The following is a 55,769-nucleotide window of genomic DNA, read 5'->3' as shown; positions in this document are numbered from 1 at the left end:
GCGACCGCGGCGGCCGTGACCTCGTGGACGAGTTTGTGATCGGGATGCCCGTACGTGCCGGATGCGTCGTAGCTGACGACCACCTGCGGTGCGAACTCGGTGAGCACGTCGACCAGCGCACCGACCGGCTCGTCGAACGCCGCCCGCACGAGCGCGCGCGGGTGGTTCGCGGACGGCGCGCCGGCCATGCCGGAGTCCCGCCAGCGCCCGGCGCCGCCGAGGAACCGCGGCCGCAGCGGCGCGCGGCCGTCGGGAGTGAGCGCGGCCAGTGCCCGCGAGAGCTCGAGAATCCGGAAGCCCCCCAGCTGATCGGCACCGCCGTCGGCGACCAGCTGCGCCCACTCCTCCCCGATCACCTCACCCTCTTCGCCGAGGGTGAAGGTCAGCACCCGCACGTCGACGCCCTCCGCGAGATACCGGGCGATGGTGCCGCCGGTCATGATCGTCTCGTCGTCGGGATGCGCGTGCACGAGCAGCAACCGACGACCGGCGGGGGTACCGGTCACGACAGCTCCCAGTTCACCGCGGTCCCGAAGATCGAGACCTGGATGGGCCCGGTGAGCGGGACGTCGCGCACGGCCGGCGTGGTTCCCACGACCATCGAGTCCTGGTACAGCGGCAGATAGATCGCCTGGGCTGCCAGGAGCGGTTCGGCCTCGTTCAGGGTCGGGATCGGGTCGTCCTCGGAGAGCGCGGTGCGGGCGAGCTCGATCAGTCGCGGATCACACAGCCCGGAGATGTTGCTGGCGTAGCTGTCCCCGGGATCGCCTCCGCTCGGCGCGATGCTGGTGGGGGTCGGGGGCGTCGCGGGCGACGGTTCGGTACCGGGTTTGGGCTGGTTGCAGTCGACCTGCGAGGCGAGTGAGGCTGCCGGGGGCACCCCGAGGCCGGACCATCCGACGACCAGGTCGACACGTTTGTTCGTGAGTGCCGACCCGTACAACTCGCTGTTGGGGAGCGTGACCACCTGCGCCCGCACACCCGACCCACGGAGCTGGTCGACGATGCTCGACGCCGCCGACGTGGTCCGCGGATCGCCGGCCACCGCACCGACACGGACGATGAGGTCCTGTCCGTCGCGCTGGAAAGGCAGGATGCCCTCGGGCAGCTCCGGCACCTCGACCAGACCCTCGATCGGGGCGTCCGTCGCACCGGGCGTCGTGGACCCACCGGCGGACGGTGACCCGGATGCGGGGGGTGAGGACGGCGGGACCGAGGGTGCCGCCGAGGAGGATTCGGACGACGCCGACGGGACCGGGGATGCGGAACCGACGGGTTCCGGCGCGGCCCGACGGTAGCCCGCAGACCCCAGCAATGCGTCGATCTCGGCCGGCCCGACACGGGGTCGGTCCACCGGTGAATAACCGGGGTCCGACGGCGCGAAGACCGTGTTGGCGAACGGCTCGACGACCCAGTCCCCGGCGCCGGCGAAGGTCGTCAGCCGCGGATCGACCAGTCCGAGGATCGCGCGGCGGACCTCGACCGAGCTCATCGCGTCGGTGCGGGCGTTCACGCTCACCCCGAGTGACCGCGACGTGAGGCTGCGCGCGGTCTCCAGACCGGGCAGAGCGGTCAGTTCGGCGTCGGTGGCCGGCGAGGCGCCCAGGGCCACGACGGCCGAGTCGCCGGAGCGCACGGAGTCGAGCATCTGGGCCGAGGTGCCCGCGCGGCGCAAGACGACCTGATCCAGCCGTGGCGGGGTGACCCAGTACCGGTCGTTGCGGGCGAGCCGCACCTCGTCACGGGTCTTGTCGATGCCGACGATCGCGTACGGACCGGCCGACACCGGCTTGCCGGTGTCCATTCCGGTCTGGAAACCTGCCGGCGCTCCCTTCAGCACGTGACTCGGCAGCAGTCCGGTGAACAGTTCCCGCCAGGCCGGGAACGGCCGCTCGAACCGGACCTCGACGACCTTGCCGCCCTCCCGGGATTGCACCGAGTCGATGAGGCGGTAGCCGGCCGGCGCCACCACGTTGGGTTGCCGGGACATCTGCTGCCACAGGAAGTTGAAGTCGTCGCCGGTCACCGGCAGCCCGTCGGACCACTGGGCGTCGGTGTGGATGCGGTAGGTCACGGTGAACGGCGCCCGCGAGGTGACCTCCGCGGAGGTCACGAACGAACGCTGGAGTTCCCACACCGTCCCGCCCGGTGTCTGGACCGGGGCGAAGGCACTCGGCAGCGTCATCGCCGCGACCGCCGTGGTCACCGGGTTCTGATCCGCCGCGATGTGCGGATTGAACCCGGAGCCGACCGAGTCGGTGGCGATGTAGATCGTCTTCTCCACCGGGTACTCGGTCGGGGTGGGCGGCGGCCCGGTGTCGCGGACCGGTGGCGGCGGATCGGACATGCACGCTGTCAGCACGACGAGCAGGGCGATCCCGCACGAGACCACGCCGAACAGCCGGCCCCGGACGCGATTCGTGGTCTCGCGGCCTGGTCGTGGTCTCGCGCGATTCACCTCGGATACCCCCATGACAAAGAAGCTGCTCGGTCCGTCAGACGTGTCTACCACCGTGCACGGGCGCCGCCGTACCGCCGAACCGTCAGCTGACAGCTGCATCCCGGGACTTGGCACGCGAACGCTCGCGGGCACGGGTGTTCGAGTCCAGGTGGACCTTACGGACGCGGACCACCTCCGGGGTCACCTCGACACACTCGTCGGCGGCGCAGAACTCCATCGCACCCTCGAGATCGAGCTGCATCGGCTTGGCGAGGGTCTCCATCACGTCGGCCGACGACTGACGCATGTTGGTCAGCTTCTTCTCGCGGGTGACGTTGATGTCGAGGTCTTCTTGACGCGGGTTGATGCCCACGACGTGTCCCTCGTAGGAGTCCTCGCCCGGGTTGACGAAGAACGTGCCCCGGTCGGCGAGTTGGATCATGGCGAACGGGGTGACGGTGCCGGCGCGATCGCTGACGAGCGAGCCGGTGTGGCGGGCGCGGATCTCGCCGGCCCAGGCGTCGTAGCCGTCGAAGACGGCGTTGGCGATGCCGGTGCCGCGGGTCTCGGTGAGGAAGTCGGTGCGGAAACCGATCAGGCCGCGGGACGGCACGATGAACTCCATCCGGACCCAGCCGGTGCCGTGGTTGTTCATCTGCTCCATGCGGCCCTTGCGCGCGGCGAGCAGCTGGGTCACCGCGCCGAGGTACTCCTCCGGCACGTCGACCGTCAGGTGCTCGAAGGGCTCCTGGATCTTGCCGTCGACCTTGCGGGTGACCACCTGCGGCTTGCCGACCGTCAGCTCGAAGCCCTCACGACGCATCTGCTCGACGAGGATGGCGAGCGCGAGCTCACCACGGCCCTGCACCTCCCAGGCGTCGGGGCGGCCGATGTCGAGCACGCGCAGCGACACGTTGCCGATCAGCTCGGTGTCGAGGCGCTGCTTGACCATCCGGGCGGTCAGCTTGTGACCGGACACCCGGCCGGCCAGGGGCGACGAGTTGGTGCCGATGGTCACCGAGATCGCCGGCTCGTCGACCGTGATGCGCGGCAGCGGCTGCGGGTTCTCCAGATCGGCGAGGGTGTCGCCGATCATGATCTCCGGCATTCCGGCGACGGCGACGATGTCACCGGCCGACGCGGACTCGGCGGGGGCGCGATCGACGCCGACCGTGGCGAGGAGCTCGGTGATCTTGGCGCGCTCGACGACGGGTTCACCGTCGACCTCGCGGCACCAGGACACCTGCTGACCCTTGCGGAGGGTGCCGTTGTGGATACGGACGAGCGCGAGGCGACCCAGGAAGGCCGAGGCGTCCAGGTTCGTGACGTGTGCCTGCAGGGGCGCGTCCGGGTCTCCCTTGGGAGCCGGGACGTGCTCGAGCAGGACGTCGAAGAACGAGTCGAGGTTCTCCCCGGCCGGGATCTCGCCGTCGGCCGGCTGCTCGGTACTGCACACGCCGGCGCGGCCCGAGGCGTAGAGCACCGGCAGCTCCAGGACGAGCTCGGCGGCTTTCGCGGCCTCCTCGTCGAGGTCGGATGCGAGGTCGAGAAGGAGGTCCTGCGTCTCGTCGACGACCTCCTGGATGCGGGCGTCGGGTCGGTCGGTCTTGTTGACGACGACGATCACCGGCAGTTCGGCGGCCAGCGCCTTGCGGAGCACGAAGCGCGTCTGCGGCAGCGGGCCCTCGGAGGCGTCGACGAGGAGGACGACACCGTCGACCATCGACAGACCGCGCTCGACCTCGCCACCGAAGTCGGCGTGGCCGGGGGTGTCGATGACGTTGATGACGACCTCGGTGCCGTCCGGCTGGCGCCGGTGGACCGCGGTGTTCTTGGCGAGGATGGTGATGCCCTTTTCACGTTCGAGGTCACCGGAGTCCATCACCCGGTCGACGACCTCGGCGCGCTCGCCGAAGACGCCGGACTGGCGCAGCATGGCGTCGACGAGTGTGGTCTTTCCGTGGTCGACGTGCGCGACGATCGCGACGTTGCGGAAGGTGGGGGCAGCGCTCACTGGCTCTCTTTCGTGTGGGTGGGGACCTGCGGCGACGGACGGCGCTCGGCTCACTGCGGAACGTCGGCGACGCTCGCATCCGAACGGCTCTGACCGGCGCGGGGAGCAGATCACCTAGGGATTCAATGTGACAGAGTATCGGCTCGGACGGTGAGACCGCGATCACAGCACCCACAAAGGCGATAGTTAGGGTCTGCTAACCTCGCCGTATGGGCAAGGTCGACCCGACCAGAGTGGGCTCGTTGAAGCCCAAGAAGAAGTGTTGCAAGAGTTCCACGCGCTGCGTTCGCTGCCCGGTGGTCATCCATCGGATGCGCAAGCTCGACACCTCCGACATGTCGAAGAAGGAACTCCACAAGGCGTTGAAGAAGGCGCGCGCCGCCTGACCACGGGTCAGCCCGGCGGTGTCTCGCCCTCGCGGTCGACGAGCCGATCGTCCTCGTCGGCCGATCGGACCGCGACGGCCACCGCGACGAGGGCGATGCCGGCTGCTTCGAGTGGCCGCGGAACCTGTCCGAGTGCGAGCAACCCGATCACCGACGCCGTCACCGGCAGCAGTGCGAGCAGGATCGCGAACCTCGCCTGTCCGACTCTCCGCAGCACGATCTGGTCCAGGGCATACGGCACCGCGGTCGACGCGATGCCCAGCAGCAGGCCCTGTGCCAGCACGGCCGGCAGGGCGGCACCCGCGCGCACCGCGTCGGCCACCCACCACGCGAGCGGCGCGGTGAGCAGTGCGGCCACCGCGAAGCCGGTGGCCAGATCCTCCACGCCCGCACCCCGCGCCGCGACGCGTTTGCCCAGGACGATGTACCCCGCCCAGCAGGCGGCCGCGGTCAGCGCCAGGACGACGCCGATCGCCGTCCCCGACCACCGGACATCGGCGATCAGGACGACGCCGACCGCCGCCAGCACGAGCGCGGCGACGTCGCGACGCGTTGCAGAACCCAACGCGGCCACCGCGATCGGACCCAGGAACTCCAAGGCGACGGTCGTACCGAGCGGCAGATGTGCGAGGGCCTCGTAGAAGGCGATGTTCATCCCGGCGGTGATCAGCCCGAAGCACGCCGCGAGGCGTAGCCGTTCCCACCGCCAGGCGGTCCGCGGTGGCCGCACCCACAGCAGCAGCACCAACGCGGCCCCGGCGATCCGCAACCAGGCGACCGCGGCCGGGGAGATGACGTCGAACAGGCCGACGGCAACGGCCGCGCCGAGGTACATCGACGTCGCGCCGACGACCACCAGGCCCGGCGGGACGAGGAGGTCGCGTCGCGTCACCGGCACGGCGAGGCCCCCACCACCGCGCGCATCGTCACGGCCCGATCACCGCGACGCGTTCGGGCACCAGACGCATCCGGACCCGGTCGCCGACGGCGACCGATGCGTCTGTCACGGCGTCGATCTCGCCGACCGGGGTGTCGATGCGCACGCGCGGGCCGGCCGGGAGTTCGGCGACGAGCATGACGATCGCTGTCGCTGCCGTGTCCTCGTCCGCCCCCGGCGACGCCGGGCCGATCGAGACCGACTCGGGCCGCAGACCGAGCCTGCGACTGCCGTCGGGGAGGTCGAGTGGCATCTCGCCGAGCACGGTGTCGGCAACACCCGACCGGACCTGCGCGTCGACGACGGTCGTGGCGCCGAGGAATCGTGCGGTCCACTCGTCGACCGGGCGTCGCCACAGCCCCGCCGGGGCGTCGGTCTGGATCATCACGCCGTCACGCATCACCGCGATCTCGTCGGCCATGGTCGCGGCTTCGGCGTGATCGTGGGTGACCACCATCGTCGGGACACCGGCCGCGCGGACGATCTCCGAGATCTCCACCGCCAGTTCGTCTCTCAGACGTCGGTCGAGGGCCGCGAGCGGTTCGTCGAGCAAGAGCAGCCGCGGGCGCGGGGCCAGCGCACGCGCGAGTGCGACGCGCTGCGCCTGGCCGCCCGACAGGGTGTCGACGAGACGTCTGTCGTAGCCGGTGAGGCCGACCACGTCGAGCATCTCGGCGACGCGTTCGGCGATGGCGCGGCGCGACCAGCGCCGCACCCGGAGTCCGTATCCGATGTTCGACGCGACGCTGCGCCCGCCGAAGAGCTGCCCGTCCTGGAAGACCACGCCGAAGTCCCGGCGATGGACCTCTACCCCGGCGAGGTCGACACCGCCGAACCGCACGGTTCCCCGGACCGGCGACTCGAGCCCGGCGATCGCCCGGATGAGGGTCGACTTGCCGCACCCCGACGGGCCGAGGATCGCGGTCACCAGGGAGCCCTCTCCCCCGAGCCGCCAGGACAGGCCGTCGATGACGGTCTCGTCGCCGTACGCAACGGTGAGATCACGGACTTCCAATGAATTCCCGGGGGTCACAGCAGCGGGACCTCCGAGCGGGGACGGAACGCCTCGACCGCGACGACGGCGAGAACCGTCGCGACGACCAGGACCACGGAGGCGGCCATGGCGGTCGCCAGATTGTCGGCACCCGGCCGGTTGAGGGCCGACCCGATCAGCACCGGGAGGGTGGTCGTGTCCGCGCGGGCGAGAAAGCTCGTCGCGCCGAACTCGCCCAGGGCCATGACGAAGGCGAAACCCCCGGCCGCTCCCATCGACCTGCCGATGATCGGCAGATCGACCGTCGCGAACACCCGAATCGGCCTGGCTCCCAGCGTCGCCGCGGCGTGCCGCAGCCGGGCCGGCACCGATTCGAGCGCGGGCATCATGATCCGGATGACCACCGGTATCGCGATGAGCGCCTGGACGAGCGGGATGACCGCGGGCGACGCGGCGATCTCGTAGGGCAGCGACGCCAACACGATGAGATATCCGAATCCCAGTGTGACGGCGCTGATCCCGAGTGGCACGAGCGACACCGCCGAACCGATCGCCCCGACCACCCCGTGTGCGCGGTGGAGCGCGACCGCGGCGAGTGTCCCCACCACCAACGCGATGGCGGTCGCCGCGGTCGCGGTCACCAGTGAATACCGCAGACTCTCCAGCGGCGTCACCCCGTTGACCGGTTCGGCCAGTGCGCGATAGCCGGCGAACGTCCAGTCGCCGTGCGCGACCGGCCGGACCGACCGCACCATCAGCACCACGACCGGCCCGACGAGGAGTACCGCCGTCCATGCCCCGACCGCCCAGACGGCCGGCCGCGTCCACCGGCCGCCGGCGACCCTGCGGTCGCGTTCGGCCCGCCGCGCACCGCCGCCCGATCCGCGGCCGGCCGGATCGGCGAACACCCGTGTCAGCAGCAACGCGGCGAGCACCACCACGATCTGCAGCATCGACAGGGCGACCGCCTCGGGGATGCGGAAGTATCCGATGGCCTGGGTGTAGATCTCGGTCTCCAGGGTGCGCAGCTCGCCCGCGCCGAGGATGATCACGACGCCGAAACTGGTGGAACAGAACAGGAAGATGAGCGCTGCGGCCGACGCGATCGCGGGCACGAGTCGCGGCACGACCACGGTCAGCGTCGCCCGTATGCGGCTGGCGCCCAGCGACCGTGCCGCCTCGAGCAGCCGTGGATCGAGGTTGCGCCAGGCCGCGCCGACGACGCGGACGACGACGGCGATGTTGATGAAGACGTGGGCCGCGAGCACGGCCGGCAGCCCGGACTCGATGTGCAGGAACGCGAGTGGGCCCGACAGCAACGAGCGGAACGCGACGCCCACGACGACGGTGGGCAGCACGAACGGCACGGTCACCACGACGGCGAGGACGACAGCGGTGGCCCCGCGCACCCGGGCGAACAACCACGCGATGGGGGCGGCGGCGGCGAGCGCCAGGACGGTCGACGCCGCCGCCTGACCGAGGGTGACGCCGAGAAGTCCCAGCGCGTCGGTACGTTCGAGCAGTTCACCCAGGCCCGCCCCCGAGTCGCGGGCGATCGACACGGCCCGCCGGACGAGGGCGACGACCGGCCACGCGAACAGCACCACGATGAACAGTGCCGGGAGGAGCCACAGCGCCACCGGTCCGGCAGCCCGGGACGCCCGGGTCACCGCCGTCCCGGCGCGGGTCACCGAGGCATCACCGGCCGACCGCGGCGCGCCACTGGTCGAGCCACATCTCGCGGTTCTCCGCGATCGTGGCGGGCGGCAGCGACGACATCCAGGCGGGCACCTCCGCGCGCGCCGGCCAGCCCGGGGGCAGCGGCGTGTCGCGCTGCACGGGATAGACGTACATCGACGACGGGAGTTCTTTCTGCACGGTGGGACTGAGCATGAAGTCGACGAGCTTGCGTGCCCCGGTGGAGTTCCGGGTGCCCTTCAGGACGCCGATGTACTCGACTTGCGGGAAGCAGCTGTCCAGCAGCGCGCTCGTCCCGGGCGTGGCCGCCGGCGACGAGGCGTAGGACAGCACGATGGGCTTGTCGCCGCGACCCTCGCCGGCCGTGAAGAGCTGGTTGTAGGCGACCTCCCAGCCCGAGACGACCGTTGCGCCGCCGCCGACGACCTGCTTCCAGTAGTCCTGCCAGCCGTCTCCGAGCGCGCCGACCGTGGTGAGCAGGAACGCCGTGCCCGGTGAGGAGGTGGCGGGGTCGGTCACCGCGGTGAGCGACGCGAACTCCGGGCGGGTCAGATCGCGGAAACTCACCGGCGGGGTCAGTCCTCTGGACTCGAACCAGCCGTCGTCGACGTTGAGGCACACATCGCCCCGGTCGACGGCCGTCAGCTGCCCCTCGGCGCCGGGTACCGCATAGTCCGCGGCACCGTCGACCGCGGCCGGTGACTCGTAGGATTCCAGGGCGCCGGCGTCGATCGGGCGCGACGCAAAGGTGTTGTCGATACCGAAGACCGCGTCGCCCTTGGGTGCGCCCGGTGTCAGCGACACCGTCGATGCCAATTGCCCGGCGTCGCCGGACTTCACGATCTTCAGGGTCAGGCCGGTCTCCTGACGGAATGCGTCGAGGACGGACTCGGGCAGTTCGAACGAGTCGTGGGTGAGCAGGGTGACCTCCGCACCCGACGACGAATCGTCTGCGCATGCGACTGCGGTCGACGCAACCAGTGCAAGGGCGGCCACGGCGACGACGACACGCGTCAGCCGCGATCTCCCGCGTCGACGACCCGGCAAGCCGTCGGTGCGCAGCTCGTTCACATCAGACTCCTGTTCGACATCGGCGAGAGTTCCCCGATTCTCCTCATCCAACCAGGTGGCCGACTGGCCGCACGCCCCGACCGCGTTGACCTCACTTGAGTAACAATTGCATCAATAACCACACAAACCTCACCCGTAACAGGACCTCGGCCTGGACATTGGAACCCGCGAGGGGCTTAGAATGACCCGCGACGACTCGGGTGAGAGGATGGGCTGTCCGCGAGCCGACACCCGGGCGGATGCCACGACCACGAGGCGCAGCACGACTCACCCGCCTGCGCCACGACCGTTAGGACACACCAGTGCGTTTCTCCCGGCCACCGAGGTTGCGATCCGGCAATGCCCCGCATCGAATCCGGACCCGTCGCCTCCTCGTCGCCGTGTCGGCGCTCGCGGCGGCCACGTCGCTCGCTCTTCCGGTCGCCGCCCAGGCCGCACCGGCGCCGAAGGTCGACCAGCGCGTGCTGGACTCGCTCGGCGCGTTCGCACCCGCGATCATCGGCTCGGTGGCGACCCCCGGACCCGACGGCAAGGTCTCGGTCGATCTGCTCCGTCAGGCCCAGTCGTTCGCCGACACCCCCGGAATGCCCGGTGAGGTCAGCAAGATCTGGCGCTCGATCGCCGACTTCCTGGGCGAACCCGGCCGCAAGCAGGCCGCGCGCGAACTCGCGGCCGAGCGCAAGCCCGGCGATCCGGAGATCCCGCAGGGACCGAACGCTCCGAAGATCCAGGAATTCCTCTACCCGACCTTCGGCCTCGGCTGCATCCCCGGCGGCGGTTCGCTGGGACGCGCCCTGGCCACCGCCGGACCGCAGGAAGCCCCGGCTCCCGGCCCCAAGCGCGGCGAGGCGGGCTACGTCTACACCTCGCTCGGTACCGGCCCGGCCATCGACAACAAGACCGCACCCCTCACGGTGAGCTGGTTCAACGTCGACACCGGCCGCACCGGCACCACGACGCTGAAGCGGAACCCGAAGATCAACGTCCAAGAGGGACCCGGCACCTTCACCGGTATCTCGCGGACCGGCAAGGGCCGTGTCATCTCGGCGATCCACGGCAACGTGACCACGAAGACGAAGGGCAAGATCGTCTCCTGCACGATCGTCCCGGTCATCGGACTCGCGATCATCTGACCGCTTTTCCTCTCACAGACGAAGGCACCTCGGCTCATCGCCGGGGTGCCTTCGTCGTGCCGGGGGGTGGGGCGCTCACTTCGAACACGCAGCTCGACGCGGGTTCGGTCTCTCGCCGATCGCGCCCGTGTCACAGGTCGGACTCGCAACTTGCCGGGGCCGACACCGACATGGTCTCTTTTAACTTGAGTCCCACCTGTCACACCCACCACACGTGGCGGGTGCTCGATCGCCCATCCGGTCGTCAAGGCCGGTTGCCACAAGGAGAGCCATGTCCCTCACGTCTCGGTTCACGCGTTCCGACGCTCCGCGTCGCGTCACTCGCAGCCGCGCGATCCAGCGCTGCGGCGCCGGTCTCATGGGTGTGGCGATGGCGGCGGCCACCCTCACCGCAACGTCGGCACCCGCAGCCGCGGAACCGCTCGTTCCCGCCAACATGCTCGGTGCGCTGTCGATCCCGTTCGACGCGGAGCTGGCCGGAGCGGTCCGCCTGCTGAAGGCCGCGGGCGTCGACCAGATCGCGGTGCAGGCCGCACAGACGATCATGGGCAGCGCCGGCCAGTTGTCGGTCGAGGACATCGCCGGTCGTGCGGGAGCCCTTCCGCTCCCGGCAGCCGCCGAGGGTGCCCCCGCCCCGGGCGCCACGCCCGCCGCCGCGCCGACCGATCCCATCGCCCTGCTCCGCACGCTGGGCATCCAGACGCTCACCCCGTCGGTGTCGCCGTTCTGCACCGCGCCGACCGCCGACAACCCGCTCGGTCTCGTGACCGCCGGGGCGGGAGCCGTGGCAGGTCCGTGGCCGATGAAGACCGATCCGCTGACCCAGCTCAAGCCGCTGCTCGACATGATCCCCGGCGTCAAGCTGCCCGAGAAGTTGAACCTCGTCGACAAGGGCGAGACCGCCTACGCCTTCGTGCCCGCCTCACCGACGGCCGGCAGCGGCGGCAAGATGCAGGTCGCCTGGTTCAACACGAGCACCCTGCAGGGCGGCTTCGCCGATCTCGACCCGATCACCGACCGGACCGCGCTCACCGCGCTGCCCCTGCTGTCCGGGGTCCGGCTCGCACCGGTCAAGACCGGCAGCGGCGCCATCCTGTCGGCGGTCTTCGGCAACGCGAGCAACGGCACCCAGAACTGCTGGTTCCTGCCGGCCGTCGGCGTCGTCAACGCCTGAGCGACAACGCCTTCGGTAACCGACCCACCTCACAGAACGAACTGACACATGAACCCCCACGGCAACACTTCGAAACCCCGGAGTGCCCACCTCACCCGCGCCCTCGCGGCCGCAGCGGCTCTCACGATCGTCGTGGCTCCGGCCGTCGCCGGTCTCACGGCCACGGCCGCGGCCGAACCGGCCCCGAGCACCTCGTCACCAGGCACGGCGGAACCGTCGTCGACAGACAACAGTGCCCCCGCCGACGACAACGCGGGCACCGTCGACACGCGTGGTCCCGGACAGGCCCCGGGCGCCGTCTACGCCAATCGTGAACTCCCCCGGGCTCGTACGGTCGCCGGAGCGGCCTCGGGCAACGACTTCACCTACTGGAGCACCGGCGCCGACGGCAAGGCCCACCTGTCCTCCGGCGTGCTCATGGTGCCCGGCGGGCGCGCGCCCGCCGGCGGCTGGCCGATCGTCGCCTGGGCGCACGGTTCGCGCGGTATCGCCGACAAGTGCGCGCCGTCGACGCGGCCCACCGCCGAGGACACCGAGGAACTCAAGCGTTGGCTCGGACGCGGATATGCCGTCGTCAGCACCGATTACGCGGGTGTCGGTACGCCCGGCACCCCGCAGTACTACGACCTGGAGGCCACCGCACGCAACATCGTCGACGCGGTGCGCGCCTCGCGGGACATCGCCGACAACCTGTCGCGCTCGTGGGCGGTCGTCGGCGAGGGACAGGGGGCGGCGGCCGCGATCACGCTCGCCCGGTTGGCGCCGACCATCCAGGGCGGCAAGCTCGACTTCAAGGGTGCCGCTGCGAGCTCGATCCCGGCCCAATTCGGTTCGCTGGTGGCCAATCTCGGCCCGTCCTCGGCGGCGATGCCGTCCGGACTGGCCGCCGACGCGCTGTACACGCTGAGTGCGATCCGCAACGCGCACCCGGACATCGACGTGAACGCCTACCTCACCGACGCCGGCAAGAAGTGGATGACCAGGGCCGCCGCATCATGTGTGACCGAGTTCGTCCGTGAAGTGGATGGTCTCGCAATCGGTTCGCTGTTCACCAAGCCGCTGTCGGGGAACACCGAACTCACCTCCCTGCTCACGAAGGCGACCGACCTGCCGACCCGTGGTTTCGAACGTCCGGTTCTGATGACGCAGACCCTGCAGGACACCTCCGTCGTCGTACCGCTCACGCTCAAGTACCTCAACGACGCACGGGGCGGTGACGCCAAGGTGTCGGCACGCACGTATCTGACCCTCGACGGGGCGCAGTCGAAACGATTCTCCGACACCGACATCCGTGGGTTCGTCGCCCGAATCCTGCAGTGAACCGGGCATTCCGGATCGCCTATGCGGCCACCGCCGCCGCAGCGACGATCAGCGGGTCGGTCGGTGACCGACGCAGCGCCGAGATCACCAAGCCGCTGCCGATCGCGCTGCTCGCGGCACGGGTGGCCGCCGGTTCGCGGCGTCGTCCGGTCGCCGACACCGTCGCACTGGCAGCCGTTCTCGGTTTCTCGGCGGTCGGCGACCGATTCATGCTGCGGGAGGAGTTCGAACACGACGACCCGGTGGCGAAGGATCGTTGTCTGCGCAGAGGTGCAACGTCTTTCGCGGGTGCGCAGCTGAGCTACGCGACTGCGATGTGGCGCGCAGGCGCCCGGCCGTCGGTCCGCACGCTCGCGCCGCGAGTGAGCATCCTGGCCGAGTCGGCGACGGTCCTGGCGCGCCACCGTCCGGCACTGCTGCCGGTGCTCGGTACGTACGGCAACACGCTTGCGACCATGTCGGCGCTGGCGTCGGACGTGCCTGCGCCGCAGCCGCGCCTGCGCGCCGGCGGGTGGTTCTTCCTGCTCTCGGACCTCGCGATCATCAATCGACGGCACCTGGTCACCGATCCACGACTCCGGGTCGCCGGTGAGGCCTGGGTGCTCGCGAGTTACTTCACCGCGCAGTACCTCCTGGTCGGCGGACTCGCCGACCGGTAGGTCATGCGACGGCGCGACCCGAGCACGACGAGTACTTCGGATTGGTCATCGGGAAGAACGCGAGCGCGCCGATCTTCTGACGGATCGTGAAGGCCACGGGACCGCTCCCCGGATGGATGTCGACTTGCCACTTGACGGTGTAACCCCGTCCGGGAACCGTCGTCACACCGGTCCGCCCGGTGCGCAGATTCCGCCACGACACCGACACCTCGTAGGTGTATTCGAGTGCGACGCGCTTGGCGCGGTCGGTGCCGATGAGCGCGATGACCGGACCGGGCAGTCCGTCGGCCGGGTGGCGGATCTGGTTGAACACGTCGACGCGGACCTTGACCGTGCCCGCGGGCCACGGGTTGACGCTGTCGCACCGCAGCGTGGTGACGTAGTTCGCCCCGTCGTCGGCCGGCGCAGCCGTGGCGACACCAACACCGAAGAGCGACACCGCCAGTCCCATCACGGTTCCGACCACCATGGCGATCGTCCCCGCCCCGAAGCCCCCTCGCCGTGGCCTGCTGTTCTCGACGCCGCCCGTGTTCTCCCCGCTGATCATGGAGGCAGTCTAGAGCCGCGCACGGGTGCCGTCTGCCAGAATCGACCCATGCCGAAGATCCAGATCGCCCAGGAACCCGCGGCCGACGAACTCCTCTCCAGCGATTCGTTCGCCCTCCTGACGGGAATGCTCCTCGACCAGCAGTTCCCGATGGAGCGGGCGTTCGCCGGGCCGGCCAAGATCCGCGACCGGTTCGGCACGATGGACCCGGTCGAGATCGCCGACGCCGATCCCGAGGCGTTTGCCGACCTGTGCGCCACTCCCCCGGCCATCCACCGCTACGGACGCTCGATGGCCGGGCGGGTCCAATCACTCGCGAAGGTCGTCGCCGACGAATACGGCGGCGACGCAGCGCGCATCTGGACCGAGGCCGCCGACGGTGCCGACCTCATGAAGCGGCTGCGCGCACTGCCCGGTTTCGGCGACCAGAAGGCCAAGATCTTCGTCGCCCTCGTCGCCAAGCAGCTCGACGTCAAGCCCTCGGGCTGGACCAAGGTCGCCGGGGACTACAGCAAGAAGGGGTTCCGTTCGGTCGCCGACGTGACCGGCCCGGATTCGCTGCAGAAGGTCCGCGACTTCAAGAAGGCCGCCAAGGCGGCCAAGGCCGCGCAGGCCTCGGGCGCCGACTCCTAGGGCGACACCGCCCGCCGGATCGCGCAACCCTCGCCCCGAACGCACACCCCTTGGCCTAGGGTCGGACACCATGGAGTCCCTTCCGGATCGGTCGCTGTCCGACCGTCCCGTCCCCGGTCGGCGCGACGTCGAGCGTCGGCAGGCTGCACTCGATCCCGGCCGTGCTCTCGTCGAGATGCCGTTCCGGGTCGGATTCGCCGTCACCGGCGTGGTGCTGAGCGCCGCGGAATCCGCCGTCACCATCGCTCGGATCACCGCCGGCAGCGTCCAGCACGAGCTCGCGCTGGCCGTCGGCGTCGACGCCGACGAGTTGGGCAGCGCCCGCACGCCGCTCGCCCTGCTCAACCAGCTGTCCGAGCTGCTCGGACCCGACCGGCCGTTCGGACGCATCCTCGCCAGCGGGGGTCCGCTGGAACGGTTGCTGAACCCGGGCGGCGTCATCGACCGGCTCACCGCGTCCGACGGCCCGCTCGAGAAGCTCACCGCGAAAGGCGGGCTCCTCGACCAGATGGCTGACGAGCGAGGCATCCTGATCCGCCTCACCGCCAAGGACGGCCCCCTCGACCGGTTGACCCGCCCGGGCGGCGTCGTCGACCAGTTCACCGAGAACGAGGGCATCCTCGAACGTCTCACCTCCGAGGGCGGGATCGTCGACAAGCTCACGGCGCCCGACGGTGTGCTGGAGAAGGTGACCGCGTCCGGGGGCATCCTCGACCGGCTCGCTGAGGACGACGGCCTGCTCGATCAGCTCCTGGGCGAGAACGGTGCGGTCGAGCGTGCGATCGCACCCGGCGGGCCGCTGGACCGGATCACCGAGCTGACCGAGGTCATCGGACAACTCGGCCCGACCCTGATCACCATGCAGGAGACGGTCCACGAACTCGCCGAGACCGTGGACCTGCTCAACCAATCGGTCGCACCGCTCGGCGGTCTCGCCGAACGGCTTCCCAAACGCCTCACCCGCCCGCCGAAGGGGTCGGGCGGAAACGGACACGGAGACGCCCCGGCGGACACGAACGGGTATCCCCGGGCGTAACCGCCGGAGCTGCCCTCAGAACGGTGGCGGGTCGTCGTGGGTTGTCGGCTGGTGGTGGGCTGCCTCGGTCCGGGCGCGTCGATTCGCGTCGCGCTGTGTCGTGTTGCGGGCGCGTTCCTCTCGCCGCTTCGCGTGTTTGGCGGCGGTGCGTTCGGTGATCGTGCGGGGTGGTCGGCCGTGGTGGTCGGGCACGATGATGCGCGGTGTCGGTGGGGCTTTCGCGGCTTGCTCGAATCGGATACGACGTAGGTTCGGGAAGAGATCCTCGAGGGTTTCGGCCTCGCCGGGGATCACGAAACCTTCCGGCGTCACGAATTCGGTGACCAGACGGCCCTCGTCGTCGCGGTACTGCACGTCGGTCCAATCCCCGTGCGTCTTGTGTAGATGACCGGCGCGGCATTTGGCGTTGAGGTTCTCACTCGAGGTCGCGCCGCCGCGGGCGGGGCGGGCGTGGTCGTATTCGGCGACGTGATCGACGTCGGCGGTGAACGCCGAACGCGTGCACCCCGGCTCGGTGCAGTAACCGTCGCGCACCCGCACGAACTCCGCACACGCACTCGTCGGCCGATACGGGTCACCGGGCAATGCCCCCGGGAACACGATGACACTCTCGACGTCCTGCCGTGATGCGGCGGCATTCGCGGTCCGCGCGCTCGCACCATCGGCGGCGACGCGGGTGGGTGGTGTCCGCACCGGGGTGACCGGCCGGATCGTCGCGTCAGGCCGGGCGGCGAGATCGCGCACATGCTCATCGCAGATCACCCCGTGCCCGTCGACCCAACCGGGTCCGGACCCGCCGGCCAGGGTGGCGGCGTCGGTCACGACATGGATCACGACCTCGGTACCGGCCGTGGTACCGGTGGGGGCGGCAGGATCGGGAGGTGTTGCGGTGCAGTCGGAGTGACCGCACGCGCACGCGAACGCCGTCCGGGTGAGCAACGCGCACATGGCGTCGGACTTCCGTTCCCCGAGGGTGCGGCCATCGCGGTCGCAGACGGATGCGGCCAACTCACGTACCGAGGCGTTGGAAGCCCGGATGTTCTCGGCGGCCATCACCGCGGTGATCTCACCGGTCCCGTCACCGTGGTTTTCGGTCCACACGCCACGGTTGTCCAGCGCCTCGCGGCGCCGTTCGCGGACCGCGTCGGCGTCATGGCCGAAGACCAGACGGTCGATCATGTCGCGCAAACCTGACGTCGACCACGACCCGGACCGAAAGCGCAGCAACTCGGCGATCGATTCGTCGAGCACCTCGATGATCCGACGACTGTCAGGGTCGGCGGGGTCGAGCAGGTGGTCATCGGCCACCAGGTGGGTGCGTCCGATGATCTCGCGGATCTGGTGCGGCCCGATGATGCCGTCGCGCAACGTCTCCAACACCCGCGGCAACCGATCCCGAAGACACAACGCCTCGTCGACCAGCACCCCGGCGCGGTAGCGGCTGATCCCGGCCTCCCGCGACACCCGGGCGACGATGTCACCGAAACCATCAGAGATGTAGCTGTTGCCAACAGAATTCAACAACCGGTCGCACAGCACCAAGATCGTCTGATAGCGGCACCACGCCAGATACGACTCCCCGGCACGGATCGACCCCAAACGCTGCATATGGGTGGCGGTGTCGGCATCAGCCGGGCGGGCAGGATCGACCCCGGCGAGGAACTCGCCCGGCAGATCCGTCCATGCCCCCACAGTGACTACCCCCGAAGTCGTTGCCGCCCGGCCTGGTTGACCGGTCCACCTGATACATCCAAGATAGACCCGACCACCGACAAGAAATCGCGCCCGACGAGCAGTCCTCGACATCTGGCTATGGTCGGCTGCGCAGATCATGTCGATTCGAAGGGAGCGGGGGCGCCGGTTTGCGGCGGCGGTGAGGACCTCAGCTACACACCGCCCGGGCGAGCAGCTCCACGTACCGGTCCACGTCATCCATCACATCGGGGCTCGTGGTCACCGAGATCGCGATCCGATCGCCGATCCCGTGCACGCCGTGGGTCAGGCCCTGAGCGGGCGACAGCGCGGGAAAGCCTGTGGTGAACAGGATCTCGCCGCCATCGAGGTCGAGGTCGGCGGCGCCACGGTTCACCGACGACACCACCGAGACCCCGGTGACCGTCTCGGGCGGGGTGTCGAGGTCGAAAGCGTCGATCCCCCATCGGGCCAGAAGCGCGGGCGTCGATTCGGACGCCCGACGCCGCGCATCCCGCAACGGGTCCTTCTCGGCCGCTCGAGCTGTGGCGATGTCGGCGCCGATGAGTCGCGCGCGCTCGTCGAGGTCGTCGACGTCGATGTGCAGGTCCACTCCGGCATTGCGGAAGTGGTTGCGGGACCGCGGTTCACCTGACCGGCCGATCGTCAGCTCGACGCCCATCCGCCGCCCGGTCTCACCCAGGTATTCCGGCAACGCCACCGAGATCGCGGTGAGTACCGCGACCGTGACCGGCTGTCCGCGGGCGGTCAGGCGATCGCGCTCGACGACCAGCACCCGAAGGGTCCGACGCGGGCCGGGCGAGGCGTTCAGCGGAGTCGGTGTGTACCCCGGTGTTTCCGGCACGGACGCCGAGGCGAGCCGCGCCGCGCGGAATCCCCGCCGGGCCGTCATGACGAACTCGCCGGGGAATCGGAGGACACCACCGAGTACAGTCCCGGCGTCGAACAGCAGCCCGCGACCCGGCCGGTGTCGTGCGGGCCCGGGATCCCGTTGCGTGGCGGGCGCAGTGAACAATTCACGAGCGATCCGAGAAGCGCGACGTCCGTCACCCAGCGCGTGACAGATCTGCAGTACGACGACGCAGGCCGCGCCCGCGGCGCCCGGGGCGTCGACGACGGGACCGAACAGGTGTACCCGCCACGCCGCCGACGTGGGGTCGAGTGGACTGGCGATGAGTGCGGCGATCTGGGCCAGGCACGACGACCACGTCCGGCTCGACCGGTCCACACGGACCTGGTCGTCGGTGGGCCGTACGGATTCCCAGTACGGGCGGTCGACCGTGCCGGGGACCTCTCGTATCCGGAGGCACAGATCGTCGACGAACGCGGCACGGAGCCGAAGTCGCGCCGCGCAGTCCTCGATCGGACTACGCGGCGCGGCAAAGCAATACACCACGACCTCGTCGTTCGGGATGTGTTGCGACATCCAGTACGACGCCGCGTCCGCCGCGGCCATCCGGTGCATGGCCGCCAGAGTAGCGGCGCGGCGCGCGCTACTTCTGTCCGGCGCTCCAGGCGTACGGCAGGTCGGTGCCGTTGAGCACGTGGTCGCCGACCGCCTGCAGCTTGAAGATCAACGGGTTGTGCACCGAGATCACCCGGGCGTTGCGCCAGTGACGGTCGAGGCGCAGACGTTCGGAGGTGATCGACGCACCACCGACCTCGAACAGCTGGGTGGTGGCGTCGAGGACGGCGGGGATGACCGCGGCCTGGGCACGGGCGACGTCGAACTCGACGCGGTCGAGGAGATCGGCGTCCTCCCAGCCGGCGAGTGCGAGCTCGTCGAGTTCGTCGGCGATGTCGAGGACCAGCGTGCGCGCGGTGTAGGCCGCCGCCGACAGCCGGCCGATCACCTGCTGCACGAGCGGATCGTGGCGTGGCAGGTCGGCCGTCGAGTGGGTGAAGGTGCGTGTGCGGTTGCGTACCCACTCCACGACGTCGTCGGTGGCGCGCGCCGCGATGCCCGCCAGCACCGCGAGCTGGACCAGCTGCAAGTACGACGTCGCGTACGTGCGGCCCTCGCCGCCGTAGCCAGGACCGAGGACACGCTCGGCCGGGACCTCGACGCCGGCGAACTCGGTGGTGCCACTTGCGGTCAGGCGCTGGCCGAAGCCATCCCAGTCGTCGTGCTGGGTGACACCGTCGGCGTCGGCGTCGACGAGCACCGAGACGCGCTCCCCGTCCTGGTCGGCGGCGACGAGGATGTGATCGGAGTAGAGACTGCCGGTGCTGTAGTACTTGGTGCCGTCGAGCCGGAACCCGTTGCCGTCCGCGCTCGCCGGGTCGGGGGTGAGGCGCGTCTGATAGCGGTCGATGGCACCGACGCCGGGCTCGGTGATGGCGTTGCCGACCAGCGTCCCCTCACCTACCTTGCGCAACCACTGCTGCGCGGCCTCATCCGGGAGTGCGGACAGCTGGTCCTCGACGAACGACCAGTGCACGCGCAGGGCCTGCGGCAGATTGGACTCCGCGGCGGCCAGATCGATGAGCAGCCGGAACAACTGCCGGATCGACGCACCGTATCCGCCGAGTTCCACCGGCACGCGCAGCGCGCCGAACTTCGCCTCCCGCAGCCAGGAGACCTCGTCGTGTGCGAGCCTGCGGTCGTCCTCGCGCTGTACCGCGCCCTCGGCGATCCGGGCGAAGATCGGCGCGAACACCTCGTCGAGCCGCTCGTCGGTCGTTCCGGCGGACTCGCCGGTCGCGGGCCCGCCGGCAGGCTTGGTGGACACGGTGGACGTCATCGGTGGTCCTTTCGATCGCAATCTGGTCGGCGACAGTCTGGCCCGATCCGCGGCGCCCGACCACGGTTGGAACCGCGCTGACCGCAACACTGACGTTCCCGGCGAGCCGACCGCACACTGACGCCCCGACGTTCGTGCACCACCTCCGATGAGACCCCGGTCACGCCGTGTGTCAATGTTTGGTATGCCAACAACGCTCGTTGATATCGATCCGAACACCCCCGTCGTCGTCGGCGTGGGCCAGGCCTCGGAACGCCTGACCGATCCCGGCTACGAGGCCCTCGGCGAGGCCGACCTCGCCGCCCGGGCGGTGACCGCCGCGTTCGCCGACTCCGGGGGCGATGTCGCCGCGTCGATCGACACCATCGCCGCGATCCGGTCGTTCGAGATCTCGAGCCCGTTGTCGTCGTCACCGCTGGGCCGTCCGGACAACATGCCGCGGGCGGTCGGCAACCGGATCGGTGTGGACCCCCGCCGCGCGGTGCAGGCGGTGACCGGTGGTCAGACCCCGCAGACGATCCTCACCGAGCTCGCCGGGACGATCGCGGCCGGCAGATCCGAGGGCGCAGTCGTCTTCGGCGCCGAGGTGATGTCGACCGTCCGCCATCTGATGTCCCAGCCGGAGGACCAGCGGCCGAGCTTCGCCGAAGAGGTCGGGGGCCAGCTCGACGACCGCGGCTTCGGGCTGAAGGGGATCATCACCGTTGCCGAGATGCGGCACGGCCTCGCATCGGTGCTGCCGCAGTACGCCCTACTGGAGAACGCGCGCCGGCACTCCTCGGGGCTGGGCCGGGACGCCTACATCGCCACCATGGGTGAGTTGTTCGCCCCCTTCACCGAGGTGGCCGCCGCCAACCCGCACTCGGCGGCACCGACGGCGCGCACCGCCGCCGAACTCGTCGCGGTCACTCCCGAGAACCGGGTCGTGGCGGATCCGTTCACCCGGTACATCGTGGCGCGCGATCAGGTGAACCAGGCAGCTGCGGTGGTCGTGATGTCGGTCCGGGCGGCGCAGGCCGCCGGGATCGATCCAGCGAAATGGGTGTTCCTGCATGGTCACTCGTCGACCGTCGAACGCCCCGTCCTGGCTCGTCCCGACCTCGGCTCCGCCCCCGCAGCCCCGGCTGCGGTGCAGCACGCGCTGCAGGTCGCCGGACTCGGACTCGACGACATCTCGGTCGTCGACATCTACAGCTGCTTCCCGATCGCGGTGTTCAACGTCCTCGACGGAATCGGGATGGCGCCCGACGATCCACGCGGGCTGACCCTCACCGGCGGGTTGCCGTTCTTCGGCGGCCCGGGCAACAACTACTCCCTGCACGCGATCGCCGAGGTGGTCACGCGGGTCCGACGATCACCGGGCGATTTCGGTCTGGTCGTCGCCAACGGCGGGGTGCTGAGCAAGCATGCCGCCGGGGTGTACTCGACGACGCCGGCACCGTGGCGCCCGGACACCAGCGGACCGGTCCAGGCCGAGCTCGACGCGGCGGCAACCGTTCCCACCATCGCCGACGCCGACGGCGCCGCGGTCATCGAGACCTACACGGTCATCCCGCAGAAGAGCGGCCGCCGCACCGGTGTGGTCATCGGCCGGCTGGTCGACGGGACCTCGCCGGACGGGCTCGGCGCCCGGTTCGTCGCCAATCTCGACTCCGACGACGACGAGTTCTTCGACCTTCTCCTGACCTCCGACGACCCCGTCGGCACGCCGATCGTCGTGCGGTCGTTCGACAAGGGCAACCGGGTGGCCCTGACCGCCGCGGCCATGAACTCCCGGCATCCGGTTGTCGCACCGGCATTCCGCGAGTCCTACGAACATGTCGAGGTCCGTCGCGACGGTCGGTTGCTCGAAGTGACCATCAACCGCCCCGACGCACGCAACGCGTTGAACCCCGCGGCCAACGCCGAACTCGACTCGATCTTCGAGGCCTACTTCGCCGATCCCGACCTGTGGGTGGCGATCCTGACCGGTAAGGGCGACAAGGCCTTCTCGGCGGGCAACGACCTCGCCGCGACCGCAGGCCCGGCCGCCCTGTCGGTCCCGAAGAACGGGTTCGCGGGACTGACCTCACGGCGCAGCCTTCCCAAACCGGTCATCGCCGCGGTCAACGGGTTCGCACTCGGCGGTGGCTGTGAGATCGCGATGGCCTGCCACATCGTCGTGGCCGACGAGGACGCCTCCTTCGGCCTGCCCGAGGTGAAGGTCGGACTCGCGGCGGCCGCCGGCGGATTGGTCCGGCTGCCGCGGATGATCCCACCTGCGCTCGCGCGCGACATGATCCTGACCGGCCGCCGGATCTCGGCCGCCGAGGCCGCCGCCGCCGGTCTGGTGAGCCGGATCGCCCCGGCCGGAAAGGTTCTCGAGACCGCGCGCGGAGTGGCCGAGGAGATCCTCGCCGCCTCACCCACGTCGGTGCGGGCGTCGATCGCCACCATGGAGCAGTCCGATGCCATCACCGACACCGTCGATGCCGTCCACGCCAGCACCTCGGTGCTCGACTCGCTGGTCATCAGTGGCGACACCCTCGAGGGGATCATGGCCTTCGTGATGAAGCGTTCACCGAACTGGAAGGGTCACTGAGAACCAACCGGAGACGTAAGCACGCCGAAAGCGCGCGGATGGTCGTCGAATGGTCAACACTTGACGGCGGCCACCCCGCGCGTCGGGGTGGCCGCTGTTCCGACACATCAGTCGTGTCCAGAAAGGCGGCACACCATGTCCGGTCGCAGTGAGGCAAGCGGAACGAAGTCGTCCAAACGCACTCCGCCACAACCCTCGTACCGCGTCGATCCGCCCGATTGGACGCTGCCGCGGGGAACCATCGTGCTCCTCACCATCGCCGGGCTCGTCGTCGCCATCGCCGGGATCAAGTCGGTGGCGTCGCTGGTCGGGCCGATCTTCCTCGCGCTGATGCTCACCGTCGCCGTTCAGCCGATCCCGACCTGGTTGCGCAAGAGAGGATTTCCCCGCTGGGCCGCCTTCGTGACGACGGTGCTCCTCGTCTACGGGATCCTCATCGGATTGTTCGCGGCGCTGGTGTTCTCGGTCGCGCGCCTGGCGTCGATACTCCCCCAGTACGACGACAAGTTCGACGACCTCGTCACCAGCTTCCAGAACTTCCTCACCAGTCACGGCGTGAGCCACGACAAGGTGCAGGACATGATCTCCCACGTCGACACCAGCAAGGTCGTGAGCGCGGTGACCGACGTTCTGGCCAGCACGTTCAGTGTCGCCTCGGCACTGATCCTGGTGCTTGCCCTGCTGCTGTTCATGGCGGCGGACTCGGTCGGCTTCGACGATCGGATGAACATCCTGGACCGGATGCGTCCCGACATCGCATCGGCCTTCCGTTCCTTTTCCCAGGGCACACGCAGCTACCTCTGGGTGTCGACGGTCTTCGGGCTCATCGTCGCCGTCCTCGACAGCGTGGCCCTCGCCCTGCTCTCCATCCCGCTCCCCATCCTCTGGGGCCTGTTGTCGTTCATCACCAACTACATCCCGAACGTCGGCTTCATCATCGGTCTCGTCCCACCCGCACTGCTGGGTCTGCTCGACGGCGGGGTCAGCAAGATGCTGATCGTCATCGTCGTCTACAGCGCCATCAACGTCGTCATCCAGTCGGTGATCCAGCCGAAGTTCGTCGGCGACGCGGTGGGACTCTCCACCACCCTGACGTTTCTGTCCCTGCTCTTCTGGGCCTGGGCGATCGGACCGTTGGGCGCGATCCTCGCGGTACCGCTGACACTGCTCGGCAAGGCCCTGCTCATCGACATCGATCCCGCGACCCGCTGGGCGGACGTGCTGCTGTCGTCGGGCGGAAAGCCGAACGACACGGACTCACCCGACGACGAGGCACCCGACGGCGACGGCGCCGAGCCCACGAAGACCCCGGACGCGGAGCGCGAGGATCCACCTCGCGGTTCCGCTCCGGACGTCACACTGAAGCCGGAAACGTGAGGCGGGCTACGCACCGCGCCGATCATTGGGTAGATTCCCTTTCGACCCCAATCTGACCACAACCGTTTACAGATAGGTTGCGCACCGCTCATGGACATGAACTGGTCTCCGGACGACGCTGCGTTTCGCGACGAGGTCCGCGCGTTCCTCGACGAGAAACTGACCCCCGACCTACGCGCGGCGGGCACGCTGCGCACCAGCGTCTACTCCGACCACGAGGCCTCGATGGAGTGGCAGGCGATCCTGCACGAGCGTGGCTGGGCCGCTCCCGCGTGGCCGGTGCAGTACGGCGGGTGCGACTGGTCGCAGTCCCAGCACTACATCTTCAGCCGTGAGTCGATCCTCGCCGGCGCACCCTCGCTGTCGCCGATGGGCATCCGCATGGTGTCGCACGCGATCATGGCGTTCGGCACCGACGAACAGAAGAACTTCTTCCTGCCCGGCATCCTCGACGGCAGCGTGTTCTTCTGCCAGGGCTACTCCGAACCCGAGTCCGGCTCCGACCTCGCGTCGCTGTCGATGGCCGCGGTCGACGACGGCGACGACCTCGTCGTCACCGGTTCGAAGATCTGGACCACGCACGCCTCGGAGGCGAACTGGATCTTCTGCCTGGTGCGCACGTCGCGCCAGGAGCGCAAGCAGCAGGGCATCACGTTCGTCCTCATCGACATGAACTCGCCGGGTATCGAGGTACAGAACCTGGTGTTCGCGTCCGGCGAGCAGGTCCAGGCGCAGGTCTTCTTCGACGGTGTGCGCGTCCCCAAGAAGAACGTCCTCGGCAAGATCGACGACGGTTGGACCGTCGCCAAGTACCTGCTCGTCTTCGAGCGCGGAGGCGGCGCGGCCGCACCGGCGCTGCAGGTCATGGCCGAGCAACTGGGGCGGGACGCGGCATCGGTGACCGCACCGAACGGCGGCCCGTTGTCGGAGGATCCGGCGTTCGCGGCCAAGCTCACCGATCTCCAGGTCCGCGCGAAGATCCTCGAGGTCCTCGAATACCGCGCGCTCGCCGCGATGAGTTCGGGCAAGGACCCCGGTTCCATCGCATCGATGCTGAAGATCCTCGGCACCGAGCTGAGCCAGGAGATCACCACCCTGAGCCTGGAGGCCGCCGGCCCCCACGGACGCGTCTTCCAGCCGCACGCCACCAAGCCGGGCGGACCCATCTTCCAGTACACCCCGCCCACCGACGGCTACGTCAGCGGCGAACCGTGGCAGGCCGTCGCGCCGCTGCACTACTTCAACGACCGCGCGGGCTCGATCTACGCCGGCAGCAACGAAATTCAACGCAACATCCTCGCCAAAGCGGCTCTCGGTCTCTGACGGGTCACAGGAGAAAACTGATGGACTTCACACTCACACCCGAACAGCAACTGCTGTCCGACGGTCTCGGCAAGTTCCTCGACGCACGGTACGACCTGCAGGTCAGCCGCGACGCGGCCAAGGTCGGCGAGGGCTGGCAGCCGAAGATCTGGAAGGCCTTCGTCGAGGACCTCGGCGTCGTCGGTGCCTGCCTGCCCGAGGACATCGGCGGATTCGGCGGCGGCCCGGAGGAACTGATGGTCGTCACCGAGGCGCTCGGGCACGCTCTCGTGGTCGAGCCGTTCGTCGACACGGTGGTGCTCGGCGCGGGTCTCCTCCATGCGACCGGCAACCCGACCGCTCTCGAAGCCGCCGGTCGCATCGCCGAGGGCGAGGCCCTGAGCGCGCTGGCCGCACTCGAAGACGGCTCGGGCGGGGTTCTCTCACGGATCGAGACCAGTGCCGACCGCGACGGTGACGCCTGGGTGCTCAACGGCACCAAGGCTGTCGTCACCACGGCGCCGCTCGCCGACTACCTCATCGTCAGCGCCCGCACCGCAGGCGAACCCCACGACCCCGCCGGGGTCTCGCTGTTCCTCGTCGACCTCGCCGATGGTGGCCCGAAGGGTCTCGAGCTGCACAGGCTGCGCACCATCGACGACCGCCAGGCGGCCGACATCACGTTCACCGACGTGCGCCTGCCCGCCGACGCGCTCATCGCCGACGAGAATGCGATCGAGATCCTCGAGAAGGCCTGGGACACCGCGACCGCCGCGGTGGTCTCCGAGGCCGTGGGCCTGATGCGCAAGGTGTTCACCGACACCGTCGAATACTCCAAGCAGCGCGAGCAGTTCGGCGTGCCCATCGGCAGTTTCCAGGTGTTGCAGCACCGCATGGTCGACATGCACCTCGAACTCGAGCAGTCGGTCGCCGCACAGTATTTCGCGATCCTGTCCCTCGACGGCTCCCCGGCCGAGCGTGCGGCGGCGGTCTCGGCCGCCAAGGCCACGATCAGTCGCGCCGCCCGGTTCATCGGCCAGAACGCGGTGCAGTTGCACGGCGGCATGGGCATGACCGAGGAACTGGCGATCGGTCACTACTTCAAGCGACTGACCGCGATCGAGTACGAATTCGGCACCGCCGACGCCCATCTCGCGCGCTTCGCGACCGCCACCGCGCAGATCGACGCCTGACTCCATCGCAGAATCGCCACCTCCCGCTTCCGGTGGGTGGCGATTCTGCGACCGGGCCCTAGCTGTCGGTCCACACCGGCTTCCGCTTCTGCAGGAACGCCGACATCCCCTCCTGCGCATCGCACGTCATCGCATTGGTCGCCATCGTCTCGCCCATCTCGTCATAGGCGGCGGACTCGTCGAGCTCGATCTGCCGGTAGAACGCCTGCTTGCCGATGGACACGGTCCGGGCACTCGATCCGGCGATCTGCAGAGCCAGTTCACGCACCGAGTCCGCCAGCGCCTCGTCGTCGACGACACCGCTCAGGAGTCCCCACTCGGCGGCGGTCTCGGCATCGATCGCCTCGCCGGTGAGCAACATGTGCATCGCGCGCTTGCGTCCGATCGCGCGGGACAGCGCGACCATCGGCGTCGAGCAGAACAACCCGATGCGGACGCCCGGCGTGCTGAATCGCGCGCTGCGACCGGCCACCGCCAGATCACAGGTCGCGACCAGTTGGCACCCCGCCGCGAACGCCATGCCGGCGACCTCGGCGATGACGGGCGGGCGCACGTCGTGGACCGTCTGCATCAGCTCGGTGCACGTCGCGAATACAGCGCGCTCGTCGTCGAGCGTTCGGTCGACGAGTTCACCGAGGTCATGCCCGGCGGAGAAGGCGGGCCCGAGCGCGCGGATCACGATCACTCGCACGCGCGGGTCGTCGTCGAAGTTCCGCAGCGCGGCGGTGATGGCGCGCATGGTGCTCGTGGACAACGGGTTACGACGCCGCGCATCCCCCAACGTGATCACCCCGAGGGGTTCGGCGATCTCCGTCGACACCGCATCGAGCGCGGTCTGATCTGTCATGTTCGGCTGCCTCTCATCCGTTCTCTGCACTGACGCACGTTCGTCACTCGCGCACCCGGTATCGGTCGCCGACCGCGATGTAGACGGTGTAGCCGATCAGCGCCAGGACGTAGACGACGAGCGGCACCGCGAACGCCCAGGCGTTCATCGACGCCTCCCCCGACGCCGAGAAGACCGTCGTCGCCGCCAGCAGCCAGGCCAGCAGTGCCATCGTGGCCGCCCCGATCAGCTCCAGGTCCCCGGCCATCAGGCGGTTGAATTCGGCGCGGCGCTCGGGGCGCATCCAGTACTCCTTGCGGTGCCGGCCGGGGAGGTTGATCGCTCGCGCCGGCAACCGGGCGAGCAACGGACCCGAAGCGCCGAACACCACCACGATCAGAAGGCCGACCGCACCCAGGCCAGTCAGCACGACCCACTTCGAATCCCACCTGGTGACCTCGCCTGCGGCGTCGATGTGCCCCGCGATCCGGGCCGGACCGGCGACGGCGACCGCCACCCACACCGACGCGAACACGGCTGTGGCGAGTACGAACGCCCATCGCTGCGCGCTCCACGGCGAATCGGTCATGCCATGACGATATGGCAGCCGGCAGGGAATACGGCGCCCCGTCGATCGTTGTGTCTCCTCGTGACCAGTACCGCGCTCTTCGAACCGATCACCCTCCGCGACGTCGCCGTCCCGAACCGGATCTGGCTCGCCCCGATGTGCCAGTACAGCTGCTTCGCCGGCGACGGGGTGCCCACCGACTGGCACCTGACGCACCTCGGCGCCCGAGCGGCCGGCGGCTTCGGACTCATCCTCACCGAAGCGGCGGCCGTGGTACCCGAAGGTCGGATCAGCGCCCATGACGCCGGACTGTGGAACGACGACCAGGCGGCGGCGTGGCGGCGCATCGTCGACTTCGTACATTCCCAGGGTTCGGTCATCGGCACCCAGCTCGCCCACGCGGGCCGCAAGGCATCCACATATGCGCCGTTCGACGACCGCTCCGGGGCGATCCCGCTCGACGACGGCGGCTGGACGACATTCGGCCCGTCCGACGTCGCCTTCGAGGGACTACCCGCCCCCACCGCGATGACCACGGACCAGATCGCCGAGGTGGTGAACGCATTCGCGCAGGCCGCCCGTCGCGCCGACGACGCCGGCTTCGACGTGGTGGAGATCCACGCGGCACACGGCTACCTGCTCCACCAGTTCCTCTCCCCGCTCTCGAACCGGCGCACCGACGCCTACGGCGGCGACTTCGACGGACGCACCCGGCTGACCCTCGAGGTCGCCGACGCGGTCCGCGCGGTGTGGCCGTCGTCGAAGCCGCTCTTCATCCGCGTCTCCGGCACCGAATGGACCGAGGGTGGGTGGGACGTCGAGGAATCGGCGCGTCTCGCCGCTCTCCTCGCCGGCCGCGGCGTCGACCTCGTGGACGTCTCCTCGGGTGGCAACGTCCTCGCCGACATCCCGGTCGGTCCCGGCTATCAGGTCGATCTCGCCCGCTCGATCCACCGGGAGTCGGGCGTTCCGACCGCGGCCGTCGGCCTCATCACCGAACCCGATCAGGCCGAGAAGATCGCCGGCGACGACGACATCACCGCCGTCTTCTTCGGTCGTGTCGCGCTACGCGAACCGTCGTGGCCGCTGCGCGCCGCGCACGAGCTGGGCATCGATCGTCGCGAGGCGCCGTATCCCCCGCAGTATCAACGCGGTTCGTGGCACTGAGCCCGGTCCCCGCTCCCTGAGGAGGCCCGGAGCTCGCGGAGGGCCGTCACGAAGGGTCTCGTCACTCCGACCGCGGCACCACCAGCGCGAGGGCCGCCGCGGTCGCCGACTCGATGATCGACGCCAGCGGAGTCCCGGATTCGACGGCTCCGGCGGTCAGCTCCCGGAAGCCACCCCACAGGAAGATCGCGCGCTGACGGTCCATCGGCACCACCCCCGCCGCGGCCATCGCCGGGGTCGAGGTGAGGCCGACGAAGAGTTCGATCCACGCTTCCATCGCCTCGTCCTTGACCGACTGGGCGGCGCTGCCGAGCGCGGGCAATTCGCGAATCCAGCTCAACGTGAGACCCGGATACCGATCACTCGCTGCGACGTATGACGACACCGCTTGTCGCACTTGCTCGTCGATGGGTGCCTCCGCATCGACGCGTCGCGCGATCTCGGCGATCATGAACGTGTTGGTCACCGTCAGCAGTGCGAAGAAGCATGCCTGCTTGTCGGCGAACTCCTGGTAGAACGACCGCCTCGAGGTCCGCGCGACCCGCACGATGTCGGCGACCGTGGTGTCGCGGTACCCCGCATCGGCGATGCACTCGAGCATCGCGGCGAGCAATCGGTCCCGGGTCGACGCGCCGGCCGGCGAGCTCAGCCAGGGCGCCGGGAGCGGAGCGAGCGGGCCCGGCGTCGCGGGCGGGGCAAGCGGGCCCGATCCAGCAGTCACGTCCTCGAGCATAGGCCCTTGCCCCGGCCGGTACGTGAGCGTACCGTCGGCTGGTACGTGGACGTACCAGCTGACTGCGGCGAGAGGACCCGACGCCCGTGAACACACCGACCCGAAGCGGCGAGGCGGTACTCCCGCCCACCACGTCGATCCCGTCCGCCGTCCAGGGCCTCGGTGCGGTCGTCTCGCGGCGACACTTCTTCCGGTATCTCCACGACCGGCACGGATCGGCCTTCACCGTGAACCTGCCCGTCTTCGGTCCGACAGTCGTCATCTCCGACGCCGCGATGGCGCGCGAGTTGTTCACGTCGGGCGACAAGGTCGAGAACGTCCAGCCCAACCTCGGCCGCATCCTGGGCACCGGATCGATGTTCGCACTGGAGGGCGCCCGACACCGCGCCCGACGCAAGCTGCTCACCCCGCCGTTGCACGGCAAGCCGATTCGGTCCTACGAGCAGATCGTGGTCGACGAGGTCCGCGCCGAAACCGCTGACTGGCGCCACGGGGTCGAGTTCGCCTGCATCGAACCGATGATGCGCATCACCCTGAACGTGATCCTCCGCGCCGTCTTCGGCGCTGAGGGGAACGATCTCGACCGGCTCCGCGACATGATCCCCCCGATGGTGACCGTCGGGTCGCGCGCCGCGACGATGCCCCCGCTCCCCCGTCTCCTCCGGCCGGTCGACCCCAATCACCGGTACGCGCGCCGCAATGTCGAATACCGCCACTACGTGGGCGGCCTGATCACCAAGGCGCGCAACGATTCCCGCCTGGACGAACGCACCGACATCCTCGCGATCATGCTCCGCAGCACCTACGACGACGGCAGCCCGATGAGCGACGACGAGATCGCCGAGGAACTGCTCACCATGCTCGCCGCCGGACACGAGACCACGGCCACGACCCTCGCGTGGGCGCTCGAGCGACTGCGGCGCCACCCCGAGGTGTTGCGCCGGCTCGTGGCCGAAGTGGACGCCGGCGGACACGACTACCGCCACGCCACGATCCTGGAGGTCCAGCGAAGCCGACCCGTCATCGACTTCGCCGGCCGGCATGTGGTCGCCGATCATCTCGATCTCGGCGAGTGGCGGATCCCGAAGGGATACAACGTGCTCGTCTCGATCGCCCTCCTCCACGACGACAGCCGCGAATTCGCCCGGCCCGAGCGCTTCGACCCCACCCGCTTCCTGGGCACCAAGCCCTCGTCGGCGTGGCTGCCGTTCGGCGGCGGGACCCGGCGGTGCATCGGGGCGGCGTTCGCCACCATGGAGATGGACGTGACGCTGCGGACGTTGCTGGAGGACCACGAGCTGCTACCGACCGCCGAACGGTCCGAACGCTGGTTCTCGCGCGGGGTGGCCTATGCCCCGTCTCGCGGCGGGCGGATCGCGGTCCTACCACGCTGAGCCCCGCCTGACGCCGACTCGAACGTGACGGGTCCCACTTTCTCCCTGTGACCTTCGTCATCGAACGCGGCCGAACACGCATGCTCGAGAACCCCCGCGGAATTGCGGGATGCGCTGGGAATTCGCCGGAAAGCTAACAGCGTTATCCGGACGTTATCCGAACCCCGCAGGTCACGGCGTCGACGTGACCCAGCCGTTACCGAACCCGTATGGTCGCCCACGGTCCGAGATCAACTGTCCTGCCAACCCCGGGGCAGTGAGGAGGAACGAAGACCATGCGTATGACCAAGACCCACATGACCAAGCTCGTCGCCCGCGCCGCGATCGTCGGTGCACTGACCGCCGCCCCCTTCGGGATGCTGGCGTCCACCGCACATGCGGCAGGCGGCAACTGGGACGCGGTCGCTCAGTGCGAGAGCGGCGGCAACTGGGCCACCAACACCGGCAACGGATACTACGGCGGCCTCCAGTTCTCGATGAGCACCTGGCAGGCCAATGGCGGAACCGGCAACCCGGCAGACGCCTCCCGTGAGGAGCAGATCCGCGTCGCGGAGAACGTGCTCGCTTCGCAGGGCGCCGGAGCCTGGCCGACGTGCGGCGCCAACCTCTGACGCACGCACCGGCGCAGCACGCGCCGTGAGGCCGTGCAGTCGTTGACACGACGAGGCCGGCGGGTCCATCCAGGACTCGCCGGCCTCGTTGCGTCTGACGCCGCCTACGGTTCTGACGCTGCCTACGGCGTGGGTGCGGCGTCGTCCCCGCTGTCCCCGACAGTCGTGTCCAGCGCGCTCACCGCGATGCCATACGGCAGGAATCGCACGTTGCGGCGGGGATCGGTGTTGCTCTTGTTGGCGCGCAGTGCGTCGAGTTCGGTGGCGTAGACCTGCTCGACCCGGGCACCGCCGTCGTCCTCGACGACGAAGACCGCCCAGACACCGGAGCCGGCCTCACCGGTGGTCTCTTCGCGCGGCTTGGTGCGCGTGCGCCCGCGGGCGGCCTCGTCGAAGAACATCGAGAAGGCCGCCGGCCCGGCCTGCCCCTCGAAGAGCTTGCCGAACACGTCACGCAATCCGTCCCCGGCCTCCCGTGCGAACCGGTCGAAGTCCTCGGGGCCGAAGTTGAATGAGCCGCCGAAGCCGCTGTTGTCGCTCATGATGTTCCCTTCCTCCGGCGCCCTGACGGGCCGCCGGCCAACTCAGCCCAGTCTCCTCACAAATCCGCGGCTTCGCCACCCGCGTTCTCGGTCTCGTCGAGCCGCTGATGCAGTCGGGCACGAACGTCATCGGCCGAATAGGACTTCCGTTGCCGTTGATCCCGCGCGACCATCACCCCGCCGGTGGCCACCCCGACCGCGCCCGCCAATCCCAGCCATTTCCAGAGGTTCCTCATGCGGGCAGGATAGGTCGCTCGGCCCGGGGACGCATTAGCCTTCATTCGTGCCCACCAGCAGAATTCTCTTCGGCCGAGACCGCGCCGACGCCGGCATCTCGTTGACCGACGCACTCGACGCCACCCGCACCGGCGACATCTGGCTCTTCCGTGGTCATTCCGGACCCGACCGGGCCATCCGCACGCTGACCAATGCGCCGGTGAACCACGTGGCGATGGCGGTGTGCATCGATGATCTGCCCCCACTGCTCTGGCACGCCGAGCTCGGCGATCGCCTGACCGATGTGTGGACCGGATCGAACCATCGCGGCGTTCAGCTGCACGATGCGCGAGAAGCCGTCGAGCAGTGGATGATCCGCTACAAGCAGGCGTGCTGGTTCCGTCAGCTCACCCCGGAGGTCACCCTCGATCAGGAGAACGCTCTGCTCAAGGTGATCGCCGAACTCGACGGGACACCGTTCCCGACGACCGCACGCCTGGCCGGACGGTGGTTTCGCGGCCGGGTGCCCAACTCGATCGATCTCGTCCGGGGCATCCCCTACCTCGACCGCAAGGTCCGTCAACGACGCGATGAGCGGCAGCAGCGCCGCAACCGCACCACCGACGGCGCCGGACTCGAAGCCGCCTACTGCGCCGAGGTGGTGGCGATCACCTACCGCGAGATGGGCATCCTCGACACGTCGAAGGATTCCAACTGGTTCGACCCCGGGCGATTCTGGAGCGGCGACGATCTCCCCCTCCACGCGCCGCATGACCTCACCCCGGAAGTCGGGGTCCGGCTCGACTGACCTCTGCGCGCGGGCGCCGGTCATTCGGCAGCGAACGCCTCATCCGGTACCGAACGCCCGGAGCGTCGCCTCGACCAATGCGTCGGCATACGCCGGGGTCAGCGGTCCGCTGCGGTGTAACCACCGTTGGAACAGTGGGGCGTAGAGCATCTCGAGGAACAGGTCGAGGTCGGTTCCGGGCGGCAGCTGACCGTCGCGCTCGGCAACACGGAGTCGAGCCTTCTTGGCATCGTCCAGCGGTCGCGACAGCTTCTCCCGGTACTCCGTCGCGAGGTCGGCGTCGTTCGCGATCTCGGTGTTGACCGCCCGGATCAGCCGGTCGAAGGACGGATCGCCGAACTCCGCGACCGTGGCTCGCACGACCTGCTTCAGGTCGGCCTCGAGATCCCCGGTGTCCGGCAGGACGACCGACTGCCCGTCGGCATCCTCGCTCAGGGCCAGCACGGCCGCGAAGACGACCGCACTCTTCGACGGCCACCGCCGATAGATCGTCTGCTTGCCGACGCCGGCACGGGCAGCGATCGCCTCGACGGTGACCTTGTCGTACGGCTCCTCGACGACGAGGGCCCGGGTCGCCTCGAGAATCGCCTGTCGAGACCGCTCCTTTCGACGTGAGTGGTCCGGTCCGGCGTCGTTCCTCATGTCGCCAGGCTAGTACACGAAACGAGACGGTCCGTCTTGACACCCGACACCGGGACGTCTAACTTACTTTCGAGACGGAACGTTCCGTTTACTTGAGGAGGCGACCATGTCAACCCCACGGGTCTGGTTCATCACCGGTGCGTCCCGCGGACTCGGGCGAGCGTTCGCCGAGACGGCCCTCGCCGCCGGCGATCGTGTCGTTGCCGTCGCCCGCGACGTGGATCCGCTGGCGCCGCTGGTCGAGCGATACCCCCAGCACCTGCGCCCGCTGTCGCTGGACGTCACGGACCGGCAGGCCGTGTTCGACGGTGTCGAGAAGGCGGTTGGCGCTTTCGGCCATCTGGACATCGTCGTCAACAATGCAGGCGGAATGCTCTACGGGATGGTCGAGGAAGCCTCCGAAGCGCAGATCCGGGCGCATCTCGACCTGAACTTCTTCGGAGCCGTCTGGGTCGCGCAGGCGGTGCTACCCCACCTGCGCGCCCGCGGCGGCGGACGCCTGCTGCAGGTCACGTCGATGGGCTCCGGCGGTGGGATGGCCACCGTCGGCTATTACGGAGCCGGCAAGGCGGCGCTCGACTCGGTCAGCGAGGCGCTGGCGATGGAGGTCGAGCAGTTCGGCGTCAAGGTCACCATCGTGCAGATGGGCGGCTACGACACCGGGTTGTTCACCACCGGGACGACCACCACCGAGCCGATGTCGCAGTATCAGGATCTGCGCACCGGGATGGAGGAGTCCTGGGGTGACGACGCCGGGCCGTCACCGGCCACCGCCGCGCCGGTCATCCTGCAACTCGTGGCGCTCCCCGACCCGCCTCGACGGCTGATCCTCGGGAGCCAGTCGTACGATCACGTGCTGGAGATGGACCGGGCGCGTGCGGAGAACTATCGGGCATGGGAGCACCTCAGCCGACAAGCGCCCGGCTGAGGCACCCCGCAACCTCCTCGAACTAGATCGTCATCGCTTCGCGCACAGCGGTTTCCGCAGTCGAACCGCCGTCACCCGACGACGTCACACGCCCGCTCTCCAGCACGTAGTACCGCTGCGCCGCCTCGAGGGCGAAACCGATGTGCTGCTCGACGAGGAGCACTCCCAGTCCGCCGCGCTCCGTGAGCGTGGTGATGGTCTGCTCGATCTCGGCGACGACCGAGGGCTGAATGCCCTCGGTCGGCTCGTCGAGGATCAGCATCCGCGGTTCGGTGATGAGAGCGCGAGCGATCGCCAGCTGTTGACGCTGGCCCCCGGACAGCAGGCCGGCGCGTCGTCCCAGCAATTCCTTGAGTGCCGGGAACATGTCCAGCATCTCGGCAACCAGCTCCTTGCCACGTTTACGACCGTCCGCCACGACCTGCAGATTCTCCGCAGTCGTGAGGTGACCGAAACTCTGCTGCCCCTGCGGCACATACGCGATGCCGTGCCCCACCCGGGCGCTGGGTCGCGCCCGGGTGATGTCGACACCGTCGAACGTGATCGTGCCCTTGGTGGTCTTGACGAGCCCGACAGCTGCGCGCAACAGAGTGGTCTTCCCCGCTCCGTTGTGTCCCATCACCGCGACGACGCCGTCGGTGGGTACCTCGATGTCGACCCCGTGGATCACCTCGGTGCGCCCGTAGCCCGCATGGACCCCGGAGAGTTTCAGCATGATTCAGCCCCTGTCCTGGGTCGATGGCGTGGAGAGTCCGGCGGTGTCGGTCTCGGCGGCGATCTCCTCGAGTTCCTCACCGCCCGCGGCGGTTCCGAGGTACACCTCCTGGACCTTCGGATTGGCCTGGACCTCGGCGACCGTGCCCTCGGCGAGCACCCGGCCGCGGGCGAGCACCGTGACCGAGGTCGCGAAGGACCGCATGAAGTCCATGTCGTGTTCGACGACCACCACCGTGCGTTCACCCCCGATGCGACGCAACAGGTTCCCGGTCTCCTCCCGCTCCTCGTGACTCATGCCCGCCACCGGCTCGTCCAGCAGCAGCACGGAGGCGTTCTGTACCAGCAGCATCCCGATCTCGAGCCACTGCTTCTGCCCGTGGGCGAGCACCCCGGCCGGCGTCTCGGCCAGATGCTGCAGGCCGATGGTCTCGAGCGCCTCTGCGATCGAGTCCGGGATCTGAGCCGGCCGTCGCCGGAGCATCGTCCACACCGACCGCCCCGCGCCCGCGGCGATGTCGAGGTTCTGCAGCACGCTGAGTTCCTCGAAGACGCTGGCGGTCTGGAACGTTCGGCCCACACCGAGACGCGCGATCTGGTGCACTTTCTTGCCGACGAGTTCGACCCCGGACTTCTGGATCGACCCGGTCGGCTTCACCAGTCCGGTGATCGCGTCGATGATCGTGGTCTTGCCGGCCCCGTTCGGCCCGATCAGGAACCGCAGATCACCCTGGAGCAGGGTGAGATCGACGTCGGAGACCGCCTTGAAGCCGTCGAACTCCACACTGAGACCGCGCACCTGGAGGTAGTCGCTGTCCATCCCGGCGTTGCCACCGGCGACGGGCAGGTGCTCGACGACCGTCGATTCCGCTTCGGTCATGACGACGCTCCTACCTTGCTGACGGTGTGTTCATCGATGTCGCCGGTCGGCGACGAGTCCGGGGCTCTCCGCCGCCGCCACTTGATCAATGCCCCGAGTCCGGCCAGACCGGCCGGGAAGAAGCCCACGACCACGATGAACAGGATGCCCTGGGCGTAGGTCCACCCGGACGGGAAGTTCTCCGACAGACTGGTCTGCGCCCAGGCCACCGCGATGGCGCCGAGCACCGGGCCGAGAAGCGTTGTGCGCCCGCCGATCGCGACGCCGATCAGGAAGGCGATCGAGGGCACGATCCCGACGTCCGCGGGTGAGATGATGCCGACGATGGGAACGAACATGGCGCCCGCGATGCTCGCGAACAGCGCCGCGACCGCGTAGGCGACGACCTTGGTGTTGGCCGGGTCGTAACCGAGGAATCGAACCCGCTCCTCCTGGTCGCGGACGGCGACCAGCAGTTCGCCGTACCGGCTGTACATCAGCTGTCGCGTGATGGCGACGACGGCGAGCAGGATGGCCGCGGTGATGAAGAACAACAGCTGCCGGTTCACCGGGTCGTTCAGGGCCAGGCCGAAGAAGCTGCGAAAGCGGTTGAGGCCGTTGCTGCCACCGGTGGTCTGCTGACCGATGAGCAGGATCGCGAAGGCCGCGGCGAGCGCCTGCGACAGAATAGCGAAGTAGGCGCCCTTGACCCGCCGTTTGAAGACACCCAGACCCAGCAGGATCGCGAGGAACGTGGGCACCAGCAGGATGCCCAGGATCGTCACCACCGGTGAGGCGAACGGCTTCCAGTACCCGGGCAGGTCGCTGATCCCGGCGATCTGCATGAAATCGGGCACGTCGTCGCCGCGCAGTTCGGCGTCGGAGATCTTCAGGTGCATCGCCATGATGTACGCACCGAGACCGAAGTACACGCCCTGCCCGAGGGTGAGCATGCCGCCACGCCCCCAGGCCAGGCCGATACCGACCGCGACGATGCCGAAGCACAGGAACTTGCCGAGCAGATTGAGGCGGAAGTCCGACAAGACGGCGGGCGCGACCGCGAAGAGCAGGATCGCCGCGAATCCGAACCCCGCCCAGACCTTCCACGAAGCGCTGAAATAGTCCTTCACACAAGACTCCTCGACTGGACCGTGAACAACCCCTGCGGCCGGATCTGCAGGAAGATCACGATGATGACGAACACGGCGACCTTCGCCACCGACGCCGTCGTGTTGTATTCGATGAACGAGTTCAGGACGCCGAGGGCGATGGCCGCGATGACCGCGCCCTTGATCTGGCCCAGGCCGCCGATGACGACCACCAGGAACGCGTCGATCAGATAGGTCATCCCGGTGTTCGAACTGGTGGAGCCGATCAGGGTCAGTGCCACACCGGCGACGCCGGCGAGCCCCGAGCCGATGAAGAACGTCGTGATGTCGGTACGGCGGCTGGAGATACCGCTCGTCTCGGCGAGATCTCGATGCTGGACGACCGCGCGAATCCGCCGTCCCATCGGCGTGTACTTCATGGTGACCGCGATCGCGGTCACGGCCACGATGGCCAGCAACATGATGAACAGGCGGGTCTTGGGGACGACCGCACCGAGGATGTCGACGCCACCGGACAACCACGACGGCGCCACCACGTCGACCGCCGGTGCGCCGAAGATGTCCCGGGCCAGCTGCTGGAGGATGAGTCCCACGCCGAACGTCACGAGAAGTGTGTCCAGCGGCCGGTCGTACATCCGCTTGATCAGCGTGACCTCGAGCAGGACCCCCATCAGACCACCGACGAGAAACCCGATGACGAGCGAGACGAGCAGGGACACCCCGGCATCGGAGATCAAGTACTCCTGCACCGTGTACGCGGTGTAGGACCCGGCCATGATGAACGACCCGTGGGCCATGTTGATGACGCCCATCTGCCCGAAGGTCAGGGACAGGCCGAGAGCTGCGAGGAGCAGAATCGAACCGAGGCTGAGCCCGGTGAAGAGCTGTCCGATAACGGTTTCCACGTGTCTATCCGTTCGTCGGCGGCGGGTGCCGCGTTCGTTAGGAGGGACCGTGCGCGACCCGTCCCGCGTCAGGTGGACGCGGGACGGGTCGTCGACGGTGTCAGTTGCTCAGGCCCTCGGCCCACGGGTACGACTTCAGGTAGGGGTCCGGTTCGATCGGCTGACCCGAGTCCCACACCGTGTAGATCAGTCCGTCGCCGCGGATCTCACCGATCCGAGCGGTCTTGGTGATGTGGTTGTTCTCGCCGTCGATCGTGACAAGACCCTCGGGAGCGTCGAAAGTGACGCCGCCGGCGGCTTTCTGGACATCCGCGACGGCAAAGGACTGGGCCTTCTCGACGGAGTTCTTCCACAGATACACCGAGACGTAGGCGGCTTCCATCGGGTCGGAGGTCGGCTTGTTCGCGCCGTAGGCGGCCTTGTAATCACGGACGAACGACACGTTCGCCGGGTTGTCGACGGTCTGGTAGTAGTCCCACGCGACCAGCTGGCCCTCGATGTTGTCCACACCGATGCCGCCCACCTCCTCCTCGGCGATCGACACCGAGACGACGGGCATGGCCTGCGGGGTGAGCCCGACGTTCTTGTACTCACGGAAGAACGCCACGTTGGAATCGCCGTTGAGAGTGTTGAACACGGCGTCGGCGTCGGCGGTGCGGACCTTGTTGACGATGGTCGAGAAGTCCGTCGAACCGAGCGGGGTGTAGTCCTCGCCCTTGATCTCGATACCGTTGGCCTCGGCGTACGCCTTGATGACCCGGTTGGCGGTCTGCGGGAACACGTAGTCGCTACCGACCAGGTAGAGCGACTTCACGCCCTCCTCTTTCAGGTACTCGAGCGCCGGCACGATCTGCTGATTCGTCGTCGCGCCGGTGTAGAAGATGTTCGGCGACGACTCGAGCCCCTCGTACTGCACCGGGTAGTAGAGCAGGGAGTTGTTGTCCTCGAAGACGGGCAGCATGGCCTTGCGGCTCGACGAGGTCCAGCCGCCGAACACTGCTGCGACGCAGTCGCTGGAGATCAGCTTCTCGGCCTTCTCGGCGAAGATCGTCGGCTCGGAGGCGCCGTCCTCGCCGATGAGCTGCACCTGCTTGCCCAGGACACCGCCGTTGTCGTTGATCTGATCGACGGCGAGCTTGATCGAGTCACGAACGGTGACCTCGGAGATCGCCATCGTTCCCGACAGCGAGTTCAGCGACCCGACCTTGATGGTGTCGCCGGAGGTGTCGACGCACGATTGCGCATTCGACGCCGATTCCTCGCTGGCCGAGCTGCCGCAGGCACTGATGACCAGTGCCACCGCGGAGAGGGCCGCGGGGACGAGAATGCCGTACCGCCGCCGGCGTGACCGGGTGGTGGTGGGCGGCGGGGTGTCGGCCGGCAGGGAGCCGGACGGCAACGGAACAGACGGCATCGGCGGAGCCTTTCTCACTACGTCACTGGTCCACTCAGGTGGGGGCACGACGAACACGCGGCTGTCACCGCTTGACCCCCGATGAGATACGCGCCGCAACAAAGCTTGCGATCTGGCGTATGGGGGGTAAACGTATTTTGACTTTGTTACACCGGCGTGACGTGAGATGAATTCGATGTTTCTGCTTCCGGAAGCGTCACCGCAGCCGAGTTCCGCTGAATCCCGTTGGCCTCATTGACGATTCAGAGAGGCCCAGTTTGACACAAGGACCCACAGGCGCTAGTGGGCGAATGAGGCCTCGACGTCGGCGCGGGTACGCTCGGGGTCGGATCCGAGCTCATATCGCGGAAGAGTGTGCGGCACAGTGGTCCCCCGCGCCACGCGGCGGCGCGCGGCCGCGAACTCCGGCGCCTCCCCCATCGTGAGATGCGCCGAGTTGATGATGCTCCACACCGCACTCCGGCGGGCACGCCGCTCGATCGGATTGGGCGCCCGATACATGATCAGCTGTTTCGCCCAGCGCGGCATCGTGTCACGGATCGCCCAGTCCACGGCACCCTGGGCCGGGTTGCGCACATTCAGCCCGGTCGCCATCGCATTGCCGTGCGTCAGAGCCAGTTTCGGCAGATACTCCTCGAGACAGGTGAGAGTGTCGGCCTTGGTCGTCGGCAGATCGGTACCACCGAGCGCATGGCCGACCCGAACGAATTCCCGGTAGTAGGCGTCGAGCTCGCCTCCGCGCAGCGGCTGCGGGTGGTAGATCTCGTGTGCGGTCGCGATGCCCCAGACCACCGTCGCGTAGTTCCACCGCAACCAGGACGGGTCGTCGGCGTCGTAGGCCGCACCGTCGGGGCGGACGCCCTTGATGGTGTGGTGCATCGCGCGAACCGTTCGTGCCAATCGTTCGGCGGACTCGGTGGACCCGTATGCGGTTCCCATGAAGAATGCCAGCGAGTGCCCGAGCCTGGTCATGGCACCGTCGGGATCGATGGACAGGGTCGGGGTACCGTCCTTGCGTCGCCGGACCAGCCGCGAATGGTGGACGCCCATCCAGAAGATGCTCGGGTCCAGACGTTCGAGGTACGACGCGCACTGGAGACCGAAGATGAGTGCCGGGGTGTGCGAGTGGACGTACCAGGTCGCGCTGTCCGGCCCGAACCAACCGGGGTCTCCGGCGGGATTCTCGAAGTCCATTCCGCGGAAGAACTTCGCACGGACGTGGGCGTCGAACTTGCCGTTGAGCCAGGACCCGACGAACTCGTGCGGGAGCCGGACGGGGACCCGGTCGGTGGACGGCAGCCGGAGGGGAGCCAGGGACACAGTCATCTACAGACCTTCCGCTCGGGCCGACCATCGGTCACCGTCGTGTCCAGACTAGTCCTTTGGCTACGGGTGTGACCAGATCCGGTACGGCCGGGTCACCGCCGACTATGGTGAGACGATGTCATCACCGACCCGCTGGGCGGGCGTACCGCTCGCGGACCGCCGCGCAGAGCGCAGATCCGACCTGATCGCGGCCGCCTTCGACATCTTCGGGGGCGTCGGCGTCGAGTCCGAGCTGTCGGTCCGCTCCGTGTGCCGGCACTGCGGCTTCAACACCCGATACTTCTACGAGAGCTTCGCCGACACCGATGAGCTGCTCGGAGCCGTCTACGACGCCACCGCCGCAGAGCTCGGCGCGGTGGTCATGGCGGCGATGGCCGACGCAGAGCCCGCGGTCCGGTCACGCACTCGGGCGGGTATCCGCGCGGTCCTCGGGCACGCATCCTCCGACCCCCGCCGCGGTCGCGTGTTGTTCACCGCGGGGGTGACCAATCCTGTTCTCGCCCAACGGCGCGCCGAGACCCAGGCGATGCTGCGCGACATGGCGTTCGCCGAGGCCGACGCCCTGGACACCGATCGGCTCACCAGCCGGGTACGAGCCGCCGTCTTCACCGGCGCCATGGCCGAGCTGGTGCAGCAGTTCTTGGCCGGCAGCCTGGGCGACGACCTCGACCGCGTCGTCGACGAGGCGATGGCCACCCTGCTACCCACCCGGACCTCGTAGCGGCAATCCGCGCCGTGGACGCACTGTCGCTATGGGATCGAGGTTCCGAGGCGTGTCATGAGACCACGATCGAGGGCACGGATCATGATGAGGCACCCGAGTCCGGACAGGACCAGCCCGGTCGCGAAGATCGCTGGGAACCCGAAGAGATCGCCCACGATGCCCGCGGCGAATCCGGCCGCGCCCTGCACTCCGACCACCGCGCAGGCGAACAACGTGTAATCGCTGCCCTCATACCCCTTTTGGCAGGCGTCCATCATCAGCGTGAACACCGCGACCGTCGCCGCCCCGCCCAGGATGTGTTCGGCGAGACTGGCCGTGACCACGAGCCAGAAGCCGCCGACCCCCATCGACGCCACCAGATACAGGCCGAGACTGAGCGTCTGGGTGACTCCGCCGACGAGCAGCGCGTGCCGCCGACCGTAGGTGTAGGCGAGCCACCCGCCCAGCGCCGCCCCGCCGAGTGCCCCGGCCGACGACAGCGCACCTTCGACAAGCGCGATCTGCCCCAGGGTGAGCCCGATGTCGGACATGAACGGGCCGACCAGAGCCGATGCCATCGAGTTGCCGAACTTGAAGGCGCCGACGACGAGGATGAAGCCGATCACGCCGGGGCGTCGGAGCCGCGACGCCCACCCCGTCAGCAGCAAGGCAGGTGACACCGACCTCGGCTGCCCGGGCGTCGCATCACCCCGGCGCGGCCCGGGGTCACGGGCGAGGAACCACACCCCGACGGTGACCGCGAACAGCAGCACCGACATCACGACGAAGAGAGCACGCCACCCGGCGAGGGAGAACAACCAGAGAAGTCCGCCGCCGCCGGCGATCATGCCGATCCGATAGGCGCCCACCTGGATTCCGTTGCCCAGACCACGCTGCCGCGGCTCGAGCATCGACACGGCGAGACCGTCGGTCGCGATGTCCTGCGTCGCCGAGAGCAGGTTGATGACGGCGATTCCCACCAGCAGCCAGACCAGGGTCCCGGACAGGTCGAGACACGCGAGGACGAGCGCGACGACCGCCGACGACAACTGCAGCGTGAGCAGCCATCTGCGTCGGGTGCCGTAGGCGTCGACGTAGGGCGCCCAGAGAAACTTCAGACCCCACGGCGCGAACAGCAATCCGTAGAGGCTGATCTGGGTCAGCGAGTAACCCTCCTCACGAAGGATGACGGGTATCGCCTGACTGAAGAACCCGTAGGGCAGACCCTGCGCGAAGTACAGCACCGTGAGCAGTACCAGGGTGCCGACCGCGAGCCGGCCGGCGCGCGGAGTCGACATGGACCGCGGAGTCGACATGAGTGACATCATGCCTCACCGGAGCGTGACGGTGACTGTCACACGATGCGCCTCGCACGCGCGTCAGCGCGAGCCCGTGGCGCGCGAGGCGATGCCGTCGAGGATCAGCTGCAACCCGAAGTCCTCCTCGTCGGCCTCGCCGCCCGCGCTCTGCATCGCCGCGAACAGGTACGGGAACTGGGCGGGATCGGCGAGACCGGCCAGCACCTGCTCGAAATCCGACTCCACGTCGGTACCCGTCGCCCGAAGCATCTCGATCTCCAGCCGAGTCGCCGACAGCACGTACTGTGCGAGCAGGCCGAGGATCTCGAGTTTGTCCTCACCGGGCAGGTCGAAGTCCTTCAGGATCTCGAAACCCGCTTCCATCCAACGCATTCGACGTGGCCCCGGCACCGCGACCGTCAGCGGCAGTTCAAGGAACCAGGGTCGCTGCACCATGCCGTCGATCTGCGCCCGCGTCCACGCCGCCAGATCCTCGCGCCACGCCCCCCGGCGCGGCGGTAACGAGAGTTGGCCTGCCACCGCATCCACCATGAGACTCAGCAGTTGAGCCTTGCCGGACACATGGCGATACAGGGCCATGGCCGAACAGCCCAGCGCCTCGCCGACGCGTGCCATCGAGACCGCGTCGAGCCCTTCCCTGTCCGCGATACCGATCGCCGCGTCGACGATCTGATCGAGATCGAGAGCCGGTTTGGGACCACGGGTGCCCGCCTTACCTCCTGTCCACAGCCGTCGCAGCGTCTCGTCCCCACCGACTGCCATTCGCGATCCTCCTTGCCGCGACCCTTGCCGTCGCACATAACTGCGTCTAGTGTACGCAGTTACTGTCATAAACAGTTTTGGACATAAACAGATTGGAGTCCGGCCATGCCCGGTCGAGATCGTTCGTCACCCATCGCCGTCGAGGCAGTCGGCCTCACCAAATCCCTGGGCCGCGGGGACAACCGTGTGCCCGTTCTCCGTGGACTCGACCTCGAAGTCGCGGCGGGCGAGGTCGTCGCCCTCCTCGGCCCGAACGGGGCAGGCAAGACCACCACGGTGCGCATCCTGTCCACGCTCACCCGCCCGGACGGCGGGACCGCCCGCGTGGGTGGCTTCGACGTGGCCACCCAGCGTCGCCGGGTTCGCGAGATCATCAGTCTCACCGGCCAATACGCTGCCGTCGACGACAAACTCACCGGCCGCGAGAACCTCACCATGATGGGCCGGCTGGCCCATCATCGGCGGCCGACCGTCGATTCCCGGGTCGACGAACTGCTGATCGCGTTCGATCTCACCGATGCCGCCGACCGGCTGGTCTCGACCTACTCCGGCGGCATGCGCCGCCGTCTCGACCTCGCCGCAGGTCTGCTGGACCGGCCAGTGGTGCTCTTCCTCGACGAACCGACCACCGGCCTGGACCCCCGCAGCCGCCAGATGCTGTGGCAGGTCATCGACGACGTGGTCGCCCAGGGAACGGCGGTCCTGCTGACCACGCAGTATCTCGAGGAAGCCGACCGCCTGGCCGACCGCGTCGCTCTCATCAGCGGCGGCCGGATCGGGACCGCCGGCACGCCGGACGAGTTGAAACGCCGCGTCGGCGAGGCAGCACTCGAGTTCGTCGTGCCGACCCCGGCCGAGGCAGCGGCGCTCGCCCACGATCTCGCCGGATTCCGGCCGTCGGTGCAGGCGAACACCGTTCGCGTTCCCACCGACCGCTCGGTCCCCCACACGCGCGCGATACTCGAGACCGCGGAACGCACCGCGGTCACCGTCGCGTCCTGGGAATTGCGCTCCCCCACACTGGATGACGTGTTCCTGGCCGCAACCGGTCAGACGGCTGCCCCGGCGAACGACGTGGAGGTCGCGGCATGAGCGTCCAGACGTCCGCACCGCAGCAGCGGCTCGCACCGCACCGGGGGGCAGTGCCACTGCTCCGCAACCTCCGCATCGACGCGACCACGATGTTCTGGCGTTCGTTGCGCACGGTGAGCCGCGATCCTGACGAGCTGATCCTCGCGCTCGTTCTGCCGATCGCCATCATGCTGATGTTCGTCTACGTTTTCGGCGGCGCGATGTCCGTGGGGACCGACTACATCACCTATGCGACCCCGGGAGTCATCCTGTTGTGCGCGGGATACGGCGCATCCAACACCGCCCTGGCAGTGGCGAACGACATGAACGGTGGAATCATCGACCGCTTCCGTTCGATGCCCATGGTCGGGGCAACCGTGTTGTTCGGCCACGTCGCGGCCAGCCTGGTGAAGAACTCGGTGTCCACCGCGGTCGTCCTGCTCGTCGCGATCGCCATCGGTTTCCGGCCCTCGGCATCGCCGGCCGAGTGGCTCGGTGCGGCCGGAATCGTCCTCGCCTATGTCCTGGCGATCACCAGCCTTGCCGCGCTCATCGGGGTGTCGGTCCGAACTCCCGCAGCGGCAGGTGGTTTCGGCTTCGTCATGCTCTTCCTTCCGTATGTGTCGAGTGCATTCGTGCCACCCGAGACGATGCCGACCTGGCTGCGCGGATTCGCCGAGGCACAGCCGGTCACCCCGGTCATCGAGTCGATTCGGGCGCTGCTCGTCGGCGTGGGTACCGGCGGCTCACCGGTGCACGATCTGGCGTCGCAGGCCGCGACCGGAATCGCCTGGTGCGCGGCGATCACCCTGGTGTCCCTCGCCGCGGCGGGGTGGGTGTTCATGCGGAAAGGGCGGTGACCGCAGGGTTACGGCTAGCCGTTCGCGTCTTTCGTGAACGGCGCCGCCGCCTTTCGCGGCGAGGTCCCGGGCCGGGGCCGGTACCCGCTGACGATGGACATCCGGTTGAACGCGTTGATGGTCACCGCCGCCCAGATCAGGACCGCGGTCTGCTCGGTGTCGAGGATGTCCGTCGCCCGGTCGTAGGCCAGGTCGGCGGCGTCGTGGGCGGGTAGCTCGGTGACCAGTTCGGCGATCTCGAGAGCGGCCTGTTCGACGTCGTCGTAGAGGTCCGGTGCATCGCGCCACCCGGCGATGACGTCGATCTGCTGCGTCGACAGGCCCGCGGAACGGCCCAGTTGCGCATGGAGATCCATACAGTAGGCGCAGCCGTTGATCTGCGAGCACCGCAGATTGACCAGCTCGACGAGTGACCGGCTCAACCCGATCGATTCGGCGGCCGCCGCGACCTCGGCCGACACCGCGATCAGCTTCCGGTAGACCTGCGGTGTGGTCTTGTCGATTCGCACCCGTTGCGCAGGCATGGGCCAACAGTAGCTGTCGGGTCGGGTCAGCCCGCCATCGCGGGAAACGACAAGCTGACGAGCATCAGGGCGAACAGGAACCACGCGGCGCCCTGCCACATCGGCCACGTACCGCCTCGGCGGTAGGTGCGGTACGCGGTGATCAGCGCACCGATGCCACCGAGGAGGAACGCGCCGGGAACGAGCGATGCGAGGATCATGTTGCCGCGGTCGACGGAAAGGAAGATCGCACAGGCGATCGCACCCAGCACGACGACGGCCACGACATAGAGCGCCGCCGACCGGTAGCTCCCGGAGTCCTGCCAGCGCTTCTCGACGTCGGCGCGTCCACGGTCGGAGGTGTCCTGCGAATCGGTCATGGGTCGGCGATACCCGTCCGGGCGGCCCGGTAATCACCCGCTCGCAGCCGGACCGCCACCCGGACACACGAAGCCCCCACGTCGTCTGGGTAGGACTACTCATCCATGCCGGAACGCGGTGGGTCATCGTCGGTTCATGACCACTCCCAGCAGCATGTTCGGCGACGATCCGGGTACTGCCACGCTTGCCCGGATCTCGACCGAGTTCGACGCCATCGCACGTCAGATGTCGACCGTGTCAGCCGAGTTCGCGGAGCTTCGACGCATCGTCGCCCACCCGGATGAGCCCGCGCGCGATATCGAGACCGCACCGCAGACTGCCACGGCCACTCCGTCTCCCGGGTTGAACCCGCCGACGGTGGCACCCACTCCGCCACAGGCCGTGCGGCCGCCACTCGTACCTCCGTCCCGCCCCTGGCCGCCGTCGGCACCGCCCTTCGCGTACCACCACCGGCCGCCGGCCGCTCCCCCGATGTCCCCACCGTCCCCGGGCGCCACCGTGGCGCCGCCACCGCCCCGGCCGACCGGCGCGCCGTCGCATCGTCCGCCCGCGTCGCCGGTCGGTCCGCCCGTCCTCCCGCCTCGGCCGGCCGGACCGTCGATGTCCGAACGGATCGGCGCCGCCGCCGAACGCGGACTGATCGGCAAGATCCTCGCGACCGCAGGCGTCGGTGTGACCCTCATCGGCGTCGCACTCCTCCTCGTCCTGGCCGCACAAGCCGGAATCCTCCGCCCGGAGTTCCGCGTCGCCGGCGGGGCGGTCCTCGCGGCGGCACTCATCGCCGGTGGGGTGTGGCTGCGCGGCCGGAGCGATGGTCGGATCGGCGCCATCGCCCTGACGGCCACCGGCATCGCGGCCGGGTACCTCGACGTCCTGGCCGCGACCAAGATCTACGAGTGGCTGCCGATCGTGCCCGGACTCGGCGTCGCCGGACTCGTCGCGTCGGGTGGTCTCGTCTTGGCCCACCGTTGGCGCAGCGAACATCTCGGCCTGCTCGTCGTGGTGCCGCTGATCGTCCTGGCCCCGGTTCTCACCGGTGGACTCGACACCACCTTGATCGCATTCATGGTGGTGCTCTGCGCCGCGTCGGCGTGGGTCCAGTTCGGCCGTGACTGGATCTGGCTGCATGCTGTCCGCCTCGCGGCGCCCACGATCCCGCTCACCCTGGTCGGGCTCTTCGGCCTTGCCGGGTGGAGTGCGCCCGGAAGCTCCGACCCGGTCTTCGCCGCCGCGGTCACCGTGGTCGTCGTCCTCGGCGTCGGCGGCGCGCTCATCGCGATGCCCACCACCGAGTTCCGGGAGGTCCTGGCGGGCCTCGCGAGTGCGACGACCATCCCGGCACTCTTCGCCGGCACGGCGATGCACCTACCCGGCGCGGTCATCCTGCAGACCTCCCTCGCCCTGGCCCTCATCGGCACCGTGTTGGTCGGCTCGGGACTCACGGGTTCGGGCGCCGTCACTCGTGTCATGCCCGACTCCGTCGCCCAGATCTGGTCCGGCACCGCGCTTCTCCTGCTGTTCGTCGCAGTGCTCGTGACCTTCGACGGGACCGTGGCGGTCGCCGTGCTGCTGGGGCTGGCCACGGTGACCGGCCTCGTCGCCCGGACGTGGTCGACGACCTCGCGTGTCCTCCTCGCCGGCAGTTCGGTCATCTGGGCGATCGGTTTCGCCGCCCTCCTCGACGCAGCGCCGCCGTACGTGCTCGCCGACGCCGACCTCATCGGACGCGACGCGAACCTGGAGATCGTTGTCGCGAGCCTGTTCGCTGCTGTGGGCGCACTCATCCTGGCCGCGGGTTGGGCGCGCCTGACCGACGAGAGAGTCTCTCGCGCGGCCCACATCGCGGCGGGGGTGGTCGTCGTCTACGCGCTCACCGCGATCAGCGTGACCGCCGGTGTGCTCGTCGGTGGGCCCGACGGATACCTGGCCGGACACGTGCTGGCGACCACCTGCTGGATGGCCCTCGCCGGCGCCGCACTCGCGTATGCCCGACGACGTGGCGGCGCGGCGCGCACTGCCGCGGTCACCGGCGGTCTGGTCCTCGTCGCCGCGGCGATGGCCAAGCTGTTCCTGTTCGACCTGGCCACCCTCGACGGCATCTTCCGAGTGATCGTGTTCATCGTGACCGGACTCATCCTGCTCGGACTGGGCGCCTGGTACGCACGCGCCCTGCAGGGCGACCCGGTCGAACCGGATTCGGCGACAGCCGTGTGACTCTGCCGAACAGTGTGACGTCGTGCCCGGAATGCGGGCACGACGTCATACGGCCGGGCGTCGGAACTACGCGGTCGTCGTGCGGACCGGCGCGGCCACGTCGACCTCGGTCGTCGCGTCGTGGGCGGGCGGCCGACGATCCGGCGCGGTCCGGACATGCGTCAGGTAGAGCGTCAGCCCGACGAAGGTGAGCCCGCCGACGAGATTGCCGATCACCGTGGGGATCTCGTTCCAGACGAGGTAATCGGCGATCGAGAAGTCGCCACCGAGCATGAGGCCCGACGGGAAGAGGAACATGTTGACGATCGAGTGCTCGAAGCCCATGTAGAAGAACAGCATGATGGGCATCCACATACCGATCACCTTGCCGGGCAACGACGTCGACATCAGGGCGGCGACCACGCCGGTGGACACCATCCAATTGCACAGCACCCCGCGGATGAACAGGGTCAGCATGCCGGCCGCCCCGTGCTCGGCGTATCCGACGGTCCGGCTGTGACCGATCTCGCCGAGCTGCCGGCCCACTTCATCGGGTGCGACGCTGAACCCGTAGGTCAAGATGACCGCCATCATGACCGCCACCAGGAAGGCGCCGAGGAAGTTCCCGACGAACACCAGACCCCAGTTGCGCAACATCGACCGCACGGTCACGCCTCGGCGCTTGTCCAGTAGTGCCAGCGGCACCAGCGTGAACACGCCGGTGAGCAGATCGAATCCCATCAGATAGAGCAGGATGAAGCCGACCGGGAACAACACCGCCCCGAGCAGCGGCTCACCGGTGCGCACGGTCACCGTCACCGCGAAGGCCGCGGCCAGAGCCAGGATCGCGCCGGCCATGAACGCTCTGATCAGCGTGTCGCGGGTGGACATGAACGCCTTCGACTCGCCGGCGTCGACCATCTTCACCGCGAATTCGGACGGTTTCACATAGGACATGTGGTTCTCCTCGAACTCTCCAGTTGTCGGGCCCCATCGAACCGAGGTCACATGTCCGTCCGGTGTCGTCGACGATTCGTCCTGTTACACCGCGCTCACTCGCGTCACCTCGCCGTGTGAAGTGCCGGTCACGCCTTGCCGTCCGGCCAGATGTCGTTCGTGTGAACACTGCCGGATGTCGCTGCCTCGACTTGGCATCGCGCGTGTCGATGGGCAATGTGGGTGCGGTCCAACACTATCGACGGAGATGATGATGACCACCCCGATCATGCCGAAAACCGATGCCGCAGAGCTCATCAACGCCGCACGGATACGCCAGGGACTCACGTGGGCGACGATTGCCGACAAGATCGACGCCCCGCTGGTGTGGACCGTTGCGGCACTGCTGGGCAAGCATCCGGTCCCGCCCGCGAAGGCGACCGCCGTGGTCGAGTTGCTCGGACTCGGCGAAGGTGTGGCGGAGAGCCTGCGGCAGCAACCCACGCGGACGCCCGACGAGGCGGCGGCGAGCGATCCCACCATCTACCGCTTTCACGAGGCGATCGACGTCTACGGACCCGCGCTCAAGGAGCTCATCCACGAGGAGTTCGGCGACGGCATCATGAGCGCCATCAACTTCAAGATCGGCTTCGAGCGACGGTCCGATCCCAACGGCGACCGGGTGGTCGTGACCTTCGACGGCAAGTTCCTCGACTACAACTGGTGACCCTCGCTCGTCAGCGAACGCAGGGCGAGCATCATCGACGCATAGACGGCCGGGTCGGTGGGATCGAACCCGAGAAGGGTCCGAATCCGCTCGATTCGCTGGTAGAGGCTCTGTCTGCCGATGTGGAGCGCCGCGGCCGACCGCGTCGCACTGCAACCGTTCGACAAGTGGACCGTGAGGGTCCGCACGAGGTCCGACGACGAGCGTCCGTCGTATGTCACCAGCGGCTCCACCATCGACCGGAGTTCCGCGCGCACGGCGGGGTCGAGCGCCCGGACGGCCTCGTCGGCGAGCAACTCGCGGGAGGTGAACACCCGGCGGGAAACCCCGAGACGCGCTGCGGTCGACGCTGCGAGTCCCAGTTGTCGCCCGCATCGCCGCAGCGACTCGGACAGGGCGGCCGCAGTGTCGGCAACGGGCCCGAGATCGTCCACGCGGCAGGGATTTCCGACAACGATCGTGGTACGTCCGAGCCCGCCGCCCCGCGCGGTCAGCGTGGACGCCACCCGGTCGACCGGGTCGACGGTGCCCTCACCTCGCCCGGCAGGCACCGCGGCCAGCGCATAGACCGTCGCATCGACGATGCTGCGCGCCACCGCATCGAGCTGCGCACCGGCGACCGCGTCGTCGGCCATGCGCGGATCAGGGGCCTCGGCGGCCAGCGGCACCACCAGGGTGGGCCCCGCCGCGGACAACCCCGCACCGGCCAGGCGGATCCGGAGGTCGGCGGGGCGCATCGGTCTGCCGTCGACCAGATCTTCGACGAGCCGCGCCGCCAGCGCCGAGCCCCGCACCCCGGTCCGGGTCAGGCCGACTGCCACCGGACCGGCAGCCGCGCGCAGCAGGCTGTCGGCGAACGGGATCTCACGGGCGTCGGCGCACTCCCCCACGATCAGGCGGGCCATCGGGCGCCCCCTGCTGTGAACCGCGGCCTCGGCCACCGCTCGGTCGACGACCCGCCACGCCGCCGAGTCGTCGTCGACCCCGTGCGCGGACAGCAGCGCACCGGATGTGGACACGAGAACGACCGGGGCATCGAGGCTCTCGGCGATGTGGCCGAGCATGGGGGCGACACCGGCTCCGGCCGCCAGGTCGTCGTGCAGGGCGTCGACGAGAGCGGAGCGGACGCGCAGCTCGTCGACCTCACGCGCGGCGATCGAGGTGTTGACCGCGCGACACACATCGATGAAGGGGACCACGGCCCGCAATTCGATGATCGGAAGCCGGGCCGCCGAGCCCGCCCGCACCATCTCCTCGGGCACCTCCTCGAACGTACGGCCCACCTCGATCGCCACCGCGGCGACACCTCGCTGTGCGAGGTCCTGGACGTAGTGCTTGCGGGTGCCCGCGTCGAGTCCGCGCAGACCGAGTCCCGTGGTCAGCAAGAGCTCGCCACCGGTGAGCAGCGGGCCGATCTCGTAGATCTCGCTCGAGTGCACCCAGCACACCGGCGCGTCGAGGCGCTCGTGACCACTGAGAATCCGCGGTTCGGCGGCCGCGAGGTGGCTGTCGAGGACCTCGCGGAGCGTCGGCGTCGTGCTGCTTGTCGAGAGTCGACCACTTGTCATGGACCGAGACACTATGCACAGTCCGCATCGGCCGCAGGGCGACGATCTGTCAGTTGCGGCAGCTGACGCCGCGCGGCACCCTCGATGGCATGACGCTCTCCCTCCCCGATCGCGCCGACCTCGACCTCTCCGGGATGCTCGATGTCGCCTACGAGCAGGCTCGAATCGGCCTCGAGGAGGGCGGAATACCGATCGGCGCGGCGCTCTTCGCCGCGAACGGCACGGTGCTCGGTGCGGGTCACAATCGGCGCGTACAGGCCGACGACCCGTCGGCGCACGGTGAGACGGACGCGTTCCGCGCCGCCGGACGGCAACAGGACTACGCCTCGACGATCATGGTGACGACGCTGTCACCGTGCTGGTACTGCTCGGGTCTCATCCGTCAGTTCGGCATCGGCACGGTGGTCATCGGCGAGCACACCTCCTTCTACGGCGGCGAGGACTGGTTGCGCGACCACGGGGTCGAGGTCATCGTGCTCGACGACGAGCGGTGTACGGAGATGATGTCGTCGTACATCGCGGCGAATCCCGCGGTGTGGAACGAGGACATCGGCATCGCACCCGCGGACGCGTCGGAGCAGCGGGCATGACCGACAGTCCGGTCCTCACCGTCGATCTCCGCGAATGGCGATCCGGCGGGGCCGGCGCACAACGCGTCTGCGCCGCCGTCGACGAGTCACTGCAGCAGGCCGGGTTCCTGCTCGTCACCGGGCACGAGGTCGATCCCGAACTGCCGCGGGCGTTGCGCGCGGCGGCCCGCAAGTTCTTCGCCCTCTCCGCCGACGTGAAGAGCGAGTACTCGGCGGGCGTCGGCGGCCGCGGCTGGATCGGGCCGGGCAAGGAGGCGAACGGCTTCTCCGAGGGCACCGAAACCCCGCCGGATCTCAAGGAATCGTTCACCGCCGGTGCGCAGACACCGGTGGGCACACCCGAGATCGACGACTACTGGTTCGCTCCGGACGTCTGGCCGACGGAGACACCCGAACTCCAGGAGTTGTTCACCGCGTGGACGTCTCAGATGAGGAAGCTGTCCGACGACCTGCTCGGTTTGATGGCCGCCGCACTCGGCCTCGTCGGTCCGGACAACCCGTTCCGGGATCTCGCGTCGAACCCGACGTGGTCCGCCAACATCAACCACTACCCGCCACTGCACGACGTCGGACATCCCGAGCCAGGCCAGTTCCGCATCGGACCGCACACCGATTTCGGCACCGTCACCATCCTCGACCGCGAACCGGGCGCCGGTGGATTGCAGGTCTACAGTGAGCATTCCGGCTGGGCCGACGCGCCGTGGAACCCCGATGCCCTGACCGTCAACATCGGGGACATTCTCGAATACTGGTCGGCGGGACGCTGGCCCGCCGGTCGGCACCGCGTCCTACCACCACAACCCGACGCCCCAGCCGAAGACCTCGTCTCGCTGATCTTCTTCTACGAACTCGACCATGACGCCCTCGTCACCCCTGTTGCCCCGCCCATCGGGCGCCGCGCCGGACTCGAACCGGTGGTGTCCGGGGACTTCATCAGACAGCGCCTGGACGCGATCACCGTCGGCTGAACCCTGCCCCTGCCCCTGCTCCCGAGGCGCGTGCGGCGCCCCTCCGCGTCCGCGCCTCGGGGAGCAGATGTCGTCAGCGGGGTTCGGAGCCGGTGACCAGCGGGAGTGACGGGTCGTTCGCCCACGCGGTCATCGAGCCGTCGTAGACCGCCACGTCGTCGCGACCGACGAGCGCGAGCGCGTGCGCGATTCCGGTGGCTGCGATGCCGCCGCCGCAGTACGTCACCACCGCGGTGTCGTCGGCCAGCAATCCGGCCGCCTCGAACTCACGACGCAACTCGTCGATGGGCCGGAGGGCGCCGGTCTCGGCGTCGCGGATCGAGAACACGGGCAGGTTCACCGACCCGGGGATGTGCCCCTGCCGAGCGTAGGTGGTGGTTTCGCCGCGATAGGTCGGCTCGTCGAGGACATTGACCAGGAGGGTCGACGGATCATCGAGCACCGCAGCGACATCGGCGGTCGATCGCAGGAGTTCGGGGCGACGCGTTCCACTGAAGGCACGCGGGGTGATGGTCGACTCGGCATCGGTGACCGGGGCACCGGCAGCCTTCCAGGCAGGCAGTCCGCCGTCGAGCACGGTCACGGCGTCGAACCCTTCGAGGCGCAGGTGCCACCAGAACCGCGTGGCCCAGAATCCCTCGAGTTGGTCGTAGACCACGACGGTGGCGCCGTCGCCGATGCCCAATGCCGAAGCAGCCGAGGCGAATTGCTCGGACGACGGGACCGTCCACGGCTCGGCGCTGTCGGCGTCGGCGAAGTCGGTCAGCAGGTCGGCGAAGACTGCACCCGGGATATGTTCTGCACGAAAGGATTCCGCACCCGACTCCGGGACATAGGGCCCCTCCTTCGGAATCGGGAGATGGGTGGTCGCGTCGACGATGACCACGGACGGGTCATCCAGACGATCCCGCAACCAGGCGACATCGACCAGAGCAGGCAGGACAGGTGTACTCATCAGAACCTCTCGAGAAACGGGCAAAACACCCCCGACTCCTCCGAGCGTAGGTGGCCGCCGACCTCAGGGCACCGTGCCGAATCTCACCGAGCGCGACGGTTGACGCACCTCCCCGCACAGGGCAGCGTGTGCCCGGCCGCGGGACCGCCGGCGATCAGGCCCGCTCCCGCATGACCCCGACGTGACGGACGGTCCCGGAGATGCCCGGGATCTGCTTCACCGGCGTCCAGGTGCGCATCCCATCGGTGCTGTCGGAGTACAGATATCGGCCGTTTCGATAGGCGTCGAGGTACATGCGCCAGGCACCGTTCGGCAGTTGGACGACGGCCGGCCCCTCGACGAGAAGGCCCCAGTTGCCCGGCGGCACGAATCGGTAGGGCCCCAGCAACGACGTCGCGACCGCGTGCTGGATGAACTTCTTCGTCTCGTTCTTGGTGAATGCGTGGTAGGTCGGGCCGACCTTGACGACCGTCGTGTCGATGTGGTCCGCGCCGATGCTCAGCATCGGGACGGGCGGAC

At 68.8% G+C, this 55,769-nt stretch carries 54 protein-coding genes (2 of these 54 cut by a window edge); 23 read left to right on the top strand and 31 right to left on the bottom strand.

The annotated features are described in order from the left end of the window. The 3 genes from mshB to typA form a co-directional block, all read right to left on the bottom strand. Positions 1-506: the 5' portion of an N-acetyl-1-D-myo-inositol-2-amino-2-deoxy-alpha-D-glucopyranoside deacetylase gene (gene mshB, locus AB4Z55_RS10710; protein ID WP_369519703.1), read on the bottom strand. 385 nt of this gene lie to the left of the window's left edge; 506 of the gene's 891 nt are visible here — the first part of the coding sequence; the start codon lies at positions 504-506; its stop codon lies beyond the left edge, outside the window. Then, on the bottom strand, positions 503-2,473 hold the full coding sequence (locus tag AB4Z55_RS10705; RefSeq protein WP_354562198.1) for an ABC transporter family substrate-binding protein: 1,971 nt from the start codon (positions 2,471-2,473) through the stop codon (positions 503-505). The genes mshB and AB4Z55_RS10705 overlap by 4 nt, the downstream gene beginning before the upstream one ends. 70 nt (positions 2,474-2,543) lie before the next feature. Beyond that, the gene (gene typA / locus AB4Z55_RS10700) at positions 2,544-4,454 is read right to left on the bottom strand and encodes a translational GTPase TypA (RefSeq protein WP_004019208.1); all 1,911 of its coding nucleotides are present in this window, start codon (positions 4,452-4,454) and stop codon (positions 2,544-2,546) included. Between the two features lie 209 nt (positions 4,455-4,663). Between typA and AB4Z55_RS10695 the strand changes: the two genes are divergently transcribed. Beyond that, on the top strand, positions 4,664-4,840 hold the full coding sequence (locus AB4Z55_RS10695; RefSeq protein WP_004019207.1) for a hypothetical protein: 177 nt from the start codon (positions 4,664-4,666) through the stop codon (positions 4,838-4,840). A 7-nt stretch (positions 4,841-4,847) separates the two neighbouring features. Here AB4Z55_RS10695 and AB4Z55_RS10690 read toward each other — a convergent pair whose 3' ends face one another. From AB4Z55_RS10690 to AB4Z55_RS10675, 4 genes are all read right to left on the bottom strand, one after another. Next, positions 4,848-5,675 (bottom strand): DMT family transporter, encoded by an 828-nt coding sequence (locus tag AB4Z55_RS10690; RefSeq protein ID WP_369520999.1) that lies wholly within the window; start codon positions 5,673-5,675, stop codon positions 4,848-4,850. A 91-nt stretch (positions 5,676-5,766) separates the two neighbouring features. Beyond that, positions 5,767-6,810 (bottom strand): ABC transporter ATP-binding protein, encoded by a 1,044-nt coding sequence (locus AB4Z55_RS10685; protein ID WP_369519702.1) that lies wholly within the window; start codon positions 6,808-6,810, stop codon positions 5,767-5,769. Continuing rightward, on the bottom strand, positions 6,807-8,462 hold the full coding sequence (locus AB4Z55_RS10680) for an iron ABC transporter permease (protein WP_239402578.1): 1,656 nt from the start codon (positions 8,460-8,462) through the stop codon (positions 6,807-6,809). Before AB4Z55_RS10680 ends, AB4Z55_RS10685 begins: the two co-directional genes overlap by 4 nt. A 7-nt stretch (positions 8,463-8,469) precedes the next feature. Then, the gene (locus tag AB4Z55_RS10675) at positions 8,470-9,540 is read right to left on the bottom strand and encodes a thiamine ABC transporter substrate binding subunit (RefSeq protein WP_248643109.1); all 1,071 of its coding nucleotides are present in this window, start codon (positions 9,538-9,540) and stop codon (positions 8,470-8,472) included. 302 nt (positions 9,541-9,842) lie between these two features. Here AB4Z55_RS10675 and AB4Z55_RS10670 point away from each other — a divergent pair, with 302 nt between their 5' ends. The 4 genes from AB4Z55_RS10670 (at position 9,843) to AB4Z55_RS10655 (ending at position 13,826) form a co-directional block, all read left to right on the top strand. Further along, on the top strand, positions 9,843-10,673 hold the full coding sequence (locus AB4Z55_RS10670) for a hypothetical protein (protein WP_064571148.1): 831 nt from the start codon (positions 9,843-9,845) through the stop codon (positions 10,671-10,673). Between the two features lie 271 nt (positions 10,674-10,944). After that, entirely contained in the window at positions 10,945-11,847 is a 903-nt protein-coding gene (locus AB4Z55_RS10665) for a hypothetical protein (RefSeq protein WP_369519701.1), read from the top strand. Between the two features lie 48 nt (positions 11,848-11,895). Next, positions 11,896-13,167: a lipase family protein gene (locus AB4Z55_RS10660; RefSeq protein WP_354562205.1), complete on the top strand. Its 1,272-nt coding sequence runs from the start codon at positions 11,896-11,898 to the stop codon at positions 13,165-13,167. Continuing rightward, a complete protein-coding gene (locus tag AB4Z55_RS10655) occupies positions 13,164-13,826 on the top strand; it encodes a lysoplasmalogenase (RefSeq protein WP_101822750.1) in 663 nt (220 codons plus the stop codon). The genes AB4Z55_RS10660 and AB4Z55_RS10655 overlap by 4 nt, the downstream gene beginning before the upstream one ends. Before the next feature lies 1 nt (position 13,827). Here the strand turns inward: AB4Z55_RS10655 and AB4Z55_RS10650 are convergent, their stop codons facing one another. After that, complete coding sequence (locus AB4Z55_RS10650; RefSeq protein ID WP_033203995.1) at positions 13,828-14,373, bottom strand: hypothetical protein; 546 nt, start codon at positions 14,371-14,373, stop codon at positions 13,828-13,830. A gap of 48 nt (positions 14,374-14,421) precedes the next feature. Here AB4Z55_RS10650 and AB4Z55_RS10645 point away from each other — a divergent pair, with 48 nt between their 5' ends. Together AB4Z55_RS10645 and AB4Z55_RS10640 are read left to right on the top strand one after the other, a co-directional pair. Continuing rightward, positions 14,422-15,006 carry an HhH-GPD-type base excision DNA repair protein gene (locus AB4Z55_RS10645; protein WP_369519700.1) on the top strand — a complete coding sequence of 195 codons (585 nt, stop codon included), beginning with the start codon at positions 14,422-14,424 and terminating at the stop codon, positions 15,004-15,006. 70 nt (positions 15,007-15,076) lie between these two features. Further along, entirely contained in the window at positions 15,077-16,042 is a 966-nt protein-coding gene (locus AB4Z55_RS10640; protein WP_369519699.1) for a hypothetical protein, read from the top strand. A 15-nt stretch (positions 16,043-16,057) separates the two neighbouring features. Here AB4Z55_RS10640 and AB4Z55_RS10635 read toward each other — a convergent pair whose 3' ends face one another. The 3 genes from AB4Z55_RS10635 to AB4Z55_RS10625 form a co-directional block, all read right to left on the bottom strand. After that, positions 16,058-17,734: a DUF222 domain-containing protein gene (locus AB4Z55_RS10635; RefSeq protein WP_369519698.1), complete on the bottom strand. Its 1,677-nt coding sequence runs from the start codon at positions 17,732-17,734 to the stop codon at positions 16,058-16,060. Positions 17,735-17,924: 190 nt separating this feature from the next. Next, positions 17,925-19,220 (bottom strand): WS/DGAT domain-containing protein, encoded by a 1,296-nt coding sequence (locus AB4Z55_RS10630; RefSeq protein WP_369519697.1) that lies wholly within the window; start codon positions 19,218-19,220, stop codon positions 17,925-17,927. Between the two features lie 28 nt (positions 19,221-19,248). Continuing rightward, positions 19,249-20,499 (bottom strand): acyl-CoA dehydrogenase family protein, encoded by a 1,251-nt coding sequence (locus AB4Z55_RS10625; RefSeq protein ID WP_369519696.1) that lies wholly within the window; start codon positions 20,497-20,499, stop codon positions 19,249-19,251. A gap of 184 nt (positions 20,500-20,683) precedes the next feature. Between AB4Z55_RS10625 and AB4Z55_RS10620 the strand changes: the two genes are divergently transcribed. From AB4Z55_RS10620 to AB4Z55_RS10605, 4 genes are all read left to right on the top strand, one after another. Beyond that, positions 20,684-23,080, top strand: a complete 2,397-nt coding sequence (locus tag AB4Z55_RS10620) for an acetyl-CoA acetyltransferase (RefSeq protein WP_369519695.1) — start codon at positions 20,684-20,686, stop codon at positions 23,078-23,080. Positions 23,081-23,215: 135 nt separating this feature from the next. Further along, positions 23,216-24,457 (top strand): AI-2E family transporter, encoded by a 1,242-nt coding sequence (locus AB4Z55_RS10615; RefSeq protein WP_369519694.1) that lies wholly within the window; start codon positions 23,216-23,218, stop codon positions 24,455-24,457. Between the two features lie 90 nt (positions 24,458-24,547). Beyond that, on the top strand, positions 24,548-25,780 hold the full coding sequence (locus AB4Z55_RS10610) for an acyl-CoA dehydrogenase family protein (protein WP_004022519.1): 1,233 nt from the start codon (positions 24,548-24,550) through the stop codon (positions 25,778-25,780). 20 nt (positions 25,781-25,800) lie between these two features. Then, the gene (locus AB4Z55_RS10605; RefSeq protein ID WP_354562216.1) at positions 25,801-26,952 is read left to right on the top strand and encodes an acyl-CoA dehydrogenase family protein; all 1,152 of its coding nucleotides are present in this window, start codon (positions 25,801-25,803) and stop codon (positions 26,950-26,952) included. Between the two features lie 58 nt (positions 26,953-27,010). Here AB4Z55_RS10605 and AB4Z55_RS10600 read toward each other — a convergent pair whose 3' ends face one another. Next, positions 27,011-27,799 carry an enoyl-CoA hydratase gene (locus AB4Z55_RS10600; RefSeq protein ID WP_369519693.1) on the bottom strand — a complete coding sequence of 263 codons (789 nt, stop codon included), beginning with the start codon at positions 27,797-27,799 and terminating at the stop codon, positions 27,011-27,013. A gap of 43 nt (positions 27,800-27,842) precedes the next feature. Then, on the bottom strand, positions 27,843-28,367 hold the full coding sequence (locus AB4Z55_RS10595; protein WP_369519692.1) for a hypothetical protein: 525 nt from the start codon (positions 28,365-28,367) through the stop codon (positions 27,843-27,845). A gap of 60 nt (positions 28,368-28,427) precedes the next feature. On the opposite strand from AB4Z55_RS10595, the gene AB4Z55_RS10590 reads away from it, so the two are divergent. After that, on the top strand, positions 28,428-29,513 hold the full coding sequence (locus AB4Z55_RS10590; protein ID WP_101821062.1) for an NADH:flavin oxidoreductase/NADH oxidase: 1,086 nt from the start codon (positions 28,428-28,430) through the stop codon (positions 29,511-29,513). 61 nt (positions 29,514-29,574) lie between these two features. Here the strand turns inward: AB4Z55_RS10590 and AB4Z55_RS10585 are convergent, their stop codons facing one another. Then, positions 29,575-30,234, bottom strand: a complete 660-nt coding sequence (locus AB4Z55_RS10585; RefSeq protein WP_101821158.1) for a TetR/AcrR family transcriptional regulator — start codon at positions 30,232-30,234, stop codon at positions 29,575-29,577. Positions 30,235-30,332: 98 nt separating this feature from the next. Here AB4Z55_RS10585 and AB4Z55_RS10580 point away from each other — a divergent pair, with 98 nt between their 5' ends. Both AB4Z55_RS10580 and AB4Z55_RS10575 read left to right on the top strand, forming a co-directional pair. Beyond that, positions 30,333-31,640, top strand: coding sequence for a cytochrome P450 (locus AB4Z55_RS10580; RefSeq protein ID WP_369519691.1), 1,308 nt, complete (start codon positions 30,333-30,335; stop codon positions 31,638-31,640). A 275-nt stretch (positions 31,641-31,915) separates the two neighbouring features. After that, positions 31,916-32,251, top strand: coding sequence for a transglycosylase family protein (locus AB4Z55_RS10575; protein ID WP_004022526.1), 336 nt, complete (start codon positions 31,916-31,918; stop codon positions 32,249-32,251). Between the two features lie 122 nt (positions 32,252-32,373). Here AB4Z55_RS10575 and AB4Z55_RS10570 read toward each other — a convergent pair whose 3' ends face one another. Beyond that, positions 32,374-32,793, bottom strand: a complete 420-nt coding sequence (locus AB4Z55_RS10570; RefSeq protein ID WP_101821064.1) for a hypothetical protein — start codon at positions 32,791-32,793, stop codon at positions 32,374-32,376. A 56-nt stretch (positions 32,794-32,849) separates the two neighbouring features. Beyond that, entirely contained in the window at positions 32,850-33,029 is a 180-nt protein-coding gene (locus tag AB4Z55_RS10565) for a hypothetical protein (protein ID WP_033205713.1), read from the bottom strand. A 47-nt stretch (positions 33,030-33,076) separates the two neighbouring features. Between AB4Z55_RS10565 and AB4Z55_RS10560 the strand changes: the two genes are divergently transcribed. After that, a complete protein-coding gene (locus AB4Z55_RS10560; protein WP_248643125.1) occupies positions 33,077-33,817 on the top strand; it encodes a guanylate cyclase in 741 nt (246 codons plus the stop codon). 39 nt (positions 33,818-33,856) lie between these two features. On the opposite strand, the gene AB4Z55_RS10555 is transcribed toward AB4Z55_RS10560, so the two are convergent. Continuing rightward, on the bottom strand, positions 33,857-34,459 hold the full coding sequence (locus AB4Z55_RS10555) for a TetR/AcrR family transcriptional regulator (protein ID WP_369519690.1): 603 nt from the start codon (positions 34,457-34,459) through the stop codon (positions 33,857-33,859). A gap of 106 nt (positions 34,460-34,565) precedes the next feature. Between AB4Z55_RS10555 and AB4Z55_RS10550 the strand changes: the two genes are divergently transcribed. After that, complete coding sequence (locus AB4Z55_RS10550) at positions 34,566-35,387, top strand: SDR family NAD(P)-dependent oxidoreductase (protein WP_369519689.1); 822 nt, start codon at positions 34,566-34,568, stop codon at positions 35,385-35,387. A 22-nt stretch (positions 35,388-35,409) separates the two neighbouring features. Here the strand turns inward: AB4Z55_RS10550 and urtE are convergent, their stop codons facing one another. From urtE to AB4Z55_RS10520, 6 genes are all read right to left on the bottom strand, one after another. After that, positions 35,410-36,102 carry an urea ABC transporter ATP-binding subunit UrtE gene (gene urtE / locus AB4Z55_RS10545; RefSeq protein ID WP_369519688.1) on the bottom strand — a complete coding sequence of 231 codons (693 nt, stop codon included), beginning with the start codon at positions 36,100-36,102 and terminating at the stop codon, positions 35,410-35,412. Positions 36,103-36,105: 3 nt separating this feature from the next. Then, positions 36,106-36,981: an urea ABC transporter ATP-binding protein UrtD gene (urtD, locus tag AB4Z55_RS10540; protein WP_101821069.1), complete on the bottom strand. Its 876-nt coding sequence runs from the start codon at positions 36,979-36,981 to the stop codon at positions 36,106-36,108. Then, a complete protein-coding gene (urtC, locus tag AB4Z55_RS10535) occupies positions 36,978-38,090 on the bottom strand; it encodes an urea ABC transporter permease subunit UrtC (protein ID WP_004022534.1) in 1,113 nt (370 codons plus the stop codon). The genes urtD and urtC overlap by 4 nt, the downstream gene beginning before the upstream one ends. Further along, positions 38,087-38,974 (bottom strand): urea ABC transporter permease subunit UrtB, encoded by an 888-nt coding sequence (urtB, locus tag AB4Z55_RS10530; protein WP_004022535.1) that lies wholly within the window; start codon positions 38,972-38,974, stop codon positions 38,087-38,089. Before urtB ends, urtC begins: the two co-directional genes overlap by 4 nt. Positions 38,975-39,074: 100 nt before the next feature. After that, the gene (gene urtA / locus AB4Z55_RS10525; RefSeq protein WP_369519687.1) at positions 39,075-40,388 is read right to left on the bottom strand and encodes an urea ABC transporter substrate-binding protein; all 1,314 of its coding nucleotides are present in this window, start codon (positions 40,386-40,388) and stop codon (positions 39,075-39,077) included. Positions 40,389-40,667: 279 nt separating this feature from the next. Further along, positions 40,668-41,714, bottom strand: a complete 1,047-nt coding sequence (locus AB4Z55_RS10520) for an oxygenase MpaB family protein (protein WP_369519686.1) — start codon at positions 41,712-41,714, stop codon at positions 40,668-40,670. A gap of 115 nt (positions 41,715-41,829) precedes the next feature. Here AB4Z55_RS10520 and AB4Z55_RS10515 point away from each other — a divergent pair, with 115 nt between their 5' ends. Further along, positions 41,830-42,435, top strand: a complete 606-nt coding sequence (locus AB4Z55_RS10515) for a TetR/AcrR family transcriptional regulator (protein WP_004022538.1) — start codon at positions 41,830-41,832, stop codon at positions 42,433-42,435. Between the two features lie 29 nt (positions 42,436-42,464). Here AB4Z55_RS10515 and AB4Z55_RS10510 read toward each other — a convergent pair whose 3' ends face one another. Then, positions 42,465-43,715 (bottom strand): MFS transporter, encoded by a 1,251-nt coding sequence (locus tag AB4Z55_RS10510; protein WP_354562325.1) that lies wholly within the window; start codon positions 43,713-43,715, stop codon positions 42,465-42,467. A gap of 81 nt (positions 43,716-43,796) precedes the next feature. Continuing rightward, positions 43,797-44,498, bottom strand: coding sequence for a TetR/AcrR family transcriptional regulator (locus AB4Z55_RS10505; RefSeq protein ID WP_354562230.1), 702 nt, complete (start codon positions 44,496-44,498; stop codon positions 43,797-43,799). Positions 44,499-44,603: 105 nt separating this feature from the next. On the opposite strand from AB4Z55_RS10505, the gene AB4Z55_RS10500 reads away from it, so the two are divergent. Further along, on the top strand, positions 44,604-45,590 hold the full coding sequence (locus AB4Z55_RS10500) for an ATP-binding cassette domain-containing protein (RefSeq protein WP_354562232.1): 987 nt from the start codon (positions 44,604-44,606) through the stop codon (positions 45,588-45,590). Then, complete coding sequence (locus AB4Z55_RS10495; RefSeq protein WP_354562233.1) at positions 45,587-46,429, top strand: ABC transporter permease; 843 nt, start codon at positions 45,587-45,589, stop codon at positions 46,427-46,429. The genes AB4Z55_RS10500 and AB4Z55_RS10495 overlap by 4 nt, the downstream gene beginning before the upstream one ends. A 14-nt stretch (positions 46,430-46,443) precedes the next feature. Here the strand turns inward: AB4Z55_RS10495 and AB4Z55_RS10490 are convergent, their stop codons facing one another. Beyond that, positions 46,444-46,953: a carboxymuconolactone decarboxylase family protein gene (locus AB4Z55_RS10490; protein ID WP_354562235.1), complete on the bottom strand. Its 510-nt coding sequence runs from the start codon at positions 46,951-46,953 to the stop codon at positions 46,444-46,446. A gap of 26 nt (positions 46,954-46,979) precedes the next feature. Further along, entirely contained in the window at positions 46,980-47,312 is a 333-nt protein-coding gene (locus AB4Z55_RS10485) for a hypothetical protein (protein WP_101821078.1), read from the bottom strand. A 136-nt stretch (positions 47,313-47,448) separates the two neighbouring features. Between AB4Z55_RS10485 and AB4Z55_RS10480 the strand changes: the two genes are divergently transcribed. After that, complete coding sequence (locus AB4Z55_RS10480; RefSeq protein ID WP_369519685.1) at positions 47,449-49,527, top strand: DUF2339 domain-containing protein; 2,079 nt, start codon at positions 47,449-47,451, stop codon at positions 49,525-49,527. A gap of 66 nt (positions 49,528-49,593) precedes the next feature. Here AB4Z55_RS10480 and AB4Z55_RS10475 read toward each other — a convergent pair whose 3' ends face one another. Then, a complete protein-coding gene (locus tag AB4Z55_RS10475) occupies positions 49,594-50,463 on the bottom strand; it encodes a formate/nitrite transporter family protein (RefSeq protein WP_369519684.1) in 870 nt (289 codons plus the stop codon). Between the two features lie 253 nt (positions 50,464-50,716). On the opposite strand from AB4Z55_RS10475, the gene cynS reads away from it, so the two are divergent. Further along, on the top strand, positions 50,717-51,169 hold the full coding sequence (cynS, locus tag AB4Z55_RS10470; RefSeq protein WP_354562239.1) for a cyanase: 453 nt from the start codon (positions 50,717-50,719) through the stop codon (positions 51,167-51,169). On the opposite strand, the gene AB4Z55_RS10465 is transcribed toward cynS, so the two are convergent. After that, a complete protein-coding gene (locus AB4Z55_RS10465) occupies positions 51,157-52,737 on the bottom strand; it encodes a PucR family transcriptional regulator ligand-binding domain-containing protein (protein ID WP_369519683.1) in 1,581 nt (526 codons plus the stop codon). The two genes, cynS and AB4Z55_RS10465, sit on opposite strands and share 13 nt — an antisense overlap. Before the next feature lie 89 nt (positions 52,738-52,826). Between AB4Z55_RS10465 and AB4Z55_RS10460 the strand changes: the two genes are divergently transcribed. Beyond that, on the top strand, positions 52,827-53,327 hold the full coding sequence (locus tag AB4Z55_RS10460; RefSeq protein ID WP_369519682.1) for a nucleoside deaminase: 501 nt from the start codon (positions 52,827-52,829) through the stop codon (positions 53,325-53,327). Beyond that, entirely contained in the window at positions 53,324-54,295 is a 972-nt protein-coding gene (locus tag AB4Z55_RS10455) for an isopenicillin N synthase family dioxygenase (protein ID WP_369519681.1), read from the top strand. Before AB4Z55_RS10460 ends, AB4Z55_RS10455 begins: the two co-directional genes overlap by 4 nt. 73 nt (positions 54,296-54,368) lie before the next feature. Here AB4Z55_RS10455 and AB4Z55_RS10450 read toward each other — a convergent pair whose 3' ends face one another. Together AB4Z55_RS10450 and AB4Z55_RS10445 are read right to left on the bottom strand one after the other, a co-directional pair. Next, a complete protein-coding gene (locus AB4Z55_RS10450) occupies positions 54,369-55,250 on the bottom strand; it encodes a sulfurtransferase (RefSeq protein ID WP_354562244.1) in 882 nt (293 codons plus the stop codon). A 154-nt stretch (positions 55,251-55,404) separates the two neighbouring features. Further along, positions 55,405-55,769: the 3' end of an arabinofuranosidase gene (locus AB4Z55_RS10445; protein WP_180819425.1), read on the bottom strand. It continues 676 nt past the right edge of the window; only the last 365 of its 1,041 coding nucleotides appear in the window; its start codon lies off the right edge, out of view — the gene reads right to left on this strand; the stop codon is at positions 55,405-55,407.

It is taken from the genome of Gordonia sp. ABKF26 (assembly GCF_041103195.1).
Classification (GTDB): domain Bacteria; phylum Actinomycetota; class Actinomycetes; order Mycobacteriales; family Mycobacteriaceae; genus Gordonia; species Gordonia terrae.
This window is presented reverse-complemented; position numbering and strand designations above follow the sequence as displayed.

What these genes read in the sequence shown, in the direction of transcription:
- AB4Z55_RS10455 (WP_369519681.1), top strand. Translation starts at nt 53,324, where the DNA reads ATGACCGACAGTCCGGTCCTCACCGTCGATCTCCGCGAATGGCGATCC.
- AB4Z55_RS10610 (WP_004022519.1), top strand. Translation starts at nt 24,548, where the DNA reads ATGGACATGAACTGGTCTCCGGACGACGCTGCGTTTCGCGACGAGGTC.
- AB4Z55_RS10645 (WP_369519700.1), top strand. Translation starts at nt 14,422, where the DNA reads ATGCCGAAGATCCAGATCGCCCAGGAACCCGCGGCCGACGAACTCCTC.
- AB4Z55_RS10520 (WP_369519686.1), bottom strand. Translation starts at nt 41,714, where the DNA reads ATGACTGTGTCCCTGGCTCCCCTCCGGCTGCCGTCCACCGACCGGGTC.
- AB4Z55_RS10570 (WP_101821064.1), bottom strand. Translation starts at nt 32,793, where the DNA reads ATGAGCGACAACAGCGGCTTCGGCGGCTCATTCAACTTCGGCCCCGAG.
- cynS (WP_354562239.1), top strand. Translation starts at nt 50,717, where the DNA reads ATGACCACCCCGATCATGCCGAAAACCGATGCCGCAGAGCTCATCAAC.
- AB4Z55_RS10660 (WP_354562205.1), top strand. Translation starts at nt 11,896, where the DNA reads ATGAACCCCCACGGCAACACTTCGAAACCCCGGAGTGCCCACCTCACC.
- AB4Z55_RS10600 (WP_369519693.1), bottom strand. Translation starts at nt 27,799, where the DNA reads ATGACAGATCAGACCGCGCTCGATGCGGTGTCGACGGAGATCGCCGAA.
- AB4Z55_RS10695 (WP_004019207.1), top strand. Translation starts at nt 4,664, where the DNA reads ATGGGCAAGGTCGACCCGACCAGAGTGGGCTCGTTGAAGCCCAAGAAG.
- urtD (WP_101821069.1), bottom strand. Translation starts at nt 36,981, where the DNA reads ATGACCGAAGCGGAATCGACGGTCGTCGAGCACCTGCCCGTCGCCGGT.
- AB4Z55_RS10705 (WP_354562198.1), bottom strand. Translation starts at nt 2,473, where the DNA reads ATGGGGGTATCCGAGGTGAATCGCGCGAGACCACGACCAGGCCGCGAG.
- AB4Z55_RS10630 (WP_369519697.1), bottom strand. Translation starts at nt 19,220, where the DNA reads ATGCACCGGATGGCCGCGGCGGACGCGGCGTCGTACTGGATGTCGCAA.
- AB4Z55_RS10465 (WP_369519683.1), bottom strand. Translation starts at nt 52,737, where the DNA reads ATGACAAGTGGTCGACTCTCGACAAGCAGCACGACGCCGACGCTCCGC.
- AB4Z55_RS10550 (WP_369519689.1), top strand. Translation starts at nt 34,566, where the DNA reads ATGTCAACCCCACGGGTCTGGTTCATCACCGGTGCGTCCCGCGGACTC.
- AB4Z55_RS10595 (WP_369519692.1), bottom strand. Translation starts at nt 28,367, where the DNA reads ATGACCGATTCGCCGTGGAGCGCGCAGCGATGGGCGTTCGTACTCGCC.
- AB4Z55_RS10665 (WP_369519701.1), top strand. Translation starts at nt 10,945, where the DNA reads ATGTCCCTCACGTCTCGGTTCACGCGTTCCGACGCTCCGCGTCGCGTC.
- AB4Z55_RS10450 (WP_354562244.1), bottom strand. Translation starts at nt 55,250, where the DNA reads ATGAGTACACCTGTCCTGCCTGCTCTGGTCGATGTCGCCTGGTTGCGG.
- AB4Z55_RS10625 (WP_369519696.1), bottom strand. Translation starts at nt 20,499, where the DNA reads ATGACGTCCACCGTGTCCACCAAGCCTGCCGGCGGGCCCGCGACCGGC.
- AB4Z55_RS10615 (WP_369519694.1), top strand. Translation starts at nt 23,216, where the DNA reads ATGTCCGGTCGCAGTGAGGCAAGCGGAACGAAGTCGTCCAAACGCACT.
- AB4Z55_RS10495 (WP_354562233.1), top strand. Translation starts at nt 45,587, where the DNA reads ATGAGCGTCCAGACGTCCGCACCGCAGCAGCGGCTCGCACCGCACCGG.
- AB4Z55_RS10555 (WP_369519690.1), bottom strand. Translation starts at nt 34,459, where the DNA reads ATGAGGAACGACGCCGGACCGGACCACTCACGTCGAAAGGAGCGGTCT.
- AB4Z55_RS10480 (WP_369519685.1), top strand. Translation starts at nt 47,449, where the DNA reads ATGACCACTCCCAGCAGCATGTTCGGCGACGATCCGGGTACTGCCACG.
- AB4Z55_RS10605 (WP_354562216.1), top strand. Translation starts at nt 25,801, where the DNA reads ATGGACTTCACACTCACACCCGAACAGCAACTGCTGTCCGACGGTCTC.
- AB4Z55_RS10565 (WP_033205713.1), bottom strand. Translation starts at nt 33,029, where the DNA reads ATGAGGAACCTCTGGAAATGGCTGGGATTGGCGGGCGCGGTCGGGGTG.
- AB4Z55_RS10500 (WP_354562232.1), top strand. Translation starts at nt 44,604, where the DNA reads ATGCCCGGTCGAGATCGTTCGTCACCCATCGCCGTCGAGGCAGTCGGC.
- AB4Z55_RS10690 (WP_369520999.1), bottom strand. Translation starts at nt 5,675, where the DNA reads ATGTACCTCGGCGCGGCCGTTGCCGTCGGCCTGTTCGACGTCATCTCC.
- urtA (WP_369519687.1), bottom strand. Translation starts at nt 40,388, where the DNA reads ATGCCGTCTGTTCCGTTGCCGTCCGGCTCCCTGCCGGCCGACACCCCG.
- AB4Z55_RS10515 (WP_004022538.1), top strand. Translation starts at nt 41,830, where the DNA reads ATGTCATCACCGACCCGCTGGGCGGGCGTACCGCTCGCGGACCGCCGC.
- AB4Z55_RS10490 (WP_354562235.1), bottom strand. Translation starts at nt 46,953, where the DNA reads ATGCCTGCGCAACGGGTGCGAATCGACAAGACCACACCGCAGGTCTAC.
- AB4Z55_RS10640 (WP_369519699.1), top strand. Translation starts at nt 15,077, where the DNA reads ATGGAGTCCCTTCCGGATCGGTCGCTGTCCGACCGTCCCGTCCCCGGT.
- urtE (WP_369519688.1), bottom strand. Translation starts at nt 36,102, where the DNA reads ATGCTGAAACTCTCCGGGGTCCATGCGGGCTACGGGCGCACCGAGGTG.
- AB4Z55_RS10510 (WP_354562325.1), bottom strand. Translation starts at nt 43,715, where the DNA reads ATGTCGACTCCGCGCGCCGGCCGGCTCGCGGTCGGCACCCTGGTACTG.
- AB4Z55_RS10575 (WP_004022526.1), top strand. Translation starts at nt 31,916, where the DNA reads ATGCGTATGACCAAGACCCACATGACCAAGCTCGTCGCCCGCGCCGCG.
- AB4Z55_RS10650 (WP_033203995.1), bottom strand. Translation starts at nt 14,373, where the DNA reads ATGATCAGCGGGGAGAACACGGGCGGCGTCGAGAACAGCAGGCCACGG.
- AB4Z55_RS10485 (WP_101821078.1), bottom strand. Translation starts at nt 47,312, where the DNA reads ATGACCGATTCGCAGGACACCTCCGACCGTGGACGCGCCGACGTCGAG.
- AB4Z55_RS10505 (WP_354562230.1), bottom strand. Translation starts at nt 44,498, where the DNA reads ATGGCAGTCGGTGGGGACGAGACGCTGCGACGGCTGTGGACAGGAGGT.
- AB4Z55_RS10460 (WP_369519682.1), top strand. Translation starts at nt 52,827, where the DNA reads ATGACGCTCTCCCTCCCCGATCGCGCCGACCTCGACCTCTCCGGGATG.
- AB4Z55_RS10475 (WP_369519684.1), bottom strand. Translation starts at nt 50,463, where the DNA reads ATGTCCTATGTGAAACCGTCCGAATTCGCGGTGAAGATGGTCGACGCC.
- AB4Z55_RS10620 (WP_369519695.1), top strand. Translation starts at nt 20,684, where the DNA reads ATGCCAACAACGCTCGTTGATATCGATCCGAACACCCCCGTCGTCGTC.